Consider the following 45,030-nt stretch of genomic DNA (forward strand, 5'->3'; position numbering starts at 1 on the left):
TTCATGCAAGAAAGTATCGGTATGAGTCGTAAATATGAAGGAACCGGTATTGGCCTAAGCTTATCTAAGCGATATATTGAAATCCTGGATGGGAAAATAGAAGTAAAAAGTGAAATAGGTAAGGGTACCGAGTTTAATATTATAATTCCAAAATGCCTATGAATGTTCTCTACGTAGAAGATAATAAGATAAATGCAATGGTAATGGATAAAATGTTATCCAGAAACGATTCAAATGTTATCATTGCAGAAAATGGTTCACAAGCACTTAAAGTTGTGAAAGAAGAAATGCTTGATCTTATCCTGGTTGATATTAACCTGGGACTTAATCAAATGGATGGCTGTGAATTACTTCAAAGATTCCGTAAGTTGGAAATTCTTAAAAACATCCCTGTTTTTGCAGTAACTGCCTATGCTATGCCAGGAGATGAGCAACGTTTTATCAATATCGGGTTTGATAATTATTTCTCAAAGCCTGTAAATTTTGATCAACTTTTATCGGTAATATCAGAAATAGGTACATCCCAACCTACATAATTACAGAAATAACTATTATAAAAATCAAAAACTATATTTTGATTATCTAATCTGGTTAAATCGTATCCCTAGTTGTTTTTCGAGTTCTCTTATAACCTGTACTTCTGATTTGGTTATTAAAGCCAAAGATAGGCCTGTTTTTCCTGCTCTAGCTGTTCTACCACTTCTATGTGTATAATATTCTATTTGATCTGGTAATTGAAAATGTGCAACAAAAGCCAAATTAGCAACATCAATACCTCTTGCGGCAACATCTGTGGACACCAGTAATTGTAAAGTTTTTTTTCTAAAAGCTCTCATTACCTTATCCCTATCTTTTTGTGTCATTTCTCCTTCGAGAAGACCTACTTCATAATTTTTAGCTTTCAGTTGTTTATGAAGTGTACGAGCAGCAGCTTTAGTTCTTGTAAAAATAATTCCCCTACCCTCTTTTTGTGTTTTCAGAAAATACGTAAGCGTATCTAATTTGTTAATCTCATCACCTACTACAAATTGATGATCTATACCTTTATTAACAGCTTCATCTTTATCAATACTTATTTGTACTGCGCTTTTACTAACATAAGAATTAATAATTTCGTTGAGAGAAGATGGCATCGTTGCAGAAAAAAGCCAAACATTTCTATTTCCTTTGGTTTTGGACAAAATTGTAGTAAGATCTTTCTTAAATCCCATACTTAACATTTCATCCGCTTCATCCATAACCAATGTTTTGATCTCAGAAATATCAACCGCTTTCCTATTAATTAAATCTATAAGTCTGCCGGGTGTTGCTACAATGATATGTGTAGGTCTTTTTAATCTCGAAAGCTGTCTTTCAATTTTTTCACCACCATATACCGATTCGGTAAAAATCTTATCCGTATACTTTGTGAACTTAAAAAGTTGTTTTGCTATCTGTTGACCCAATTCGCGAGTAGGAGCTAAAACCAAGGCCTGTACATGTTTTTTAGAAGGATTAATCTGGGATAATAACGGAATTCCAAAAGCTGCAGTTTTTCCTGTTCCAGTTTGAGCTTTCCCAATAAAATCGGTCCGTTGACTCATTAAAACAGGAATTGCCTGTTCTTGAATCTTTGTAGGAACTGTAATTCCCATCTCTTTAAGACCTTTATTAAGATCTTTGGGTACTCCTAACTCTAAAAACGTCATACATATCTGATTTAAGTTGCAAAAGTAATTGAATATCTATTCATAATTCAACTTAATCAGAAAATAACCAGCATAATTATTAAATCCTATTAACAAGCAATACTCATGAAATAGTCAAAGAGTTGCTTTTTCATAGTTAATCCCTTTTTATGAAAATGAGATTTATTCATACAAAAACCGCCAGAGCAGTTAAAATCAGATCCTTCATCAGAGAAAATGATATCCAACAAAACTACTTCATTGGCATGATCATGATCATGCTCTAAATGATGATGTTCGGTTTCAACGATATTAAAATCGTAAGAAAAAACCTTCTTTTTAGTACATGTTTGATTTTGGATCAAGATAGGATGATCAGAAAGAAAAGAAAATATATTTTCCTGTTCGTGATTAGAATGATTGATGGTAGTACTAGATTGAGAATTAGCTAGATTAGCAATTAACAAAAAAACCAGTATAAGAGGATAGCGTAAAAGTTTATTCATACAATTGATATTTTAGGGACCATGAAGTAATCGTAATCGAATTCAAAACAATAATATTAAGTAATTTCCTACAACATTGATTTTAAATTCATCGGCAAAGTACACATATGTTCGCTAAAAAGCAATAAAAACTAAACTTTTAACATTTATAAAAGTAAGGTAATACCATCAAATCGTATGTAAAGCCTATCAAATAGCTCCACATCTCTATGTTAAAACAATTTGAGGTCGTCTGATAAATGGTTAGGCAAACCTAATTGGGTTCCTATATGAGCATTCAATTCTTTAATGAAATACTTAGAAAGTAAAGGCGATTCTACTTCTAGGTTTTGATGCACAAAAAAGTGTATCTGGTTAATTCCCTGATCTTTCCAGGTAGAAAGTCTCTTTACCCAATCGTCTAGCCTTGTATAATCTGTTTCATGATTTGCTCCAACATACCTTACAAAAGCTTCATCATTGGTTAAACGCATGTGCAGTAAATCTCTTCTACCCGCTGTGTCTGTAATGATATTCGATATATTGTTACTTTCAAGAAGACTATATAACTCATCGGCTACCACTAAATCATTAAACCAATCTGTATGCCTAAACTCTACCGCCAGACGTATTTCTTTAGGCCACTTTTCTATAAATCGAATAACTCTGTCAAAATTTTTAGGAGCAAAATTACCATGCATCTGTAAAAATATAGTTCCTAACTTTTCTTTTAGGTGAATTACATTAGATAGGTATTCATCAACATAAGGCTCTACATCTTCATTTAATCTTTTTAGATGAGAAATATTCTGTACAAGTTTTGGGAAAAACTTAAATCCCTCCGGAGTTTTATCGTACCATTTTTTGAATTGATCTTCAGGAAAAATCCTATAAAATGTAGCATTCAATTCGATACTATTAAACTGCCTCGAATAATACTCTAGTTCATCTTTGGTTCCCCTGGGATAAAACCCTTTTAAATCTTGTCTATTCCATTTGGCACAGCCAACATAAGTCGATAAACTTTCTTTAGCTGTAGTATTTAAAATTCTTACCGTATCCTTATGATCTTCTGGTAAGCTAAAATCTATGATATCAGGATATTCTACTTTGCCAAATTTCATGCACCTGGTTTTTTATATTTATTTGATGAAAATTAATTAAAAAATTAAGACCTTGGGTAATTACTTCACCCTTATTACTATAAAAGATTAAAAAAAGTGTAACAAAAATATAACTCGATTGACTAACTATTACAACAACATCATAAAAATCACAACTAATGAATGCTTTAAAATCTATTACAGTAGCTCTTGTATTAGCTATCTCAACATCATTTTATGCACAAACTGCAGATGAAATAGTTAATAATTACTTAGAAAATACAGGAGGAAAAGAAAATTGGGAAAAACTAGAAGGCATTACTATGAAAGGAGTAATGAAAATGCAGGGGATGGAAATTCCTTTTGAACAAGTTATGATGAAAGATGGGCGCCAGTCTACCACTATTGAATTACAAGGAAACAAGATGATCTGGGCAGCATATGACGGAAAAGTCTCATGGTCTAGAAATCAACAAACTATGGAAGCTGAAAAAAGCGACAATGAAGCCACAGAAAATATGAAGAAGCAAATGAAAGATTGGCCTTCTCCATTTTTAAATTATAAAGAAAAAGGATATGCCATAGAGCTTATTGGTAATGAAACTGTAGATGGAACCGATACCTTTAAAATAAAGGTAACCAAAGATCCTATTACGGTTAATGGTGAATCACAACCTAATATTTCTCATTACTATTTTGATACCGAAAATTTTGTACCTATTATAATTGAAGAAGAAATTCAGGAAGGTCCAATGAAGGGTCAGAAAATAAAAATGTCTATTAGCGATTATCAGGAAGTAGAAGGATTATACTTCCCATTCTCACAAAGTAGTCAATTCCAAAGTATGGATTTTAAGGAGTTCAATCTCAATCCAGAAGTAGAAACTACATTATTCGCTTTCCCAGAAGGAAAATAAACACAAATCATAATCCCCAAATTAAAAACTTGGGGATTTTTTATTCTAAATTAACAACCAGTAATTATGAACAAACAATTTATAATTGCAAGCTTGGCTATACTCTTTTCCATACACTTGCAAGCACAAGAAGTTGTTCTAAAAGGCAAAGAATTATTCGGAAACCTTGAAGCACGACAAATCGGACCCGCACTCATGAGTGGTCGAATTATAGACTTAGAAAATCACCCTACTAATGATAAAATACTATACGCCGGTACTGCTGGTGGTGGGGTTTGGAAATCCTCGAATGGAGGAGCAAGCTTCTCCTCTGTATTTGATGATCATGCACAATCAATAGGAGTAGTAAAGATTGATCCCAACGATCCAGACAATACCATTTGGGTAGGAACGGGTGAAATATGGACCAGAAACAGTGTTTCTATCGGTGATGGTTTATACAAATCCACAGATGGTGGTGCGAACTGGAAAAAAATGAGGTTTGAAAATTCAGAACGAATTGGTAGTATAGAAATTAACCCAAACAACTCTAATGAAGTCTATGTAGGAGTCTTAGGAGCATTATGGGGAGATAGTGAAGACAGAGGAGTATACAAAACAATAGATGGAGGAAAAACCTGGGAAAAAATACTTTACATTAATGAGAAAACGGGAGTCAATGATCTTATAATGGATCCCAAAGATCCTAATACGCTCTATGCTGCAATGTGGGAGTTTAGAAGGACTGCATGGGGATTTAATTCTGGAGGACCTAGTAGTGCACTGTACAAATCTACAGATGCAGGAAAAACATGGAATAAAATCCACAATGGCTTTCCTAAAGGTGATCTGGGTAGATTTGCATTGGCAATAGCACCTTCAAACTCTAAAATAGTATATGCTGTTGTAGAAAGCAAAGAAGATAAAGGACTATATCGTTCTGATGATGCAGGAGCCAATTGGAAATTATTAAATGGAGATTTTGGCTTAGTCGTGAGACCTTTCTATTTCGCTAGAATAGTTGTAGATCCAAAAAACCCGGATATTCTGGTTAAAGGAGGATTGTTTGGTTCTATCTCTAGAGATGGAGGAAAGACATTCAAAAACTTGGGGAACATGCATGCAGATATACATGATATTGTTTTTGACATCAACAATTCAGACAGAATGTATGTAGGAACCGATGGTGGAGTCTACAGAAGCTGGGATGGTGGATCAACAATGGATATGGTGGATAATTTACCTATTTCTCAATTCTATCATATTAGTGTAGATAATGAAGAACCCTATAATATTTATGGTGGTCTGCAAGATAATGGTTCCTGGTGGGGGCCATCTTCTTCTCCAGGAGGTATAGAAGCTCGTGACTGGAATCGTGTTGGATATGGAGATGGATTTAGAGTATTAAAACACCCTGCCAAGAATATTATATATTCTGAAATGCAAGGAGCACAAAATGTTTGGAGATATGATGTAAACAAGAATTACACCAAAAATGTTGCCCCTTTACCTATTAAGGGAGAGGCAGATTTACGCTTTAACTGGAACGCTCCAATGGCTGTGAGTAATCATCAACCAGATCGGTTTTATATGGGTAGCCAATTCCTTCATGTAAGTGAAGATATGGGCGATAACTGGAAAAAAATATCACCAGACCTAACCACCAATGATCCTACAAAGCAAGATAAAGAATCAGGAGGTATCTCTACAGATAAATCGGGAGCCGAAACTCACACTACAATTTTTACAATTGCAGAGTCCCCGATTGATCAAAAGGTAATTTGGGTAGGAACCGATGATGGTAATATACAGGTTACACAGGATGGCGGAGCGACCTGGACCAATACAGTAGGTAATATTCAAGGAGTACCAAAAAATACCTGGGTATATCACATAGAAGCTAGTTCACATAATAAAGGGACAGCATATGCTGTGTTTGATGGTCATGCATCGGGAGATATGAATACCTATGTATATAAAACATCAGATTTTGGAAAAACATGGAAATCCCTTGTGACAGACGAGATTATAGGGTTTGCAAGAAACATTCAGGAAGATTATGTAAATGAAGATTTACTATACTTAGGTACCGAGTTTGGATTGTTTATATCCATAAATGGGGGTAAAAACTGGTCTCGTTTTACCAATAATATGCCTGCTGCTGCGGTGCATTTTATTGATCTACAGAAAAAAACTAATGATCTGGTATTAGGGACCCACGGTAGAGGTGTTATTATTATTGATGATATCTCTCCTCTAAGGCAAATAAACCAACAAGTTCTTGTTAAAGATGTTCACTTTTTTGATACCAAACCCTCAATAATCAAAGAAGAAGGTGGTTTTGGTGGCGGAAGCACAGAACTTCAATTTATAGGTGATAACCCAAGCTCTTCTGCAAAAGTTATCTACTACCTCAAAAAGAGGCATACTTTTGGAAAAATGACACTATCTGTCCAGGATCAAAATGGTAATGAGATAGTAAGCCTTGTTCCCGGAAAAGCTAAAGGGATTAATATAGTAACCTGGAATTTCAGAAAAAAAGGACCTAAAGTAGCTGCAGGAAAAACATTTACCTTTGGTGGATTCACTGCTCCAAGAGTTTCTGCTGGGACTTATAAAATAGTGCTTAAAAAAGGTAAGAAACAATATGAAAGTGCGATAACATTATTAAATGATCCTACCTCATTAATTTCAGAAAAAGACAGAATTACTCATAATAAAACGACGCAAGAGTTATTTAATGACATGGAAGATCTGGCATATCTGGTTCATAAAATTGATCAAAATATAAAGAAGTCCGAAGCAGTATTAAAAAAAGATCCGGCTTCGCAAAAAGTTACTTCTGCCGTTATTAAGGAACTAAATACCTTAAAAGAAACTCTGGTAGTAACCACGGGTGATAATTATGTTGATGAAGCTGAACCCCAGCTGAGAGAAAAATTATCTGATTTATATGGTGAAGTGGCAGAGCAATTCGAGAAACCTTCATTTGCTCAATTAGAAAATCAGGAAGTATTAGAAACAAGATTAAATGAAGCTAAAACTGCATACGAGAAAATCAATGGTAAGCAGGTAGCTAAACTTAATAAATATCTTGAAAAAGCAGGGAACACTCCTGTCAAAATTTTAAGTAAAGAAGAATTCTTAAAAAAATAAACTAAAAAACATCTTGTTGCATAAAAGCCCTCTATAATAGGGGGCTTTTATTATATATAACTTATTGTTTAGGTAATGTAACAGAAAAATAAAAAGATTAGATTAGTATAACAAAACATCCCATATAATATATGTAACTCTATTATTGTTTATAAGTCGTTTAAAACTCTAATCACCATCTTGATTTTTGAGCACAACAAATACTTATTTTTAGTAAACCTTCTTTATTATGGAAAACAGGGAATCAAATTTATTGGCAATACGACCACAGTTATTAAATGCAAGAGTTTCTGAAAACATGTCTAATGATGAGCAATTTCAGAACAAAACGATTAGGCCTATTATAAAATTACAAGGAGGCCTATTAATCGAAGTATTTAAAAACTACATTAAAAAAAGAAAGAATACTTTCTACGAATTATCCTTAGAAAAACGTTTCGATTTTATTGAAAATGCTATCCAAAAGGACATGAAATTCAGAAATAGTTTAAAAGGAATGATTATAGGTCAATTTACTGTAGAAGAATACCAGGCCTATATGGAAAATTCTTCTGCATTAAACAAACGAATGATGAGTATCGTAAAAGAGCGCCTACAAGATAATATACAATTATTAGAGTATAAGGTAGCATAATTGATGATGATTCTTCATATCATAATACACTGTTAATTGTGGTAATGCCGTAGTAGAAAACAGGACATTTCATATATCTTTAAAAGTATAATAACTTTTAAAACCTATAGTCATGTTAAATAACATTATGAACCTTAATGGTGTTGAGAAATTAAACAGGAAACAACAATTATCTGTTAATGGAGGAAGAAAACAATGCATTGATCCTAGAACTGGCTTGTGTACAGATTATGGGCGTCATTGTGCAGAACTAGAATGCGTTCTTATAATCGACTAATTCTGTATTTTATATCAAAAAAAGCTGTCGTTTATTAGCGACAGCTTTTTTAAATACGATAATATCGTTTTTCTATTTGCTCAAATATTCTAGTACATTCTCTTCTATCCTTCCTTGTATATCAGAGACATCTTCTTTTATAAAAGATACTCCTGTTATATTTTCATATAATTCGATATATCGTTCAGAGACAGAATTAATATATTCATCTGTCATCTCAGGAATCTGTTGACCTTCTTTACCTTGAAAACCTTTACTAATTAGCCACTGTCTTACGAACTCTTTAGATAATTGTTTCTGTGATTCCCCATTCTGTTGTCGTTCTTCATATCCTTCTTCATAAAAATAGCGAGAAGAATCCGGAGTGTGTATTTCATCGATCAGTACAATTTTACCATCTTTTGTTTTACCAAACTCATATTTGGTATCCACAAGGATCAACCCTCTTTTTGCTGCAATCTCTGTTCCTCTTTGAAAAAGTTTACGTGTATAATCTTCTAAGATGAGGTAATCTGTTTCAGAAACAATTCCTTTTGATAATATTTCTTCTCTAGAAATATCCTCATCATGCTCTCCATTATCAGCTTTGGTAGAAGGTGTTATGATTGGTTGAGGAAACTTATCATTCTCTTTCATACCATCGGGCATAGATACACCACACAATATTCTCTTATCGGCTTTATATTCTCGAGCTGCATGACCAGAAAGATACCCTCTAATCACCATTTCTACTTTAAAAGGTTGGCATAAATGCCCTACAGCTACATTTGGATCTGGAGTAGCTATTAACCAATTTGGCACCAAATCTTCTGTTTCTTTCATCATCTTGGTCGCAATTTGATTAAGAATCTGCCCCTTAAAAGGAATTCCTCGTGGCATTACTACATCAAACGCAGATAAACGATCAGTTGCAATCATCACCAAAAGTTCATCATTTATACTATATACTTCTCTTACTTTCCCTTTGTATACTGATTTTTGATTAGGAAAATTATAGTTTGTATCTACAATTGTATTCATTACTTAGGTTTCGGGTTTCGGGCTTTAATTTCAATTAGAAACTAAAAACCTGAAACTATTTATCCATTTCTATGTTCTATCTCTTTATAAGCTGCAATTACCTTTTTTACCAATTTATGGCGAATCACATCTTTGTCATCCAGGTAAATCATACCTATCCCCTGTGTGTTTTTAAGCACTAGTAGAGCTTCTTTAAGTCCAGAAGTAACTCTTCTTGGTAAATCTATCTGTCCAGGATCACCTGTAATAATAAATTTAGCATTTTTTCCCATACGCGTCAGAAACATTTTCATCTGTGCATGTGTTGTATTTTGTGCCTCATCAAGGATCACAAAAGCATTATCCAATGTTCTACCTCGCATAAATGCCATAGGTGCGATTTGTATAACTCCTTTTTCTATATAACTATCGAGCTTTTCATTAGGGATCATATCACGTAAAGCATCATATAAAGGTTGCATATACGGATCCAGTTTCTCTTTAAGATCTCCTGGTAAGAATCCGAGATTTTCTCCAGCTTCTACTGCGGGACGTGTAAGAATAATACGTCTTACCTCTTTTTCTTTTAGTGCCTTAATAGCTAGTGCAACACTGGTATACGTTTTTCCGGTACCTGCTGGACCAATAGCAAAAACCATATCGTTCTTTTTACAAGTCTCTACCAGCTTACGTTGGTTAGCAGTCTGGGCCTTAATTAGTTTACCTCCTACTCCATGCACTAATGTTTCTCCACTGTTAGGCGATGTTTCATAATCTGCCTTACTCACACTGGTAAGCACTCGCTCTATTGCATTCTCATCCAGCTTATTGTATTTGCTAAAATGCTCGAGAAGCATATTAAGACGCATATCAAACTCTTTGAGCATGTCATCGTCTCCATACACTTTTATTTTACTGCCTCTTGCTACAATTTTTAACTTAGGGAAGTACTTTTTTAATAATTGAATATTGCTATTCTGAAGTCCGAAAAACTCTCTCGGATTGATTTCTGTAAGTTCTATAATAAGTTCGTTCAAAAGCTATACGAATTTTAGTATGATTTTTTTTTAGGATTGACTAAGTTTGCTAAAGTTGTTCAAGTTTTTGTCGGGAAAACAAAATAGAAATTTAAAACGAAGCAAAATGTTTATATTATCACTATATAAGTTAGTGATCAAAAAACAGTAAATACGATGGTTTTATCATCATTTTGTTGTCCAAAGAAAAGCCTTGAATAACTTCAAAACAAATTTACATATTTTTAAGTGCTTACAACTAAAAGATATTAACAATTCTTATACATGCCAATAATCACCTTAACTACAGATTTTGGAATCAAAGATCATTTTGTATCTGCGGTTAAAGGAGCTATTTATACAGAATTTCCAGATGCCAAAGTTGTTGATATATCTCATGAGATCTCACCTTTTCATATAACAGAAGCTGCATACATCATACAAAATGCTTATAAAAGTTTTCCAAAAGGAAGTATACATATCATAGGAATCGATAGTGAACTTAATCCAGAAAATAAACATATTGCTGTAGAACTAGACGGTCATTACTTTATATGTGCTAATAATGGACTGGTGTGTTTAATCACATCAGAATTTAATCCAGAGAAGATTGTAGAAATAAATATTCACGATGCTATAGTATCTAATTTTCCTGTGTTGGATGTTTTTGTGGCCGTGGCTTGTCATATTGCCCGAGGTGGTACACTAGAAGTAATTGGAAAAACAATCTCAGAAATCAAAACAATAAAAGGGATTACTCCTATTGTAAACCTTGGAGATAAGCAAATCGTGGGTAGTATTATCTATATCGATAATTATGGTAATTTGGTTACCAACATTACACGTAAGCTTTTTGAGGAAATTGGAAAAGGACGTAAATTTAAAATTACAGCACGTACAGCGGTATTTCAAAACGTATATAACCGATATAGCGATGCTATTAATTTTGATATCGAAAAAAGTAAACGCGAAGAAGATGGTAAAAAATTGGCTGTCTTTAATTCTTCGGGATACTTAGAACTAGCTATCTATAAGAGTAACCCTAAAACTGTAGGAGGGGCCTCCAATCTCTTTGGATTGTACTATAGAGATACGGTAAGCATTAGTTTTGAATAATTAATATCTGAAAAGAAGCGAAAATAAACTGTAAAACCTTGTGGTTATACTTTTGAAAATTAAAAAATGATAATACGAATCGTAAAAATGGGATTCTTACCCGATCAAATTGATGCTTTTTTAGAAAACTTTGAACAGAATAAAGAGAAGATCAGAAATTTTGAAGGATGTAGTCATCTAAAATTAGTAAGAGATGTACATCAAACTAATCAATTTTTCACCTATAGCCATTGGGAATCTGAAGAACATCTCAATAACTACAGAAACTCTGCGTTATTCAAAGGAGTTTGGGCAAATACTAAAAATAAGTTTAGTCAAAGACCAGAAGCATGGAGTGTAATCGAGGTATAAAGTTTATGACACATGACTTCATAAACTTAAAAAAACTTCAATCCTAAAAAAACTATGTTTGCATTAATACGAAAAGAAATCAATACCTTTTTCTCCTCTGCTGTAGGGTATTTGGTGATTGCTATATTTTTAATCCTTAACGGACTCTTTTTGTGGGTCTTTAAAGGACAATTTAATATCCTGGATAGTGGGTTTGCTGATCTTTCGCCTTTTTTCCAGATTGCACCGTGGATATTGTTATTCCTCATTCCCGCTGTAACCATGAGAAGTTTTGCAGAAGAAAAGAAACAAGGAACTTTGGAGGTATTGATTACAAAACCAATCAAAAACTGGCAATTGGTACTTGGAAAATATCTAGGTAGCTTATCCTTAATCCTAATTGCTTTAATCCCTAGCCTCCTTTATATCGTTACTATTTATCAATTAGGGAACCCAATTGGTAACCTCGATATAGGTAGTACAATGGGATCGTACATTGCACTATTATTACTTGCCGCAGCATATACCGCAATGGGTATATTTTCGTCTTCGATTACCAACAATCAGATTGTTGCTTTTTTGATCTCGCTGTTTCTATGTTTCATTTTTTATTTTGGTTTTAGCGGACTCGTAGATTACAACTTGCTAGGAGCAATGAATACTATCGTTGAACAACTAGGAATGCAATTGCATTATGAACGTATGAGTCGAGGTATTTTGGATACCAGAGATATCTTTTATTTTTTAAGTAGTATTCTACTATTTGTGATTCTTACCATTATCGTTCTTAAAAAAGGTGCAATAAAGCAGAAAATCAAACCTATTGGTATTACATTAATCTCTGTCATTGTTCTATTTTTAATCGGAAACTCATTATATAATCGTTTTGATCTTACCCAGGATAGTCGTTTTACACTTTCTGAAGCTACCAAAAACTTAGTAAAAGGAGCAACGGCTCCTGTTGTTATTGATGTATTGCTAGAAGGAGATTTCCCTTCAGAGTTTAGACGTTTACAATCTGAAACCAAACAAATATTAGAAGAGTTTAATGCTATAAACCCTAATGTTCAACACATTTTTACCAATCCTTTAGAGGAAGAAGGAATACGAGCACAAACAATTACAGAACTACAAAAATTTGGTCTAACCCCAATGGAGGTCAGCGTACAGGAAAACGGAAAAACCGAAATTGAAACTGTAGTTCCCTGGGCTATTCTAAGTTTTCAAAACAGAAGTGTAAAAATTCCTTTAATCAAAAATACCATTGGAGCCACTTCAGAAGAGCGAGTAAACAGCTCTATTCAACAATTAGAATATGCTTTTGCAGATGGATTAACCAAGTTACTACATCCTAAAAAACACAAAATTGCAGTGCTTAAAGGAAATGGGCAATTACCAGATATCAAAATTGCCGATTTTATTAAAACGCTACAAAACTATTACTTTGTCGGGGCATTTACTTTGGATTCGGTAGCGAGTAATACAACAAAGACATTACAAGAGTTGCAAAAGTTTGATATGATTATCAATGCTAAGCCTACAAAAGCTTTTTCTGAAAAAGAAAAATATGTACTGGATCAATTTGTAATGAATGGAGGAAAATCATTATGGCTATTAGAATCTGTTACTATGGAAATCGATAGTTTAATGAATCCAGAAGGTTCTTCTGTTGCAATCATGCAGAATCTAAGATTAGGAGATGCTTTATTCTCTTATGGAGTAAGAGTTAATCCCGTTTTGGTAAATGATTTGTACTCTGCACCATTGGTATTAGCTTCTGGGCAAGGTAGTGAAACTCAATTCACCCCATATCCATGGTTTTATGGATCACTAACTAAAAGTGCCAGCAACCACCCTATTGTTAAAAATACAGAATCTGTGAAATTTGAATTTTCAAACCAGATTGACACCTTAAAAAATAGTATCAAAAAGACGATACTACTCACTAGTTCTGATAAATCAAAAATAGAGGGAGTACCTAAAGAAATACTATTAGAAAATATTATTAGAAAAAAACCAGACATTGCTAGTTATAATGCAGGTCCTCAAAGTTTGGCTGTATTACTTGAAGGAAATTTTAAATCTACCTATAAAGACAGAATAAAACCTCATAAAATTAAAGATCATAAAGATAAAAGTGATTCTACAAAAATGATCGTTATTGCCGATGGGGATATTATTAAAAACCAAACGCGAAAAGGGCAGCCAATAGAATTAGGTTTTGATCCGACCATGAATTTAAAATATGGAAATAAAGAGTTTCTGTTAAACGCAGTAAATTACCTGTTAGATGATTCTGGCCTTATTGAAATTAGAAGTAAAGAGATCAATATTTCATTTCTAAATGTAGAAAAAGTTGTTGAAAACAAAACCCTATGGCAAGTTATCAATATCCTGATCCCCTTACTTATCCTTATGGTTTTTGGGTTCTTATTTTCGTTAATCAGAAAGAAAAAGTATCAAAAAACCGTTTAAAATTCTATTCTCTATATTTGATATAGAAAAATCTCAAAACTTAAAACGTTAAATCTATTAATCGCGAAGCCCTAAATATCGTTCTTAAAACAGAAGACCTCTCTATTGGTTATCGTACCAAAAAGGAGCTTAATGTTATTGCTGCTGATATCAATCTAAAATTGCATGAAGGAGAACTGGTAGGATTAGTAGGTGCCAACGGAATCGGAAAATCTACTTTATTACGTACTCTATCCCGTGTACAACCAGCCCTACATGGTAAAATCATGTTGTCTGATATAGAGCTTCAATCTTATAAATCTGTCGAACTAGCTTCGCAACTGAGTATTGTTTTAACAGAGCAAATTGCTTCAAAAAATCTTACAGTACAGGAATTGGTAGCCCTAGGTAGACAACCATATACCAACTGGGTAGGAAAAATGGCAGAAGAAGATATAGAGCAAATTCGCAAAGCAATCGAGGTAACACATATTGGTGACTTGGTAGCCAAGAGATGTTTTGAACTTAGTGATGGGCAATTGCAAAAAGTACTTATAGCCCGTGCTATTGCACAGGATACGCCTTTTATTATGCTTGATGAGCCTACAACTCACTTAGATGTATACCACAAAGCTTACATCCTCAAACTACTAAAACGTTTGGCCTTTGAGACCAGAAAAACTATTCTTTTTTCTACTCATGAAATTGATTTTGCCATACAATTATGTGATAAAATGATTGTAATGAATGAGGACGGTTTCGAATTTGGAAGACCCAAAGAATTAGTACAATGCCGTGCATTTTCATCTCTTTTTCCTGAAGACCTGATTCTTTTTGATTCTAAATCCGGGAGATATAAAGTAAGAAACTAAATTCTTGTAAAACACTACTTTTCTCCTACTTCTCTTTGCTTTTAATTACACTTTATCGAATAAATCTGCTTATCAAGGGAAAACTGTAAAAATTTGAAGTTGCTAACCTCGTACTATTAGTCTGGAAAGTCATAATTTTATCCCAAATTATAAATTAAACCTATGAATACCATGTTAAAACTCAAATCAATTGTAACCTTATTAATTATCGCAGCTTTTACATTTAGCTGTAGCTCCGATGACAATGATGATCTTGTCCCTACAGATGGTGAGGTATTTGATGCAGAACTTATCGTATCAGAATCTGGTGTTGGTGATAATCGTACTGTTAATGTTACTGGCGGTGTTACCAAAACAAGTATAAAATCAAAAGTGAAATTTTCTTCTACCACCAAATCGATGAGAAGATTATATATTACTCAAAACATTAATGGTGTAGGTGAAGAGCCATATGTATTTACATCACAAGAAGTTGATGAAAAACCTGATGGATCTTTAGATCTTGTGGGCGGAGACAAAAAAGATTTCGAATTTAAGATCGATCTACCAACCCCAAGTATAACCAATGGTACTATTGTTTATAAATTCTGGGCGACTACAGGAAGAGGTGATTTTAGAAATATTACAAAACGAAATGCATTAGGAGATGATGTTTTAGGTACAATAACTGTAAAGTATGGTTTAGGTACAAATAGTGGTTCTGGTATTAAATCTTTTACACAAACTATATTATCTGCCCCGCTTGCAGATGGTTCTTCTGAGACGTTTATTTCTTTGTTCAATGAAACAGTATATAAAATAAACCAAGGAGAAGAATTTGCAGCTTTATGGGATTTTGGATACTATTATGGACTAACAGGAAAAGCTTCTTTGGCTTCTTCTAACAACTATCCTACAAATATTATAGATGTACCAACCATAGGAGGTGTTACTGCTGATGAATTAAACAAAGCATATTTTGGACTATCCTCTAAAACTGTAGTAGAATTTGATGCTATAAGTAGTAGAAGTGATTTAGATTTTGTTGTACAACCAGCAAACCAAAGAATTAATAATTTAGCCGTTAACAATATTATTGACTTTGTCGATAATTATGGGAACAAAGGACTTATAAAAGTAGTAGAGATTTCTGGTACTGATGGAACAGGAGATTTCATTAAACTAGATATTAAAGTACAAAACTAGAATCTAGAATCTCGATTCACATAAACAAAGCCAGTCTCTCACAGTTATAGAAAGACTGGCTTTGTTGTTTATTATTCTTTCACTTTATATTACATTTCGTAACTTCACTAAATCAGATCAGAGAATACATAGTGATGAATATAGAAGACTATAGAGAGTACTGCATTAGTAAAAAAGGAGTAACTGAATCTTTTCCTTTCGGAAAACTTCCTGATGTTTTAGTTTTTAAGGTATTAGGAAAAATGTTTACCGCTACAGATATATCATCTTTTAATGCTATAAGTGTGAAATGTAATCCCAATGATGTTGATACTCTTCGAGAAACCTATACCGCCGTAGCACCTCCATCATACATGAGTAAAAAACATTGGAATAAAATAATAATGGATCACTCTATCCCCGATACGCTTATCAAACAATGGATAGATGATTCTTATAATCTGGTAGTCAAAAAATTACCTGTTCGGGATCGAGATAAGCTAAAAGAATAGTAACATCATAAATATGAAAACTTCGAATACTTCATCCAAATTTTCATTGCTTATCTTTATCTTTGAGTAAACAAAAGATTACATGTCAGAATACACACCGATTATCATTGCCGTTGGGGTAATCATTATATCAATTATTGTAGGTTTTTTTATTGGTAAATATGTAGTTTCATTACAACATAATAGTGAAAAAAGTGCTACTAATGAAAGAGCAAATTTGCTTCAATCTCAGTTCGATGAGCTTAAAAACAACACCGAAAAACAACTTTCTGAATTAATTAAAGAACGTGAAGAGATTCGTAGAGAAAAAGATTTTCTGAATACCGAACTTACTCGTCGTAATGCAGAATATGAAAATCTTCAGCTCAAAAATGCATCGCAAAAAGAAGAAGTAGAAAAACTTCAGGAAAAATTTACCAAAGAATTTGAAAACCTTGCTAATAAAATCCTGGAAGAGAAGTCTAATAAATTTACCGAACAGAATAAAGAGAATATTAAAAATATCCTGAATCCATTACAGGAAAAGATCAATACTTTTGAGAAAAAAGTAGAACAAACCCATAAAGAAAGTATCGATTATCACGCAGCACTGCGCCAGCAAATAGTAGGTCTTAAAGACCTTAATGAGCAAATGAGTAAGGAGGCGACCAATCTCACCAAGGCACTTAAAGGCGATAGTAAAATGCAGGGTAATTGGGGAGAATTAGTACTGGAACGTGTATTAGAAAAATCTGGATTAGAGAAAGATAGAGAGTATTTTGTGCAACAAAGTTTTACTCTTGATAACGGACAAAGAGTGATGCCAGATGTAGTGATTTATCTACCAGACAATAAAAAAATGATTATTGACGCTAAGGTGACACTTACCGCATATGAGCGTTATATCAATGAAGAAAATGAAGAGTTAAGAGCTACTCATCTCAAAGAACACATCACATCATTAAAACGTCATGTAGATCAGCTTTCAGAAAAAAACTATCAAGATTTGTATGATATCGAATCACCCGATTTTATTTTAATGTTTGTTCCTATAGAACCTGCTTTCGCAATAGCAATTAATCAGGATAGTAAATTATACAATCAGGCTTTCGAGAAAAATATAGTAATCGTTACTCCTTCTACTCTTTTGGCCACCCTACGTACGATTGATACCATGTGGAATAATGAAAAACAACAACGTAACGCTATTGAGATTGCACGACAGGCTGGAGCTTTATATGATAAGTTTGAAGGGTTAGTAAAAGATCTTACCGGTGTAGGCAAAAAGATAGATGATGCCAAAAAAGATTATTCTGCTGCAATGAACAAACTTGTAGAAGGTAAAGGAAATCTGATTACAAGTGTCGAAAAACTTAAAAAGATGGGGGCTAAAGCCAAAAAATCATTACCCGAAGCTGTGATTAAAAGAGCCACCGAAGAAAATGAATAATCAACAAAACATATATCAATAATTATGGTATCAAATTCAAACTTATCAGAAATCATACATAGGTTCATTGGAGGGCTGTTTTACATGCTACCCATCCTGGTATTTATAATTCTTACGATTTACTATATGAGTAAAAAAGGAGCAACAAAAGAAGGAGTCCTTATACTTATCGGTAATATCCTGATCCTGATAGTCGCAATTTTACATCAATTTATCTATAAGTTTGTAGATTCGTGGGGATTTGACATATATCTTATTATCAACTCTGGAATAAATACTATTTCATTTATTGGATCCATACTTTTTATAATCGGTTTCTATATGATGATCCAGAAAATTATTAAAAATAAGGTTTCAGAATAAAAAAATAACTATGGGGCAAGACATTACAGAAATTATTAAACACATTTTTTTGGGTATTCTAACCTCTATCCCACAATTAGTTATAGTTATATTATGTATCTATTACATAACCAAAATAGGGTCAAAAACAGAAGCAATATTATTAACCACAGGTAGCATTATATCTTTATTATGTGGTATTTCGAATGTTGTAGGTGCTACATATATTAGTACGTTAGGAGTAGATTCTTATGTAATCTTTATATATATTATCCAAGGTTTTTCCTTTTTAGGATCAATTCTTTTTGTAATTGGTTTTTTTATTCTGATAAGAAAAATAATAAAGAGTAAAGTATTTGCGCCCAATACTAAAACAAGTAATTAAATGATGTAAACACATGAAATCTATACTTATAAAAATATATTTCTTTGTATTTCTTTTCGGAAACGTTTTTCATATTGCTACTGCACAGCAGGCTTATTTTCCCGAGCGGGGAAACTGGCAAGAAAAAAGTCCCGCCGAATTTAAAATAGATGCACAAAAACTTCAAGAAGCAGTACAGTTTGCTCAGGATCATGAATATTCGGGATCAAAAGATCTACGTGAAGCAATCGTAAAAGGTTTTGAGCGAGAACCATATCACAAAATTCTGGGGCCTACCAAAAAAAGAGGCGGTCCTGCAGGACTTATCATTAAAGACGGGTACATTATATCGAAATGGGGAGATATAGACAGGGTAGATATGACATTTAGCGTTACCAAAAGTTATTTATCTACTATGGCAGGATTAGCTGTAGATGATAGGTTGATACGTTCTGTTGATGATCACACCCATACTACCATATGGGATCATACATTTGATGGAAAGCATAATAAGAAAATTACCTGGAGACACTTACTTACGCAATCCTCAGATTGGTCTGGACAACTATGGGGTGGATATGACTGGGCAGATCGTCCCCCAAAAGAAGGTGGTATTGACGATTGGAAATTTAGAAAACTTAATGAACCCGGAACTGTTTTTGAGTACAACGATGTTCGAGTTAACGTATTAGCCTATTCCTTACTAAATGTTTGGAGAAAACCACTGCCACAAGTACTAAAAGAAAAAATAATGAACCCCATTGGTGCATCAACCACATGGAGGTGGTATGGATACAATAACTCCTGGGTTGCTATTGATGGTATCAATATGCAGTCTGTAAGCGGTGGTGGTCATTCTGGTGGTGGATTATTCATTAACACATTAGATCATGCCCGGTTTGGATTACTTTTTCTTAACGATGGAAACTGGAACGGAACACAATTACTATCAAAAGAATGGATCAAAGAAGCTATCAAACCCTCACAGGCAAACCCGAACTATGGATTTATGTGGTGGCTTAACCAAAAAGGATCAAGACACTGGGAAGGATTACCAGAACATTTGTACTATGCCGCAGGTTTTGGTGGTAATTTTATCGTAGTGGATCAAAAACAAAACCTGGTAGTAGTTACTCGATGGCTCGAACCCAATCAAATCGATGAATTTATGACCAAAGTATATAACGCATTCTAAAAATGAAAAAAATACTCGGAATACTTATCATTGTAATCTTAATTCTTTTTGCAGCATGGTATGCATTTATATATTATGCATCATATAGTGAAGGAACCAGAAGTGGCGAGCTCATAAAATTTAGTAATAAAGGAGTAGTATTTAAAACCTGGGAAGGCGAAATTAGCCAAGGGATCTCTGGAGCACAAATATTTAGTTTTTCTGTTGAAAGCCAGAAAGAAGACATTATTAAGAAACTCGAAAAATTTCAGGGTAGATATGTAAAACTTAAATATAAGGAGCGTTTTGCAAAAATTTCCTGGCTTGGAGACACAAAGTATTTTGTGATCGATGTCGTTGAAGAAGACTCTCCACACTTTAGAAATAAATAGTATGGTTCTTACATCATACATTATCAACTAAATGAATACTAGAATGAAAAAGTACAAAACCAATACCGAATCCAGAGTAACTATTTCAGAATTGATGCTTCCCTCCCATTCTAATTTTAGTGGAAAAATACATGGTGGTTATATCTTGTCTTTGATGGATCAAATTGCTTTTGCATGTGCTTCTAAACACTCAGAAACCTATTGTGTTACTGCCAGTGTTGATAAAGTAGATTTCTTAAAACCTATTGAGGTTGGTGAACTTGTAACCCTTAAAGCATCTGTTAATCATGTAGGCAATACCTCTATGGTAGTAGGTGTAAGAGTCGAATCAGAAAACATACAGACCAGTAAAGTAAAACATTGCAACTCTAGTTATTTTACTATGGTGGCCAAAAATGATAAAGGCAAAAGTGTGCCTATACCTGGATTGATCTTAGAAAACAAAACTTCGATACGTCGTTTTGTAAGAAGTATTATACGTAAAGAAGATGCAGTTACAAGGCGTAATCGTTTCAAAGACTCAGAATTTGATCCCGAATCCCATTTCGAAATTCTTGACCAATACAATGTAAAGATTGATTTATAATTAAATCAAGATCATTACGTTATACCATCTATTAGCAAAATCTTTGTATATTTCATATAAAAACCCCGTTATGGAAAATATATTCAAAAAAAATTTAATGTTACTTATAGCTGTACTTTGCTTTAATTGTAGCAGTGGTGATGATAGCCCACAACCTAATCCCGATCCGGACCCTGATACAAATCCAAACCCAAATAAAATTACAACATATGATGCAGATGTTAAGGCTATTATAGATGGTCAATGTGTACGTTGCCATACTGTTCCTGCTCAAAACGGGGCTCCTTTCCCTATGCGTAATTTCACAGAAACTATAGTTGGTGTAAATAGAGATCTTGTACTTTTAGTTAACTCAACGGGAGTAAATGTAATGCCACCAGAAGGTAGGTTGCCACAAGCCACAATAGATATTATCCTGGATTGGGAAGCGGATGGTTTTTTAGAAAAATAACATCCCATTTTTTTAGAGTATCTACTTAAAATACAAAAAAGAGGCTGGAGTTACCCAGCCTCTAAATACATACTCAAAAATATGAAACTACCGTATATTAATTTGTGGTAGCTATAGGAGCCGTATGGCCTCCTTTACTTACAGAACCATCTGTTCCTGTACTGTTACCTCTTAGTAATAATATTCCTGCCACATGTGGTGACGCCATAGAAGTACCAGAGATTTTATTAAATCCTCCATTTAACCACGTAGACCATACCTGACTACCTGGAGCCCAACGATCTACACTTCTTCCGTAATTAGAAGATCCTGCAGGACGATCACCATTTGCCATATTACCAACATTCCAAGAGTTTCTAGTTTGTAATCTTTGTGGTGAATAATACTGTGTATCATCATTACTATTACCTGCAGCCATAGCACCATAAGTTGTTCGCTCTAGGTTTCTAAAAGCATTGTCTGTAGCTGCATCAGTATGACGATTTCTATACCCTATACTATAGTTCCAGGTATCTCCATTCCTTGCATTTCTGGCAACATAATCTACACCACCAAGTATAGCTGCATCACTACCGCTACCCTGTGCGTTTAAAACTCTTACAGAAACAACTGTAGCACCATAAGCCACACCAATAACTCCAGAACCATTATTTTTTGCAGCAACAGTTCCTGCTACATGAGTTCCGTGTCCGTTTTGATCTTGCCATGATCCACCAACAAAACTTCTGCTTCGGTTAGTATCGATATTTAAATCACTATGAGGTGAGATTCCACTATCAATAATCCAGCAAGTTTTACCAGCACCATTTGCTCTACCTACTCTATTTATACCCCATGGTAAAAAGTCTCCGCTAGGTAACCAAGAACCTTTGTTCGCTCCTTTATTATGCACAGTTGCAGGAAGGGCCTTAACTGGTGTTCCCATTTCAACATCCAATGTTCTAATATAATTAGGCTGGATATATGCAATTTCAGGATCATTTTTAAGCGTTTTTACCTGCTCTTCTGATAAGTTTTCTACATGAAAACCTTGGATAGCACTGCTATAGGTTTGTTTTATGTTATCCTCTGCTATTGCATATTTGGATAACGTTTGCTGCGATTTAGCTTTCATACCAGCGCTTTTACCAGAGAGAGATTTATCTTCTTTATAAATTATGATATATTCTCCAGGTATTGCCTGTTCTGCTCCGACTTCTTCAGTAGTATCTATTCCGGTTTCGATATCAGTAACACCATCAGCATCTTTTTCACAACTATAAAAGAAGAGAGAAAAGACTGTTAGCATACTTAAAATTCTCAGTTGAGTTTTCATTATTGTTTGATTTTTTGTGTTAAACGTTTGATTGTAAATTAAAAATGTTGAGCTCTCATTAAAATTTGTTGTTCAAAAGTAGAAATTAATTCAAATAAACAAATACGGCAAACACGTAACAAACAGCTAGTTATGACTCGGTTATTGTTTTCAAAGCAGATAAATCACCTCTTGATTTTCAATAATGCAACAGTGTTGCATTATTGAAAATCAAGAGGTTAAACAAAAAAAAGAATGTCTAAATAGAATAAAATTTCAGAAGAAAAAATCAATACTAGTTTAACCAAATTTAACTTTATTTAACACTAAATTAACTATGAATTAACAAATCAATGAATATTATTCGGAATAAATCAGTATTATTTTTACGGTATTCGTATTTACAAACCGATATTACATTTAAATTTATAATCATTTATTAATACATTGAAACAAAAAATCCATTATTCAACACTTTCACTCATGATCGAACATTAGTTTTTGTGTGATTCCTTTATAAAAACCTAAAAACTAACACTTTCTAAATCCTCCTCCATAAACCCATTTCCTTTTCTTTTCAAGACAACTCGTACTCTTCTTATTATTCTTGCTTTTATAATGTATTAACATCTAAGTTTTTCATCTAAATAATGATAATTATCATTATTTAGATTTAATTAAAATAAAATATTTGTTTCATAATTCAACTATCCAAAAAATGAAACATATCTTTATTCTTCTACTATTATTATCAAATATTTTACGGGCCAACGATACTTTTGATATTTCGGGAAAAGTAACAACAAATAACGAATCCTTACCTTTTGTGAATATATACTTAAAAGGTACTAAAACAGGTACCGTAAGTCAGGAAAACGGGAATTTTATAATTGAAAATATCCCTGAAGGTGATTATGTTTTGGTAGCGTCTTTTACAGGGTTTAAAACGTTTCAAAAACGTATCTCTTTACAAGGAAAGAACATTACAATTGACATCAATCTTGAAGAGGTTGAACTTCTTGATGAAATCGTAATAACCGGAACTCTAAAACCTGTAAAAAGACTTGAAAGCCCTGTTCCTGTAGAAGTATATTCACCAACTTTCTTAAAAAAGAATCCCGCTCCTAATATTTTTGAAGCTTTGCAAAATGTAAATGGTGTACGGCCACAAATTAATTGTAGCGTATGTAACACCGGTGATATTCATATAAATGGTCTAGAAGGACCCTATACTTTGGTTTTAATCGATGGTATGCCCATCGTTAGTGGTTTATCAACTGTTTACGGGCTTTCTGGAATACCAAACTCTTTAATTGAGCAAGTTGAAATAGTTAAAGGCCCAGCTTCTTCTCTATATGGTAGTGAAGCTGTTGGTGGGTTAATTAATGTAATTACAAAATTACCAGAAAACGCTCCCATATTTTTTGCCGATAGTTATGTGACAGATTGGGGAGAAGCAAATTTTGATTTGGGTTTTAAAGCAAAAGTTGGTAAAAAATCCAATATGCTTTTCGGAGCTAATTACTTTAATTACTCAAATCCGATCGATAATAACAATGATAATTTTACAGATGTTACTTTACAAGATAGAATTTCTATTTTTCAAAAATGGGATTTTTCCCGAAAAAACAATCGTGTGTTTTCTGTAGCCGGACGTTTCTTTTATGAAGATCGTTGGGGAGGCGAAATGCAATGGACTCCAGAGTTCAGAGGTGGTAAAGACATATATGGTGAAAGTATTTATACAACTCGTTACGAAGTAATTGGTAAATATCAATTGCCGATAGAAGAAAATATGATGTTTCAGTTTTCCTACTCAGATCACGATCAAAATTCTGCTTATGGAGATACTTTTTATCTAGCAAAACAGCGTATTGGTTTTGGGCAATTAACTTGGGATAAATCCAAACAAAATCACGATTTACTTTTTGGTGCGGCAATGCGCTATAATTATTATGATGACAATACACCTATTACAGAAAATTCAGATAAAATTGTAATTCCTTCGTTTTTTGCTCAAGACGAAATAACTATAAGTGAAAAACATAAACTATTACTTGGAGCAAGATATGACTATGACAAAAGGCACGGTAACATTTTTACTCCAAGATTAGCATACAAATTTAAACCCACAGAACACGACATTTTTAGGATAAACGCAGGAACAGGTTTTAGAGTTGTAAATTTATTTGCAGAAGAACATGCTGCTTTAACAGGTTCTCGGGATGTAATCATAGAAGAAGAATTAAAGCCCGAAAAATCGTATAATGTTAATGTTAATTATCTAAGAAAATTATACACCAAAAACAGTATGATTATCGGTATTGATGCTTCTGCCTGGTACACTTATTTTACCAATGCGATCTTACCAGATTATGATACCAACCCAAATCAAGTTATTTATGATAATTTAGATGGTTCTGCTACAAGTAAGGGCTTAAGTTTTAATTTAGATGCTGTTCTGTCTAGTAACGTTAAAGCTTTGGCTGGATTTACAATTCAAGACGTATCTCAAAAAGAAAATGGTATTAAACAACAACAAGTACTTACCGAAAAATATTCTGGAACCTGGACTATTTCTTATAAAAACTTCAATTATAATTTTACTATTGATTACACAGGAAATCTATATGGCCCAATGCGTTTACCTGTTTTGGGTGAATTAGATCCAAGAAAAGATGAATCTCAAGTTTGGAGTATCCAGAATATTCAACTAACCTATGATGGTTTGAAAAACTTTGAAGTATACGGTGGAGTAAAAAACTTGTTGAACTGGACACCTAATAAAGGTAATCCTTTTATCATAGCAAGAGCCAATGATCCTTTTGATGAAAATGTGGTTTTTGACACTAGTGGCAATGTCATTCCTACGGCAGACAATCCTTATGGATTATCTTTTGACCCAACATATATTTATGCACCAAATCAAGGTAGACGTTTATTTATCGGTTTAAGATATAAATTAGATTAATCATCTTTCATACTATAAAAGCTGTATGCATTACTAATACCTGTCTTCATCTATAAACATGAATTCAAAAAATAAAGCACAAGACCAGATTAAGAAAACTATACATTTTCTTATGCCTAAAACGAGTTAAATAAAAAAACCAGATTGTTAAGTATACAATCTGGTTTTTTATAATTTCTATATATAAAGTACTATTTACTCAAATACATTTTACGTCTCGAATATAGATCATAAAACTGATCATCTTTAAGGTCGTCAATAAACAAAATACTCTCTCCTGTACTTTTCATTTCTGGACCCAATTTCTTATTAACATTAGGGAATTTATTGAAAGAAAATACCGGTTGTTTAATCGCATATCCATTTAGATGAGGTTTGAAATCAAAATCTGTCACTTTCTTTTCTCCCAGCATTACTTTGGTTGCATAGTTTACATAAGGTTCTCCGTATGCCTTAGCAATAAAAGGTACTGTTCTCGAAGCTCTTGGATTTGCTTCAATGATATATACTGTATCATCTTTGATAGCAAACTGAATATTTATTAATCCCACGGTATTTAAGGCCAGAGCTATCTTATATGTATGATCTTTAATCTGTTGCATTACAAACTCTCCCAAATTAAATGGAGGTAAAGTAGCATTAGAATCTCCTGAGTGAATTCCACACGGTTCTATATGCTCCATAATTCCTATGATATACACATTTTCACCATCACATATTGCATCTGCTTCTGCTTCGATCGCACCATCCAGATAATGATCTAATAGTAATTTATTATTAGGGATTTTGCGTAGTAAGTCGACAACATGCTCTTCTAATTCCTGCTTATTGATTACGATCTTCATTCCTTGCCCTCCTAATACATAAGATGGTCTCACCAAAATTGGAAAATCCAAACGATCTGCCACTTCAAGTGCTTGATCTGCAGTTTCTGCAATATCAAACTCGGGATATGGAATATTGTTTTCCTGTAATAATTTAGAGAAATGCCCTCTATCTTCAGCAAGGTCAAGTGATTGGTAACTTGTTCCTATAATCTTAATTCCGTAGCGATCTAATTTTTCAGCAAGTTTTAATGCCGTTTGACCACCAAGTTGAACAATTACTCCTTCAGGTTTCTCATGTCTGATAACATCATAAATATGTTCCCAAAATACAGGTTCAAAATATAATTTATCGGCAGTGTCAAAATCAGTAGATACAGTTTCTGGGTTACAATTGATCATTATCGTTTCATATCCGCACTCTGCAGATGCCAAAACGCCATGCACACAACAATAATCAAACTCAATTCCTTGTCCAATCCTGTTAGGGCCTGAACCTAAAACAACAATTTTCTTTTTATCACTAACAACACTTTCATTAGAAACATATTTTTCTCCTTCTGGTGTTTCTATTTCTGCTTCAAACGTAGAATAAAAGTAAGGAGTTTCGGCTTTAAATTCTGCAGCACATGTGTCTACTAATTTATACACTCTTTTTATTCCTAACTCATCTCTTTTGTTGTAGACTTCACTTTCATAACACCCTACCATATGTGCAATCTGTCTATCTGCAAAACCTTTTTGTTTAGCTTCCAGTATTAATTCTTTGGTAACAGATTGAATGGTATATGTCGAAATTTCTTTTTCAAGATTATATAATTCCTCATACTGTTTTAGGAACCACATATCTATTTTTGTGATTTCGTGTATTCTGCTTAATGGGATTCCCATCTGGATAGCGTCATAGATTACAAATACACGATCCCAGCTGGCATAGGTAAGTTTATCTATAATTTGATCATAGTCTTTATATCCTTTTCCATCGGCACCAAGTCCGTTTCTCTTAATTTCTAATGACTGAGTAGCTTTATGCAATGCTTCCTGAAACGATCTACCAATTGCCATTACTTCTCCAACAGATTTCATCTGAAGTCCTAATGTACGATCAGACCCTTCGAATTTATCAAAATTCCATCGTGGTATTTTTACAATTACATAATCCAATGTAGGTTCGAATAAAGCCGAAGTAGATTTGGTAATCTGGTTATCTAGTTCATCCAGGTTATATCCAATAGCCAGCTTTGCTGCTATTTTAGCAATCGGATATCCTGTTGCTTTTGATGCCAATGCAGAAGAACGAGAAACTCTAGGGTTAATCTCGATCGCAATAATATCTTCATTTTCATCTGGGCTTACCGCAAACTGTACATTACATCCTCCTGCAAAATCTCCAATACTACGCATCATATGGATCGCCATATCACGCATACGCTGAAAAGTTTTATCACTTAAAGTCATTGCGGGAGCAACGGTGATAGAATCGCCTGTATGGATTCCCATAGGATCCATATTCTCTATAGTACAAATAATAACTACATTGTCATTATTATCTCTTAACAATTCTAATTCATACTCTTTCCACCCGATAAGGGCTTTATCAATCATTACTTCATGAATAGGAGAAACTTCTAGTCCACGAGTTAATAACTCGTCAAAATCTTCTTCCTTATAAACTATAGACGCACCTGCCCCACCAAGTGTATATGATGCTCTAATTACAAGAGGAAATCCAAATTCCTGAGCAATCTCTTTTCCTTTTAGATAAGAATTAGCAGTTGCCTGAGGAGCCATTGGAATCCCAATAGAAAGCATTAGTTCTCTAAACTGTTCTCTATCTTCAGTAATATTTATAGCATCAATATCTACTCCTATGATCTCTACTTCAAAATCTTTCCATATTCCTTTTTCATCTGCTTCAATACAAAGATTAAGCGCAGTTTGACCTCCCATAGTGGGTAATACAGCATCAATCTGAGGGTGTTCTTTTAGAATCTGTATTATTGATTTGGTATTTAACGGTTTAAGATATACATGATCCGCCATAGAAGGATCTGTCATAATAGTAGCAGGATTCGAATTGATCAGAATAGTTTCTATTCCATCTTCTCTTAAAGAACGTAGTGCTTGTGTACCAGAATAATCAAACTCACACGCTTGACCAATAACAATTGGTCCCGATCCTATAATAAGTATACTTTTTAGTTTTTCTCTTTTTGGCATGTAATAACAGTATTGGCTTTTCCTATAAAATTATGTATTAGATATAAAAAAAGGCGTTACCTATAAAGTAACACCTTCAATATTTTTAATGAACGTTATCATTAGTGCTTATGTCTTAGTTCAGACGAAACAGATATTTTCTTTCTTCCTTTTGCTCTTCTACGAGCCAACACCTTTCTACCATTTGCAGAAGCCATACGCTCTCTGAAACCGTGTTTGTTTTTTCTCTTTCTCTTCGATGGTTGAAACGTTCTTTTCATTGCTGTATATCTTTATAAATCTTCTTGAAATATCTAACTTGATCTTTTATGAGAACTTCTTCCCAAAACTGCGGGCAAATATACAAAGAGTTTTTACTTTGACAAACGTAAATATCAAATATTTTTTATCCAAAAAAATTAGTTTCTTTGCACAAGAAAATCACAATCCTATTTTCATGAAAAAATCAATCATTTTTATACTAGTACTATTACTATCAATTACCGGGTTTTCTCAAGCTACTTTGCAATATAATTTAAATGTTGGAGATTCTTTTGCAATTCGCCAGGATTCTGAACAGATAATTACACAAGATATTTCTGGAACGAAGCAAACGATCACAAATGATATTAGCGCAGAGATGTCTTTTGTAGTGAAAAAAGTAGAAAATAGCCTGTTTTATATAGAAATGAAATATCAAATATTAAAAATGAAAACGAGTTCTCCCTCTTTAGGAGTTCTTATGGATATGGATACTTCTATAATACCAGATTCTACTGATATACAAGGTCTTATTTTTCAAGGACTTATTAACTCCCCTATTACCATGGTAATGCAAAAAAATGGCAAAATTAATGCTTTAGAGGGAACAGAAGTCCTTATTGATAATATGATAAAAAATGCTGGCATTACAGATCCAAATGCTGTGGCACAAGTACGCACTAGTTTAGATCAACAATGGGGAGATAACCAATTATTGGGTAATTTTGAGCAAATGACCTATATCTATGGTGATAATAAAGCTACATTAGGTGACCAATGGGAAAATGAGTATACTGGGAAAATGAAAAGTAAAAATAAATGGAATATTGCCTCAATTACGGATGAAAATGCTACTATTGCAGGTACATCAGAAGTAGAAATGGAAAATGTAAATGCTAGCGCTACTGTAATCGTATCGGGTTCTCAAAAAGCAATGATAACTGTTAATAGTAAAACAGGGCTTATGCTAGAAGGAAGCACAGAAGGTATCTGTAAAGGAAATACATTAATCTCTACCATGCCGGACACTAAAATACCTACGTCAATAAAATTTAAAAACAACTACAAAACAATAAAATAAGGTTTAAAATGTACAATAAAAATATAAAATTAGTAATCGCAGCAATCGTTACCGGAGTAGCAATATGGCAGATAGTAGAAGGATATGTAGGTAATGGAATTATGCTTATTTTATTAGCTGCTATTTTTGTCTTTTTATACTTTAAAAACGAATTAATTCTCCTGGCTTTCTTAAGGTTACGTAAACAAGATTTTGAGGGTGCCAAAAAATGGTTAAACAAAATCAAAAACCCCGAAAGTGCTCTTACCATAAAACAACAAGGATACCACAACTACCTTCTTGGTATTATGCTATCGCAAACCAATATCACACAAGCCGAAAAACATCTTAAAAAAGCAATTAAGCTAGGATTATCGATGAATCAGGATCTTGCAGTGGCAAAATTAAATCTTGCTGGTATTGCAATGACTAAACGTCGTAAAAGAGAGGCCCAAATGTTACTCACAGAAGCTAAAAAATTAGACAAACACAACATGCTTAAGGATCAGATAACAATGATGAAACAGCAAATGAAGAAAATTTAGGCATACTAATTGTATTAAAAATTACGTTTAATGATAGTTTAATACAATCTTTAGAACGTTTTTTAATTAAGCTAACAACTAAAGTTTTACACCTAAAAAATGTTATTTTTGATGGCATTATATTACATTAGCTACCGTAATCTATTTATAATGAAGAAATTATTAGTATTAGGAATACTCTCTTTATATTTTAGCAATTCCTTTGCTCAAGAAGAAAGACAAATACCATTTTCGGTTGCTATTTCGGCACATATCGTAAAATATAACCAAAAAATTGATCTTGCTTATCAAGATAAAGATTTGGAACGTGCTGAATTCTTATTTGACTCTCTGGTAACTAATCACCTTAGTGGAACTTATATGGATAACTTTAATGTATATCCACTAAAAGGAGATCCTATTCTTTTAAGAGATTACGAAAAACCAATTTTTCTTATTACATATGCTTCCTGGTGTGTTCCTGGCATTGGAGAAATCCCTGCGCTAAATGATCTAGCCGATAGATTTCATGATCAGATTGACTTTGTAGTGCTCTTCTGGGATAATAAAGAAAAATTAAAAGAAAAAGTAAAAGAGTACAATAGCAACATTCACCTAGTCCACATTGATGAAAAAACGAATCAGGATTCATATATTATCAATAAATTAAAGCACGCATTAGGCTTTCCCATGATGTATTTTATGGGTGGAGATAAAAAGATACTGGATATTAGAAAAATTGTTACTCATCACTCAAGTGAAACACTAAGTAACTCTTACAACATCCACTTTAATTCATTATCAAAGGGCGTTTCTCTTTTAATTGCTGATTTAGATTTAAATACTGAAATGAACAATACCGAAGCCGAAGCAAAAGAAAATGAAGATCGACGTACAGATGAGGAACGTGATATTGATGAAGAATATGAAAGATATAAACGAGAACGCGATTCTATAAATATCAAAAAGGATAATAACTAATCACTGTTTTCTTTCTTGCTCTTGTTTTTTAACATCATTCCATAACAAACTTTCACTGGAAACAGGGTATTTGTATTCTTTTAAAAATACTAATTTTGAAAGACTTTTTACCAAAAGTGGTTTAAGAGTTCAAAAAACAATATAATGAATTTACCAAAGGCTTTAGCATTATCTCTGTTCATTTTAACAAGCTGTTCCAACTCTTCAAAAAAGGAAGAAGCAATTATCAGAAACATAGAAAAAGAAGTGCAAAGCACTAAAACTCAAAAAATTAAAATGACAAAATTTTATCTTCTTGTTCATTTTTATAACGAATCTCATGGCAGCATATTCATAAACGGGCTACCCGTACTTTATAGATCTCAAGAAGACACCAAATCTGGTACCAGAAGTAAATCATCGCAGATACCTATAGGAGATTTCCTAATCAACGGGAAGAATACAATACGGCTTTCAGGGAACTTTAAAAAATACGAAATTGGTATTTATCAACCCGAAATTGGTCAATTCATTGATGAAGGTATAAAAATAGAATTGAAAGAAGAAAAACCAGATTTTTTTATCTTTGAAATAGATGGTATTGATGATCGCCTATGGGATCATACTGAGGATTTTGAATCCTCGGATCATAAAAGTTTTGCAGAGTTTGTATCCCAAGTAGATCAAATGATTAAAAAAGGGTTGACAGACAAATATTTAAAAGTCAATCAGGTTAAAATGCAAAAATTATTAAAAGAAAGGAATTCTAACGAGTTATCAGTATTCATGAAAGATCTAGAAGCTGATATTCAAGAATCTTTTCAAACCATCAGAGAAGGAAAAGAATACACCCCAATAGACATTCCTGAGAATGAGGTTACATATCATATCTCTACTTCAAAAAAACTGGCAACAATAACTCATAAAAACAAGCCATATTTTACTGGTTTTATAAATAATAAATATAGTGACGTTTGGGGCTGGAAAATCATATACATGAAGAAAGACGGAGATTTTATACCTATTATAGATTTTTAAGATACTATTATTTTCCAAAAATCATTTTTATCGCCACTATTAACAATACTCCTCCAAAGATTTTTTTTAGTAATGCCTGATTTATAGAAATTGCTAATTTACTTCCTAAATATCCTCCTATAATAAAAGTTATTGCTATTATAATTGCGTATTTCCAGTTCACAAATCCTTCCTGGTAGTAGTTATATGCTGCTAATAGCGTTACAGGAACTGCCAGCACCGCAAGGCTAGTTCCCTGTGCTTCGTGTTGAGAAAAGTTTACCCATAAAATCAGAAGAGGAATCATAATCACACTTCCTCCAATCCCCAATGTTCCACTAAAAAAACCTGCTAATAACCCAATTAAAATTAACGAAATAAGTACTGAAGTATTCACACATTTAAATTTTAGTAATCACTTGGTAACTAGTTATAAAATTAAGAACATATAATCACAACGTTCTCTTATTAAAAGTAGTTTCAAACATTTCCATTTACCAGAAATCCAAACAATAACCGGCATTAGATATTTTTCTTAATGCCATATCATGCCATATTTCATACTACTTTAAAACAAGTAGCTAACTTAGATAAAAAATCTCAAATTATTATTGTCCGGTTGTAGTTTTGTAATAACCTTCTCTTGGTATTTTTATAAGATACTCTTTACCAGAATGATTATTTAAACGGGCTTCTCTAAGCCAGGGATTATGTAGTTTTAAAATTTTATAATTGATATCATATTGCTCGGCAAAAGCAGTGAAATCAGCAATAGGTTCATCTACCAAAACATTAAATGTAGGGATATGAGTATATAAATCTTCATTACTAAAATTAAAGCCGTATTTCTTTGGGTTGCTTAAGATTTCTTTCACTGCAACAATTCTAAATACATATCTTCCAGTCTCTTCTCCTAATAAAAGATCATAGTATGAAGCCACTTTTTGTTTTTCTAGTCGTTTATTAACCCCTGCTCTACCAGCATTATAGGCTGCTGCTGCCAAAGTCCAAGAACCAAATTTTTCTTTTGCTTTTTTAAGATATCTACAAGCCACCATTGTGGATTTCTCGATATGATAACGTTCGTCTACATTTTCATTTACCTCTAGTCCGTACTCTTTAGCTGTGCCTTTTAAGATTTGCCAAAACCCTGTTGCTCTTGCTGGAGATACTGCTTGAGTCAAGCTACTCTCGATTACCGCCAGATATTTAAAATCATCAGGAACGCCTTGTTCTTTAAGGATTGGTTCTATAATCGGGAAATACTTATTTGCTCTTTTAAAAAGAAGTAAACCATTAGATTGCCAGTAGGTATTAACTAACAATTCTCTATCCATTCGCTCTCTTATATCTGGATTTTCTATTGGAACTAATTCTCCAGAAAAATTAAGATTATCTGGCATTGCTATAGCATATACATTATAATCATTTATCAATTTTTCTTCTAGAACTTCTTGTGCCAAAGGTTTTTCTGGCTGATGGTCTTGTGTAGCATTTACTAAAATTCCGAAGGTGAACAGCACACCTAAGAGAACTAAAAATTTCTTAATTGTTTTCATTACTTAAGTAGATTTTGATTTTATTGGGGAATAAAATTTATTTTACAATATAGCGTAAAAAGTTAGATTAACGCAAGTTATCACTAATTATTTCGGGCAAATGTTTATTAAACCACTTAGCTCTATTTACAATCATAACATGAGTTCCCCCATCAACTGTTATACATTTTTTTATATTTGCGATAGGAAAAACGATGTCTTTATCACCATGAATATGAATAAGCTCATCTGGTGTTTTTTCCTGATCCCAGCATACCATTTTTTCAATAGCCCAATCTAAATATCTTTTATCATTAATTGATAAATATTTTTGATACATAGCAGCTCGTTTTTTTGCAAAATCACCAAAAGCCAATTTTTCCCAATTATCTATTTTAGAAACTATTGCTGTAGGCAACAATTTATAGGCCCTGGTTTTTCTGGCAATTTTAATTCGAGTAGGTAACTCAAACTTGTTTTTAACACTCGAAATAATAATAAGTTTCTTTAAATTCAAATACCTACTCATCTCTTGCACCATAACTCCTCCAAACGACACTCCGATCAAGATGCAATTTTTATGCTCAATTTCTTCACACATACGTTTGGCATAATTCTCTATAGATTCATTCTTATCAGGAATCTTCCAAGGTAGGGTTTGAGTCACAAATTTATCCTTGGGAAGCTTAATATATTCGAAAATTGAAACATCTGCTGCCATTCCTGGAACAAAATAAACATGGCTAACTTCCTGCGACATAGGTATTTTAACAGTGGGTATTAAATTTAAAACTCTAATTTTCTTATCTTTGCGTATCAAAATTATAGTATTCCTTTGTTAGAAAAAAGGAAATATTGAGTTAAATTTTTGCAAAAGGGAATTTTAGAACTAACTAATCTTAGTTAGAAGAGGCAAGGTTAAACCTTATTTTTTTTAAGTTAATAACCTTTATTTCAGATAGATATATCTAGAAAACCTTCTCTAATAAGGTTGTTATGATTAGTAAGGTTAACTCCTTATAAACATTTGATTAAATACCTCATAATTTTAAAAAATATGGAGAACATGAGTGCTGTTGAATTAGAAATTATCGACAATGAATTTCTAAGACAATTCGAAACTACAATTGACGGTCAAAAAGCAAAGATCGAATACGCGCTACAAGAAAGAAAAATTTTTCTTACTAAACTTATCATGAGTGAAGAACACCTTGAAAAAGGTTATGAACAAGATTTTATCATTGCAGTATTTAATGTAATTGAAGATCGCAATATTAGATTAGTACCTACTAGTCCTATTATTGCAAAATTTATGCGAAAGAACCGAAGGAAATATAAAGATCTACTTCCTGTCGGAATAAACATATAGTTTACTACATTATTAGTACAAAAAAAGTCTGCTTTACGGCAGACTTTTTTTGTACTATATATAGAACTCTTCTTAGTTTTTACGTCATAAAATCAAATCTCACTATCCCATCTTCATCAATAGTTGTTAGTCTTATCTCGTGTAATGTATTTACATACAACGGATTCCATGGCATTTTCACTTTCACATAATTTTCGGTAAAACCGTGTATATATCCTTCCTTATTTTCAGACTCGAACAGCACTGTTCTTTCTGTTCCCAACTGGCTTTCATAAAACGCTCTTCTTTTCTTTGCAGATAATCCACGTAACATTTTACTTCTTTTCTTTCTTACATCTTGTGAAACCACGCCATCTAAAGCTGCTGCAACAGTATTATCTCTTTCAGAATAGGTAAATACATGTAAATACGATATATCCAGACGAGATAAGAAATTATAGGTATCCAAAAAGCAATCATCAGTTTCCCCAGGGAAACCAACAATAACATCAACCCCAATACAAGCATGAGGCATTACTTCTTTTATTCTATGTACCCTATCAACATATAGATCGCTAAGGTATCTGCGTCGCATTAGTTTTAGGATATGATCACTACCAGACTGTAAAGGAATATGAAAATGAGGCACAAAAGTACTGGAACCTGATACAAAATCTATAGTTTCATTTTTAAGCAAATTTGGCTCTATAGATGAAATTCGTAATCGCTCTATACCATCGACTTTATCTAATGCTTGCACCAGTTCAAAAAACGTATGTTCATGTTTCTTATTTCCATACTCACCTTTACCATAGTCTCCTATATTAACTCCGGTAAGTACAATCTCTTTAATTCCTTTTTCAGAAATTTCCTTAGCATTTTTTAATACATTCTGTAGGGTATCACTTCTTGAAATTCCTCTGGCAAGCGGGATTGTACAATAAGTACATTTATAATCACAACCGTCCTGCACTTTTAAGAATGCGCGGGTACGATCCCCTATAGAATAACTACCCACATAAAAATCGGCTTCTTCGATTTCACAAGAATGTACTTCTCCAAAATCATTCTTAGAAAGATCATTAATATAATCGGTAATCTTAAATTTCTCTGTAGCTCCCAAAACTAAGTCTACACCATCAACTGAAGCTAGTTCTTCTGGTTTTAACTGGGCATAGCATCCCACAGCAGCAACAAAAGCATCAGGGTTTACCTTTTGAGCTTGCTTAACTATAGTTTTAAATCTTTTATCCGCATTTTCGGTAACAGAACATGTATTAATTACATAGATATCAGCATTCTCAGAAAAATCTACACGATCAAAGCCTTCATTTGTAAAATCTCTTGCTATTGTAGAGGTTTCTGAAAAATTCAGTTTACAACCCAAAGTATAAAAAGCAACTTTTTTTTTCATAAAACATAAGTGTCATTTCCGCAGGGGCAGAAATCTCATTATATTTACCCATACCAAAACTCAAAAATATTGAGTCGCTCTAGAATAAATTTTCAGGGTGCAAATATACCAACAATAATTCGTTTACTAAAATTGAAGTGTATTCATTATTTTTTCATAACTCGTTATTTAGCAATAGCTTATATTTTACTAACTCTAATATCTTGTAGAGATTCTTCTCAAGAAAACAGAGATCATTTGATATTTCGGTACAATCAATATGAAAATATAAGTTCATTAGATCCTGCATTTGCCAGAGATGTAGCTAATATTTGGTCTACAAATCAACTGTTTAACAGTTTGATACAACTAGATGATTCATTACATATTAAGCCAGACGTTGCAAAAAGATGGGAAATTTCTGAAGACGCTCTTACCTATACTTTTATACTTCGAAATGATGTGAAATTTCATAAGCACGAACAATTCAAGACCAAAGACAGCACCCGGCATGTTATTGCAGAGGATTTTGTGTATAGCTTTAGCAGATTGGTTGATCCCAAAGTAGCATCGCCTGGTAATTGGGTTCTAAAGACTGTAGAGACCTATAAAGCTATTAATGATACTGTTTTTGAAATCAAATTAAAAAAACCTTTTCCTGCATTTTTAGGATTGATGAGTATGCGGTATTGCTCTGTGGTCCCTAAGGAAGTGGTAGAATTTTACGGTAATCAATTTAGAGCCAACCCCATTGGCACAGGTCCTTTTAAATTTAAATTATGGGAAGAAAATATCAAACTCGTTTTGCGTAAAAATGAATTGTATTATGAAAAGGACAAAAATGGTAAGCAACTCCCCTATCTTGAAGCTGTAGCTATTACCTTTTTACCAGATAAACAAAGTGAATTTTTACAGTTTGCCAAAGGAAATATCGATTTACTAAATAGCCTGGATGCCTCATATAAAGATGAGTTATTAACACCTAGCGGTAAATTGAGAGAGAAATACAAAGACCGTGTTAATATTAGTAAAGGTTCTTATCTGAATTCTGAATACCTGGGCTTCTATCTGGATACAGACAAAAAGGAAATACAATCAGAACTATTAAGAAAAGCTATTAATTATGGCTTCGACAGAAAGAAGATGATCACCTATCTAAAGAATGGCATAGGAACTCCTGCAACACATGGTTTTATCCCCAAGGGGATTCCCGGGTTTAATAGTATTCCCGGTTATGACTATGATCCTGAAAAAGCTCGTAGGTTAGTCGAAACCTACAAAATGCAAACAGGAGAAAACAATCCAACCATACGAATTGCTACAGATGCAAATTACCAAAGTATTTGTGAGTTTATACAAAGAGAGCTCGAAAAAGCTGGATTAAACATCATAGTAGATGTAATGCCCCCTTCGACAATACGCCAAAAGAAATGGAAAGGAAAATTAGAATCATTTCGTGCCAGCTGGATTGCAGATTACCCAGATGCCGAAAATTTTCTATCGCCATATTACAGTAAAAACTTTACTCCCCATGGTCCCAACTACACACATTTTAAAAATGAGACTTTTGATCGGTTATACGAAGAAAGTTTCTTAATAACAGATATTAAAATAAGAGAGCAGCACTATGTAAAAATGGATTCTATTATTATTGCCAATGCTCCCATCGTTCCTCTATATTATGATCAGGTAGTTCGATTTACTCAAAAAAACGTAAAAGGTCTTACCAATAATCCACAAAACTTCCTGGTATTAAAACGAGTGTGGAAAGAACGCATTAAATAACAGGGATTGATGTGTCAAAATCATAAAGGTGTTATAGAATTTACAGAACACAGAAATGAGTTGATTTGTCATTCCGTTGAAGAACGGAATCCATTATTAATAATACCTCTGAAAAATGGAGCCCAGCCTTTAGTTTATCCTGAGCCGAGTCGAAGGGCTGGGATGACAAAAAACAATAAATCACCAACTCCGTAGAGCCTTCTGATTTAGCGAGATAATTATATTACACAAACACAAGAAAATTATTTTTCATAACCCTTTCGCCACTGCTTGGTGTCTTCAAAGACCTGTTCCAAAATCTGCTCTTCTTGTTTTGTAAATTCAATTTTCCTTCTAGACATAACTACATCAGCCACTTCAAAAGCTTTTTTGGTTAAATAAGTGCTAAAACCTGCACTCCCTCCCCAGCTATAGCTAGGCACAAAATTACGAGGGAAACCTGTACCAAAAATATTAGCATTTACTCCCACAACAGTCCCAGTATTAAACATGGTGTTGATACCACATTTAGAGTGATCGCCCATCATTAAGCCGCAGAATCGCAATCCTGTCTTTGTAAAGCTTTCTGTTTCATAGTTCCATAAACGAACTTCGGCATAATTATTTTTAAGGTTAGAGGTATTCGTATCTGCTCCCAGATTACACCACTCTCCTATTACAGAATTCCCCATATATCCATCATGACCTTTATTAGAGCATCCAAATATTACCGAGTTATTGATCTCTCCTCCTACCTTAGAATGCACTCCAATAGTAGTGCCTCCATAAATCTTTGCTCCCATCTTTACCACAGCACGATCACAAAGTGCAAAAGGCCCTCTAATCATACTGCCTTCCATGATTTCGGTATCTTTTCCTATGTATATTGGTCCTTTACTAGCATTAAGCATTGTAAATTCGAGTTTTGCTCCTTCTTCAATAAAAATATTTTCGGGAGCAATACAATTATTACTTTCAGGAATAGGCTGACTCTCTCTATCCTGTGTTAATAGTTTAAAATCATCAGCAATCGCTTGTTCATTTTTTGAAAAAATATCCCAGGTATGCTGTACCGTAAACACATCAGTATCATGTGCTATTATTTCATAGGTCTCAAAATCTACCTCCTGATCCTCTTTGACGTAAAAAGCGATAGGTTCATCATCGCAAAAAATAGCTTGTTCGGGTTTCAGGTTTTTAATTGCTGTTACCAATTGTTCTGATGGTAAGTAAGAAGCATTGATCATTACATTCTCTGCTAACTCTACCATAGGAAATTTTTCACTTAGGTATTCTTCTGTTACTGTAGAAGTAGTAGATCCCAAATATTTCTCCCATTTCTCGCGAATGGTTAATATCCCAATCCTAATCTCGGCAACTGGTCGTGTATAAGTAAATGGTAATAACGCATTACGTGAAGCACCGTCAAAAAGAATATAATTCATGTTTCGATTTCAAAAAATTAGTTAGTTATACGGCTGCAAAAATAAAGACGTTAATGTTAAAAATAGTGCTGTTTGGCGAATTTATTTGTAAAATAACATAAATAATATTTAAGAGTAGATACATCACTTCGAGTGAAATTCTGTAAGAATTTAGTATCGAGAAGTACTTTTTAGTTATAAATTTTCTTGTTTTCGATACACCAAATCAGAGATTTAGCACTCAAACTGACGAAAATTTCTTATCCATTATTCATGTTAAAATAATAAAATGAGCTTGTCTTAACCTGAATTCGATCTAAGAAAATCACGTCGATTCGAGTGCCATGTTTTTGGGCATGGTGTATCGAGCCCTTCGACACACTCAGGATGACAGGGTTTGGGATCAAAAAAGCTATTCTCGATACAGTTTTTCTCCATGTCATCTCGAGCGTAGTCGAGAGATCATTCTGAAAAACCACTCGAATTGACGCTTTTTTAAACATCATAATTTACGTCGAACTCAGATGCTAATTAATGTGAATTTTAGGACGGGACATAACATAAAAAAACCTTTCCGTTTGGAAAGGCTTTCTATTATAATATATACTACTAAATTACTTTTTGAATTTAGCGTATTTGTTTTTGAATTTGTCAATACGTCCTGCAGTATCGATAAGTTTTGACTTACCGGTATAGAAAGGATGTGATGTTCTTGAAATTTCTAATTTCACTAACGGATACTCTACCCCCTCTACCTCTAAAGTTTCTTTAGTATTGGCTGTAGATTTAGTTAAAAAAACTTCATCGTTAGACATATCTTTAAAAGCAACTAATCTATAATTTTCTGGGTGAATATCTTTTCTCATTGTAGTATTTCTTTTCTATTTTCGAGGTGCAAATTTACAACTATTTTTTTAAATGCAAAATTATTTCACAAATAAAGAAAACTATAAATGTAAAGGTTAAGAAGGTTGACAACCACAAATCCAATCAAGTAGAGCTTCAAGCTCAGGATGTTTTCCTTCACCTACAGCAGAACAACAGTCAGAATTACCATTTTTATCAAAATTTGTTTTTATATTTATTCTCAGATATTCAAATTGATTGGCAATACTATAAAATTCTTCTACAGTCATATTTAAAGTTACAAGTTGATAATACACATCAAGAAATGCTTGGGTCTGATCTCCTAAAAACTCCTGGACCATAGCCTCTAATTCAATAGGATTCAATGGTGCTGTCGCCGATTTTTGAGATATATCTTTAATAAACGCCTCATACTTCCCAGTTTTAATGGCACTATTATTAAACTCAATAATAGTTTGCTTCACCAGGTATTCTTTCTCTGTCAATGAAACTTGTGTAGATTCCTCGTCTCGGGAACAAGAAACTACAATAAGGAAAGAAATCACACATGTAAAAAGTAATAGTTTTCTCATAAATACTAGTTTCGTTAATATATTTTTATACAATTCAAATTGGGGTAAGTAATCTTAAAAAAGTTTGTTTTATGAATAATTCAAATAACTTAATTCCTAAAACACAAGATATCAACTGGTTACTCCTCTATAGTTATTTTTATCGAATCCCCTTATTTTACGCCTGTTGACACCATATTTTAAGTACGGTAAAACCGTAATAATTTAGTAAATATACGACAAAAATGTAAATTACATCGATAAAGTGCTATTTTTACAATACTAATACCAATACCTTTTTATTATATTTGCGTACTTAATGGTTCGTAAACAACTAAAAACATTTATACACTATGGAAGAATTTACCATTTCTATAAAAAGGTATATATTAAAATATGGAGTAATTCTAGGCATCTTATCTATCATTTATAACATTATTATCTATACTACTGATAATATGATTAATAGACATTGGTTATTTACATTATTAAGTGCAGCCATACTTATTAGTATTATTATTTACGGTATATACTCTTTCAAATTAGCTAATAATGGTTTTTTAAAATTAAATGAAGCTTTAAAATTAGGAATAGGCATTGCTATAATAGGTGGTGCAGTACCTTTCATATGGAATTTTCTTTTAATAAATGTCGTAGATCCAGAAATGATTAATCAAATGGTTAATGCTCAGAAAGAAGAGATGATAGCACTAAATCCTGACATATCTCAAGAGGAGATTGATCGAGGTATAATGATCACGAAAAAATTTAGTTCATCTTACATGATAACAGCTTTTTCATTAATTTCAAATTTACTATTTGGTTTTATTACTTCTTTACTTGGAGGAGCCATCTTGCAAAAGAAACGAAATGTTTTTTGATGTATGCATCTACTTATTACTCTATAGCCTATGTCTATTATATCTAAAAATACTAAGTAGACATTAGTGATCAATACTATAAATTTATTACTCATCCTGTAACAATTTACTATATTTGTGTACTTATGGTTTATAATAACCAAAACTATTTTATATATGGAAAATGATAAAGCATCAACCAAGAAAATTATAATCAACTACGGAGTAATCCTGGGGATTCTCTCTGTCCTAATGGGGGTAGTAGTCTATGTTATGGATGGATATGCTGAGCAAAACTGGGTACATTCTGTTATCGGTTTAGCAATTATGGTAGGTGTTACCGTATACGGGATAAAAGCCTATAAAGCTGCTAATGGTGGATTCCTTAAACTTGGTGAAGCTATAAAAATTGGGCTAGGTATTGCTCTTATCGGTGGTATCATAAGTGTTATTTGGACGATTCTATTAATGAGTGTTATAGAGCCGGATATTGTTAACCAAATGAATGAAGTACAGCGTGAACAAATGATCGAGCGTTTTCCTGATATGCCAGAAGAACAATTAAATCAAAGCCTGGAGATGACTAAGAAATTTACTACTCCATATATGCTTTCTGCATTTGCATTAATCTGGAGCTTATTTATAGGATTTATCATTTCCCTATTTGCTGGGTTAGCCATGCAAAAGAAACAAGACTTATATTAATATATCTGTGGTCATACCACTGCTTAATAAATTACAGAATAGGATTGCAAAATGCAATCCTATTTTTTCATAAAACTAAGTATTTTTCAGTTTCTTTATAAAGGAAGAAGGGTAAATCCCTGTTTTTTTATGAAATGCTTTTGCAAAAGACTCACTCGTCTTAAATCCCATTTCTTCGGAAATCCCTTTTATAGAGTATCTTCTAAATTTATCATCATCCCTTAATCGCTCAATTGCATATCCAATTCTAAGATCATGCAAATAATTAGAAAAATTCTTTTCTTTATAAATATTGATGATTTTTGATAGATAAGTTGAATTCGTTTTTAATTCTTTGGCTAACACACCAAGTGTATATTTTTTATCCAGATATCGTTTACTACTTTCAAAATCCTTTATGCCTTCCAAAATTTTCTGGATTACCTCCTCCGAAATATGTAAATCATTAAGATGTTTTTCTTTCTTCGTATTAAGTTTTGGTTCGGTTTCGACTACTTTATTAGTATATGAAACGACGGCACGAAAACTTTTTCGATAGCGTTTACGGTCGTTATGAAGATAAATCATGATCCCGACAGAAATAATGAGCAACAAGATCGTTACGATTATAGTTATTCTATAATTCATACCACTATCTTCTAATTTAGAAATTCTGGTATCTTTATTAGAAACTATCAAAGGTACGGTATACTCGCTAATTATTCTTTGTAATACATTTGTTGTATTATTACTCTGCAAACTGTCAATTTTAGATTGCCTTTGAAGATACAATGACTCTTTCTCAATATCACTCTGTTCTTTAAAATGATTAATTAGTAGTTTATATCCTTCTTGTAGCTCAGGAATAATATCTTCTTGGATTTGAACAACGGAATCCATCTTCATTAAATAATCAGCACTCTTATCTTTTGAATTAATACCAGCATAAGCTTTTCCTAAATAAAAATAGGAGGTTATTAGTCCCTGGGGTTCATTACTTTTTCTTAGATACTGTAGTGTTTTAGATATACTATCAATTGCATTCTTATATGTTTTCTTATGATAATCAGTAATCCCAGAGTTAAGGGCAAACAAAGTATATCTATGCTTATCTCCAATATCCAATGTTCCTCTAATTCCTAGGTTATTATAATAAGTAGCAGAGTCCAGTATTTTTAGTTGATTAAATTCATTGGCTAGATATAGCATATCCTGAAAACGATCATCTAATTCTTCTTCTGAAGCATATTGATAACATTCTCGAAAAATCTTTATCGCTTCTTCATGTCTTCCTATTCTACTTTTTAGTCGTCCAATAGATCGATTATACCTATAAAGCGTCCTTGAGTTAGATTTTTTTGTAATAATCTGGTCTGCTTTTTTATAATTGTTCCAAGCCTCCTGAAGCTGTCCTTTTTTCAAAAAATAATCCCCTTTTAATAAATATCCTCTGGTAAGAAGGCCATTGTTTTTTAAACCTTTGGTTAATTCAATAATACTATCTGCATATTTAAGACATATTTCGTTCCCCTCATATAAATGGGAAATTAAAAAGAAGCCGTGTGCAATTACAAGATCTTCATTTTCATTTTTCCCTTTCTCTAAGTATCTATTGGCATATAGACAAGCTTTATCTGGATTCTCCTTATAATTATCAAAAAACAATTCATACAACTCAAAATAAGTCTTTGATTGAATAGAGTCGGGAATTTTAAAATCAACTTCACTTTCCTGAGCAAGTAGTTTACAGTGAATGATAAAAATTAAAAGTAATATTCTTTTCATCTATTTTTTTGACACATCAAAATGTCTTCTTCAGATATTATTATGCTATAAAAACAGGGTAAGCTGTTTATCATAGTACAAAGTTTAAATACTATCTTCAATACTTTACTTTCCATAAATGTTCTAACATAAATCAATTTCACAAAAATAAAGATTCATTTTACATTTCATGCAATAGAAATCTAACTAACAACATTTCATTATATTTGAACGTTTACTTCTTTTTTAGGATAATCAATATATGGAGACTAACGTAATTTCTACTAAAAAATACATCATCAAATATG

The 45,030-nt window shown here is 33.0% G+C and carries 44 protein-coding genes (1 of these 44 cut by a window edge); 28 read left to right on the forward strand and 16 right to left on the reverse strand.

What is annotated here, in order from left to right:
• Positions 1–162, forward strand: the 3' portion of a protein-coding gene (locus Z054_RS0116495) for a PAS domain-containing sensor histidine kinase (RefSeq protein ID WP_024771150.1). The gene continues 2,043 nt to the left of window position 1, outside the view; the window shows 162 of its 2,205 coding nt (coding positions 2,044–2,205); its start codon lies beyond the left edge, outside the window; it ends in the stop codon at positions 160–162.
• Complete coding sequence (locus Z054_RS0116500) at positions 159–536, forward strand: response regulator (RefSeq protein WP_024771151.1); 378 nt, start codon at positions 159–161, stop codon at positions 534–536. Before Z054_RS0116495 ends, Z054_RS0116500 begins: the two co-directional genes overlap by 4 nt.
• 42 nt (positions 537–578) lie before the next feature.
• On the opposite strand, the gene Z054_RS0116505 is transcribed toward Z054_RS0116500, so the two are convergent.
• From Z054_RS0116505 to Z054_RS0116515, 3 genes are all read right to left on the reverse strand, one after another.
• Positions 579–1,688, reverse strand: a complete 1,110-nt coding sequence (locus Z054_RS0116505; protein WP_024771152.1) for a DEAD/DEAH box helicase — start codon at positions 1,686–1,688, stop codon at positions 579–581.
• Between the two features lie 89 nt (positions 1,689–1,777).
• Complete coding sequence (locus Z054_RS0116510; RefSeq protein WP_024771153.1) at positions 1,778–2,173, reverse strand: hypothetical protein; 396 nt, start codon at positions 2,171–2,173, stop codon at positions 1,778–1,780.
• 212 nt (positions 2,174–2,385) lie between these two features.
• Positions 2,386–3,276 (reverse strand): DUF72 domain-containing protein, encoded by an 891-nt coding sequence (locus Z054_RS0116515; protein ID WP_024771154.1) that lies wholly within the window; start codon positions 3,274–3,276, stop codon positions 2,386–2,388.
• 158 nt (positions 3,277–3,434) lie between these two features.
• On the opposite strand from Z054_RS0116515, the gene Z054_RS0116520 reads away from it, so the two are divergent.
• From Z054_RS0116520 to Z054_RS32145, 4 genes are all read left to right on the forward strand, one after another.
• Positions 3,435–4,172 (forward strand): LolA-like protein, encoded by a 738-nt coding sequence (locus Z054_RS0116520; protein ID WP_024771155.1) that lies wholly within the window; start codon positions 3,435–3,437, stop codon positions 4,170–4,172.
• Positions 4,173–4,238: 66 nt separating this feature from the next.
• Positions 4,239–7,307: a WD40/YVTN/BNR-like repeat-containing protein gene (locus tag Z054_RS0116525; RefSeq protein ID WP_024771156.1), complete on the forward strand. Its 3,069-nt coding sequence runs from the start codon at positions 4,239–4,241 to the stop codon at positions 7,305–7,307.
• 229 nt (positions 7,308–7,536) lie between these two features.
• Positions 7,537–7,941 (forward strand): hypothetical protein, encoded by a 405-nt coding sequence (locus tag Z054_RS0116530; protein WP_024771157.1) that lies wholly within the window; start codon positions 7,537–7,539, stop codon positions 7,939–7,941.
• Positions 7,942–8,053: 112 nt separating this feature from the next.
• On the forward strand, positions 8,054–8,218 hold the full coding sequence (locus Z054_RS32145) for a hypothetical protein (RefSeq protein WP_158237243.1): 165 nt from the start codon (positions 8,054–8,056) through the stop codon (positions 8,216–8,218).
• Between the two features lie 72 nt (positions 8,219–8,290).
• Here the strand turns inward: Z054_RS32145 and Z054_RS0116540 are convergent, their stop codons facing one another.
• Complete coding sequence (locus Z054_RS0116540) at positions 8,291–9,238, reverse strand: phosphoribosylaminoimidazolesuccinocarboxamide synthase (RefSeq protein ID WP_024771158.1); 948 nt, start codon at positions 9,236–9,238, stop codon at positions 8,291–8,293.
• Between the two features lie 59 nt (positions 9,239–9,297).
• Positions 9,298–10,254 (reverse strand): PhoH family protein, encoded by a 957-nt coding sequence (locus Z054_RS0116545; protein ID WP_024771159.1) that lies wholly within the window; start codon positions 10,252–10,254, stop codon positions 9,298–9,300.
• Positions 10,255–10,518: 264 nt separating this feature from the next.
• Between Z054_RS0116545 and Z054_RS0116550 the strand changes: the two genes are divergently transcribed.
• The 13 genes from Z054_RS0116550 (at position 10,519) to Z054_RS0116610 (ending at position 21,419) form a co-directional block, all read left to right on the forward strand.
• Entirely contained in the window at positions 10,519–11,349 is an 831-nt protein-coding gene (locus tag Z054_RS0116550; RefSeq protein WP_024771160.1) for an SAM hydrolase/SAM-dependent halogenase family protein, read from the forward strand.
• Between the two features lie 66 nt (positions 11,350–11,415).
• Positions 11,416–11,700 carry a putative quinol monooxygenase gene (locus tag Z054_RS28730; RefSeq protein ID WP_035092304.1) on the forward strand — a complete coding sequence of 95 codons (285 nt, stop codon included), beginning with the start codon at positions 11,416–11,418 and terminating at the stop codon, positions 11,698–11,700.
• A 54-nt stretch (positions 11,701–11,754) separates the two neighbouring features.
• Positions 11,755–14,154: a gliding motility-associated ABC transporter substrate-binding protein GldG gene (gene gldG / locus Z054_RS0116560; protein ID WP_024771161.1), complete on the forward strand. Its 2,400-nt coding sequence runs from the start codon at positions 11,755–11,757 to the stop codon at positions 14,152–14,154.
• A 137-nt stretch (positions 14,155–14,291) separates the two neighbouring features.
• Entirely contained in the window at positions 14,292–15,005 is a 714-nt protein-coding gene (locus Z054_RS0116565) for an ABC transporter ATP-binding protein (protein WP_316929930.1), read from the forward strand.
• 162 nt (positions 15,006–15,167) lie between these two features.
• The gene (locus Z054_RS0116570) at positions 15,168–16,190 is read left to right on the forward strand and encodes a hypothetical protein (protein WP_035092307.1); all 1,023 of its coding nucleotides are present in this window, start codon (positions 15,168–15,170) and stop codon (positions 16,188–16,190) included.
• Positions 16,191–16,324: 134 nt separating this feature from the next.
• A complete protein-coding gene (locus Z054_RS0116575) occupies positions 16,325–16,681 on the forward strand; it encodes an MmcQ/YjbR family DNA-binding protein (RefSeq protein WP_024771164.1) in 357 nt (118 codons plus the stop codon).
• Between the two features lie 82 nt (positions 16,682–16,763).
• Entirely contained in the window at positions 16,764–18,110 is a 1,347-nt protein-coding gene (gene rmuC, locus Z054_RS0116580) for a DNA recombination protein RmuC (RefSeq protein WP_024771165.1), read from the forward strand.
• A gap of 24 nt (positions 18,111–18,134) precedes the next feature.
• Entirely contained in the window at positions 18,135–18,473 is a 339-nt protein-coding gene (locus Z054_RS0116585; RefSeq protein ID WP_152538590.1) for a hypothetical protein, read from the forward strand.
• Between the two features lie 10 nt (positions 18,474–18,483).
• Positions 18,484–18,837, forward strand: a complete 354-nt coding sequence (locus Z054_RS0116590) for a hypothetical protein (protein ID WP_024771167.1) — start codon at positions 18,484–18,486, stop codon at positions 18,835–18,837.
• Positions 18,838–18,850: 13 nt separating this feature from the next.
• Positions 18,851–20,011: a serine hydrolase domain-containing protein gene (locus Z054_RS0116595; RefSeq protein WP_024771168.1), complete on the forward strand. Its 1,161-nt coding sequence runs from the start codon at positions 18,851–18,853 to the stop codon at positions 20,009–20,011.
• A gap of 2 nt (positions 20,012–20,013) precedes the next feature.
• Entirely contained in the window at positions 20,014–20,382 is a 369-nt protein-coding gene (locus Z054_RS0116600; protein WP_024771169.1) for a hypothetical protein, read from the forward strand.
• Between the two features lie 43 nt (positions 20,383–20,425).
• Positions 20,426–20,968 (forward strand): acyl-CoA thioesterase, encoded by a 543-nt coding sequence (locus Z054_RS0116605; protein ID WP_024771170.1) that lies wholly within the window; start codon positions 20,426–20,428, stop codon positions 20,966–20,968.
• Positions 20,969–21,038: 70 nt separating this feature from the next.
• Positions 21,039–21,419 (forward strand): c-type cytochrome, encoded by a 381-nt coding sequence (locus tag Z054_RS0116610; RefSeq protein WP_024771171.1) that lies wholly within the window; start codon positions 21,039–21,041, stop codon positions 21,417–21,419.
• Positions 21,420–21,516: 97 nt separating this feature from the next.
• On the opposite strand, the gene Z054_RS0116615 is transcribed toward Z054_RS0116610, so the two are convergent.
• Positions 21,517–22,734 (reverse strand): S8 family peptidase, encoded by a 1,218-nt coding sequence (locus Z054_RS0116615; protein ID WP_024771172.1) that lies wholly within the window; start codon positions 22,732–22,734, stop codon positions 21,517–21,519.
• A gap of 697 nt (positions 22,735–23,431) precedes the next feature.
• On the opposite strand from Z054_RS0116615, the gene Z054_RS0116620 reads away from it, so the two are divergent.
• Positions 23,432–25,684: a TonB-dependent receptor gene (locus tag Z054_RS0116620; protein ID WP_035092311.1), complete on the forward strand. Its 2,253-nt coding sequence runs from the start codon at positions 23,432–23,434 to the stop codon at positions 25,682–25,684.
• Between the two features lie 191 nt (positions 25,685–25,875).
• Here Z054_RS0116620 and carB read toward each other — a convergent pair whose 3' ends face one another.
• Entirely contained in the window at positions 25,876–28,728 is a 2,853-nt protein-coding gene (carB, locus tag Z054_RS0116625; RefSeq protein WP_024771174.1) for a carbamoyl-phosphate synthase large subunit, read from the reverse strand.
• Positions 28,729–28,829: 101 nt separating this feature from the next.
• The gene (gene rpmH / locus Z054_RS31055; protein ID WP_074410140.1) at positions 28,830–28,988 is read right to left on the reverse strand and encodes a 50S ribosomal protein L34; all 159 of its coding nucleotides are present in this window, start codon (positions 28,986–28,988) and stop codon (positions 28,830–28,832) included.
• Between the two features lie 176 nt (positions 28,989–29,164).
• Between rpmH and Z054_RS0116630 the strand changes: the two genes are divergently transcribed.
• The 4 genes from Z054_RS0116630 (at position 29,165) to Z054_RS0116650 (ending at position 32,550) form a co-directional block, all read left to right on the forward strand.
• On the forward strand, positions 29,165–30,049 hold the full coding sequence (locus tag Z054_RS0116630) for a DUF6263 family protein (protein ID WP_024771175.1): 885 nt from the start codon (positions 29,165–29,167) through the stop codon (positions 30,047–30,049).
• 8 nt (positions 30,050–30,057) lie between these two features.
• On the forward strand, positions 30,058–30,573 hold the full coding sequence (locus Z054_RS0116635) for a hypothetical protein (protein WP_024771176.1): 516 nt from the start codon (positions 30,058–30,060) through the stop codon (positions 30,571–30,573).
• A 150-nt stretch (positions 30,574–30,723) separates the two neighbouring features.
• Complete coding sequence (locus tag Z054_RS28735) at positions 30,724–31,533, forward strand: TlpA family protein disulfide reductase (protein WP_024771177.1); 810 nt, start codon at positions 30,724–30,726, stop codon at positions 31,531–31,533.
• A 144-nt stretch (positions 31,534–31,677) separates the two neighbouring features.
• Positions 31,678–32,550 (forward strand): hypothetical protein, encoded by an 873-nt coding sequence (locus tag Z054_RS0116650; protein WP_024771178.1) that lies wholly within the window; start codon positions 31,678–31,680, stop codon positions 32,548–32,550.
• Positions 32,551–32,557: 7 nt separating this feature from the next.
• Here Z054_RS0116650 and Z054_RS0116655 read toward each other — a convergent pair whose 3' ends face one another.
• From Z054_RS0116655 to Z054_RS0116665, 3 genes are all read right to left on the reverse strand, one after another.
• The gene (locus tag Z054_RS0116655) at positions 32,558–32,926 is read right to left on the reverse strand and encodes a sulfite exporter TauE/SafE family protein (RefSeq protein ID WP_024771179.1); all 369 of its coding nucleotides are present in this window, start codon (positions 32,924–32,926) and stop codon (positions 32,558–32,560) included.
• Positions 32,927–33,137: 211 nt separating this feature from the next.
• Entirely contained in the window at positions 33,138–34,088 is a 951-nt protein-coding gene (locus Z054_RS0116660) for a lytic transglycosylase domain-containing protein (protein WP_024771180.1), read from the reverse strand.
• A 67-nt stretch (positions 34,089–34,155) separates the two neighbouring features.
• Positions 34,156–34,827 (reverse strand): alpha/beta hydrolase, encoded by a 672-nt coding sequence (locus tag Z054_RS0116665; protein ID WP_024771181.1) that lies wholly within the window; start codon positions 34,825–34,827, stop codon positions 34,156–34,158.
• A gap of 297 nt (positions 34,828–35,124) precedes the next feature.
• On the opposite strand from Z054_RS0116665, the gene Z054_RS0116670 reads away from it, so the two are divergent.
• Positions 35,125–35,436 carry a GNAT family N-acetyltransferase gene (locus Z054_RS0116670; protein WP_084050413.1) on the forward strand — a complete coding sequence of 104 codons (312 nt, stop codon included), beginning with the start codon at positions 35,125–35,127 and terminating at the stop codon, positions 35,434–35,436.
• A 79-nt stretch (positions 35,437–35,515) separates the two neighbouring features.
• Here the strand turns inward: Z054_RS0116670 and mtaB are convergent, their stop codons facing one another.
• Positions 35,516–36,829: a tRNA (N(6)-L-threonylcarbamoyladenosine(37)-C(2))-methylthiotransferase MtaB gene (gene mtaB / locus Z054_RS28740; protein ID WP_035092315.1), complete on the reverse strand. Its 1,314-nt coding sequence runs from the start codon at positions 36,827–36,829 to the stop codon at positions 35,516–35,518.
• 132 nt (positions 36,830–36,961) lie between these two features.
• On the opposite strand from mtaB, the gene Z054_RS0116680 reads away from it, so the two are divergent.
• The gene (locus tag Z054_RS0116680; RefSeq protein ID WP_241461421.1) at positions 36,962–38,593 is read left to right on the forward strand and encodes an ABC transporter substrate-binding protein; all 1,632 of its coding nucleotides are present in this window, start codon (positions 36,962–36,964) and stop codon (positions 38,591–38,593) included.
• A gap of 242 nt (positions 38,594–38,835) precedes the next feature.
• Here the strand turns inward: Z054_RS0116680 and Z054_RS0116690 are convergent, their stop codons facing one another.
• The 3 genes from Z054_RS0116690 to Z054_RS0116700 form a co-directional block, all read right to left on the reverse strand.
• On the reverse strand, positions 38,836–40,017 hold the full coding sequence (locus Z054_RS0116690; RefSeq protein ID WP_024771185.1) for a GlmU family protein: 1,182 nt from the start codon (positions 40,015–40,017) through the stop codon (positions 38,836–38,838).
• A 593-nt stretch (positions 40,018–40,610) separates the two neighbouring features.
• Positions 40,611–40,862: a type B 50S ribosomal protein L31 gene (locus tag Z054_RS0116695; RefSeq protein WP_024771186.1), complete on the reverse strand. Its 252-nt coding sequence runs from the start codon at positions 40,860–40,862 to the stop codon at positions 40,611–40,613.
• Positions 40,863–40,958: 96 nt separating this feature from the next.
• Positions 40,959–41,435, reverse strand: coding sequence for a hypothetical protein (locus Z054_RS0116700; RefSeq protein WP_024771187.1), 477 nt, complete (start codon positions 41,433–41,435; stop codon positions 40,959–40,961).
• Between the two features lie 332 nt (positions 41,436–41,767).
• Here Z054_RS0116700 and Z054_RS0116705 point away from each other — a divergent pair, with 332 nt between their 5' ends.
• Both Z054_RS0116705 and Z054_RS0116710 read left to right on the forward strand, forming a co-directional pair.
• Positions 41,768–42,295, forward strand: coding sequence for a DUF4199 domain-containing protein (locus tag Z054_RS0116705; RefSeq protein ID WP_024771188.1), 528 nt, complete (start codon positions 41,768–41,770; stop codon positions 42,293–42,295).
• A 156-nt stretch (positions 42,296–42,451) separates the two neighbouring features.
• Complete coding sequence (locus Z054_RS0116710; RefSeq protein WP_024771189.1) at positions 42,452–42,979, forward strand: DUF4199 domain-containing protein; 528 nt, start codon at positions 42,452–42,454, stop codon at positions 42,977–42,979.
• Positions 42,980–43,054: 75 nt separating this feature from the next.
• Here Z054_RS0116710 and Z054_RS0116715 read toward each other — a convergent pair whose 3' ends face one another.
• Positions 43,055–44,743 carry an AraC family transcriptional regulator gene (locus Z054_RS0116715; protein ID WP_024771190.1) on the reverse strand — a complete coding sequence of 563 codons (1,689 nt, stop codon included), beginning with the start codon at positions 44,741–44,743 and terminating at the stop codon, positions 43,055–43,057.
• Positions 44,744–45,030: the final 287 nt, after the last annotated feature.

The organism is Aquimarina macrocephali JAMB N27 (assembly GCF_000520995.1).
GTDB classification, from domain to species: domain Bacteria; phylum Bacteroidota; class Bacteroidia; order Flavobacteriales; family Flavobacteriaceae; genus Aquimarina; species Aquimarina macrocephali.

What these genes read in the sequence shown, in the direction of transcription:
- Z054_RS0116615 (WP_024771172.1), bottom strand. Translation starts at nt 22,734, where the DNA reads ATGAAAACTCAACTGAGAATTTTAAGTATGCTAACAGTCTTTTCTCTC.
- Z054_RS0116660 (WP_024771180.1), bottom strand. Translation starts at nt 34,088, where the DNA reads ATGAAAACAATTAAGAAATTTTTAGTTCTCTTAGGTGTGCTGTTCACC.
- gldG (WP_024771161.1), top strand. Translation starts at nt 11,755, where the DNA reads ATGTTTGCATTAATACGAAAAGAAATCAATACCTTTTTCTCCTCTGCT.
- rpmH (WP_074410140.1), bottom strand. Translation starts at nt 28,988, where the DNA reads ATGAAAAGAACGTTTCAACCATCGAAGAGAAAGAGAAAAAACAAACAC.
- Z054_RS0116605 (WP_024771170.1), top strand. Translation starts at nt 20,426, where the DNA reads ATGAAAAAGTACAAAACCAATACCGAATCCAGAGTAACTATTTCAGAA.
- Z054_RS32145 (WP_158237243.1), top strand. Translation starts at nt 8,054, where the DNA reads ATGTTAAATAACATTATGAACCTTAATGGTGTTGAGAAATTAAACAGG.
- Z054_RS0116500 (WP_024771151.1), top strand. Translation starts at nt 159, where the DNA reads ATGAATGTTCTCTACGTAGAAGATAATAAGATAAATGCAATGGTAATG.
- Z054_RS0116550 (WP_024771160.1), top strand. Translation starts at nt 10,519, where the DNA reads ATGCCAATAATCACCTTAACTACAGATTTTGGAATCAAAGATCATTTT.
- Z054_RS0116695 (WP_024771186.1), bottom strand. Translation starts at nt 40,862, where the DNA reads ATGAGAAAAGATATTCACCCAGAAAATTATAGATTAGTTGCTTTTAAA.
- rmuC (WP_024771165.1), top strand. Translation starts at nt 16,764, where the DNA reads ATGTCAGAATACACACCGATTATCATTGCCGTTGGGGTAATCATTATA.
- Z054_RS0116715 (WP_024771190.1), bottom strand. Translation starts at nt 44,743, where the DNA reads ATGAAAAGAATATTACTTTTAATTTTTATCATTCACTGTAAACTACTT.
- Z054_RS0116575 (WP_024771164.1), top strand. Translation starts at nt 16,325, where the DNA reads ATGAATATAGAAGACTATAGAGAGTACTGCATTAGTAAAAAAGGAGTA.
- Z054_RS28735 (WP_024771177.1), top strand. Translation starts at nt 30,724, where the DNA reads ATGAAGAAATTATTAGTATTAGGAATACTCTCTTTATATTTTAGCAAT.
- Z054_RS0116650 (WP_024771178.1), top strand. Translation starts at nt 31,678, where the DNA reads ATGAATTTACCAAAGGCTTTAGCATTATCTCTGTTCATTTTAACAAGC.
- Z054_RS0116525 (WP_024771156.1), top strand. Translation starts at nt 4,239, where the DNA reads ATGAACAAACAATTTATAATTGCAAGCTTGGCTATACTCTTTTCCATA.
- Z054_RS0116670 (WP_084050413.1), top strand. Translation starts at nt 35,125, where the DNA reads ATGGAGAACATGAGTGCTGTTGAATTAGAAATTATCGACAATGAATTT.
- Z054_RS0116690 (WP_024771185.1), bottom strand. Translation starts at nt 40,017, where the DNA reads ATGAATTATATTCTTTTTGACGGTGCTTCACGTAATGCGTTATTACCA.
- Z054_RS0116620 (WP_035092311.1), top strand. Translation starts at nt 23,432, where the DNA reads ATGAAACATATCTTTATTCTTCTACTATTATTATCAAATATTTTACGG.
- Z054_RS0116600 (WP_024771169.1), top strand. Translation starts at nt 20,014, where the DNA reads ATGAAAAAAATACTCGGAATACTTATCATTGTAATCTTAATTCTTTTT.
- carB (WP_024771174.1), bottom strand. Translation starts at nt 28,728, where the DNA reads ATGCCAAAAAGAGAAAAACTAAAAAGTATACTTATTATAGGATCGGGA.
- Z054_RS0116570 (WP_035092307.1), top strand. Translation starts at nt 15,168, where the DNA reads ATGAATACCATGTTAAAACTCAAATCAATTGTAACCTTATTAATTATC.
- mtaB (WP_035092315.1), bottom strand. Translation starts at nt 36,829, where the DNA reads ATGAAAAAAAAAGTTGCTTTTTATACTTTGGGTTGTAAACTGAATTTT.
- Z054_RS0116515 (WP_024771154.1), bottom strand. Translation starts at nt 3,276, where the DNA reads ATGAAATTTGGCAAAGTAGAATATCCTGATATCATAGATTTTAGCTTA.
- Z054_RS0116520 (WP_024771155.1), top strand. Translation starts at nt 3,435, where the DNA reads ATGAATGCTTTAAAATCTATTACAGTAGCTCTTGTATTAGCTATCTCA.
- Z054_RS0116710 (WP_024771189.1), top strand. Translation starts at nt 42,452, where the DNA reads ATGGAAAATGATAAAGCATCAACCAAGAAAATTATAATCAACTACGGA.
- Z054_RS0116590 (WP_024771167.1), top strand. Translation starts at nt 18,484, where the DNA reads ATGGGGCAAGACATTACAGAAATTATTAAACACATTTTTTTGGGTATT.
- Z054_RS0116700 (WP_024771187.1), bottom strand. Translation starts at nt 41,435, where the DNA reads ATGAGAAAACTATTACTTTTTACATGTGTGATTTCTTTCCTTATTGTA.
- Z054_RS0116665 (WP_024771181.1), bottom strand. Translation starts at nt 34,827, where the DNA reads ATGTCGCAGGAAGTTAGCCATGTTTATTTTGTTCCAGGAATGGCAGCA.
- Z054_RS28730 (WP_035092304.1), top strand. Translation starts at nt 11,416, where the DNA reads ATGATAATACGAATCGTAAAAATGGGATTCTTACCCGATCAAATTGAT.
- Z054_RS0116610 (WP_024771171.1), top strand. Translation starts at nt 21,039, where the DNA reads ATGGAAAATATATTCAAAAAAAATTTAATGTTACTTATAGCTGTACTT.
- Z054_RS0116505 (WP_024771152.1), bottom strand. Translation starts at nt 1,688, where the DNA reads ATGACGTTTTTAGAGTTAGGAGTACCCAAAGATCTTAATAAAGGTCTT.
- Z054_RS0116595 (WP_024771168.1), top strand. Translation starts at nt 18,851, where the DNA reads ATGAAATCTATACTTATAAAAATATATTTCTTTGTATTTCTTTTCGGA.
- Z054_RS0116635 (WP_024771176.1), top strand. Translation starts at nt 30,058, where the DNA reads ATGTACAATAAAAATATAAAATTAGTAATCGCAGCAATCGTTACCGGA.
- Z054_RS0116630 (WP_024771175.1), top strand. Translation starts at nt 29,165, where the DNA reads ATGAAAAAATCAATCATTTTTATACTAGTACTATTACTATCAATTACC.
- Z054_RS0116530 (WP_024771157.1), top strand. Translation starts at nt 7,537, where the DNA reads ATGGAAAACAGGGAATCAAATTTATTGGCAATACGACCACAGTTATTA.
- Z054_RS0116585 (WP_152538590.1), top strand. Translation starts at nt 18,135, where the DNA reads ATGGTATCAAATTCAAACTTATCAGAAATCATACATAGGTTCATTGGA.
- Z054_RS0116540 (WP_024771158.1), bottom strand. Translation starts at nt 9,238, where the DNA reads ATGAATACAATTGTAGATACAAACTATAATTTTCCTAATCAAAAATCA.
- Z054_RS0116510 (WP_024771153.1), bottom strand. Translation starts at nt 2,173, where the DNA reads ATGAATAAACTTTTACGCTATCCTCTTATACTGGTTTTTTTGTTAATT.
- Z054_RS0116705 (WP_024771188.1), top strand. Translation starts at nt 41,768, where the DNA reads ATGGAAGAATTTACCATTTCTATAAAAAGGTATATATTAAAATATGGA.